The organism is Demequina soli (assembly GCF_000971195.1).
In the GTDB taxonomy this organism is placed as follows: domain Bacteria; phylum Actinomycetota; class Actinomycetes; order Actinomycetales; family Demequinaceae; genus Demequina; species Demequina soli.
Map to the genome: position 1 here is coordinate 323288 of NZ_BBLZ01000003.1, position 56669 is coordinate 379956.

Here is a 56669-nt window from a genome sequence, read left to right on the forward strand (position 1 = left end):
CGTCAGTCGGCGAGAAGCGGTTCGCCGCCGCGGGCTCCTGATATCACCGACCACCGGCCCTGGCTCGAACTCGCCTGTGGCGGCGATTTCGAGCCGGGGCCTCGCGGCGCGGTAGCGCTGGATCGCCACGTCGTCCTCGTCACCGTCGTAGCAGAACCACTGCGCCGATGCCACTGCGTCTCTGGCCGCGCACAACCCGCCGAAGCAGCCCTACCCAGAACGCGCTCTCGGGACGAAAAACGCGCAACGATGCGGCCCGTCCCAGGCCACAACGCCCTTCGCGTGGCTCGCAACGCTGTGTCGGTGGCTCATGCCGCTCGCGGCCAGCCCGATCACGACACGGCGCGACGCATCCAACCAATACCGAGTGACGAAACACTTGCATAACGAGTGTTCCCCTGCGGTGGGCCAGGCGGGGCTCGAACCCGCGACCGATGGATTATGAGTCCACTGCTCTGACCTGCTGAGCTACTGGCCCTGGGCCCCCGAGGAGGCCGCCGGACAGTCTAGCCGCCGACAACTTCTCAACCGCGTGGCTTAGTTATGACCCAGATGGTCATCGGCCCCGCCAGGCATCCGGTAGAGTATTCCTCGCCTTCCTCCGTAGCTCAATTGGCAGAGCAGCCGACTGTTAATCGGCAGGTTACTGGTTCGAGTCCAGTCGGGGGAGCCACCGGCCCGGTCCTCGACGAGGACCGGGCCTCTTCTCTTCCCAGCCGTAGATCTCCGCGTCGGTGCGCGCGTCGAGCGCGTCGGCGGCCGCGTTCCGGTACGCCCGGAGCAGCAGCGCCAGGTCGCGTCGCTCGGCCCGGTTGAGCCGCGGCTCCGCCACCGCCGCCCACGCGATCAGCGCGGTCGCGAGCACCGCCGCCCCGCCGGACGAGAGCACCACCGCCCACGTCAGCACCAGTGGCGCCACCAGCACCAGGACCGGCGACCTCTCCCACCAGGGCCGCACCAACGCACATTCGCGCATGATCCGCAGCACCTTGCGTTGCGAGCGCCTCACCAGCTCCCCGAGCCACAGGTCGCGCACCATGCGGACGGCAGGCACGTCGGCGGCGTTCAGCCTCCCGACGTCGTTCCGCGCGCGCCGTGCCACGGCGTCACCCGCGTCCATCCTTCGGACGCTAGCAGCGTCGCGCCGGCGAGGGAACGGGGACGATGCGCGCGGCCCTCAGTCGCCGAGCGTCACCGACCCGTCGGGACCGGGCGGCGAGAACGGGTTCATCGCGAGCTCCCACACGTGCCCGTCCGGGTCCGCGACGTAGCCCGAGTAGCCGCCCCAGAACACCTTCTCGGGTGCCTTGAGGGACGTGGCCCCGGCCGCGAGCGCCTCCGCGTAGACGGAATCGACCTCGGCCTCGCTCGGGTAGTTCTGGGCGAGCGTCATCGCGCCCACGCCGAGCACGGCGCCGGGTCTCCCCTGATCGTCCGCGAGGTCCGCGAGAGAGAACAGCGCGATCACCACGCCGTTGGCCTGGAAGAAGACGATGTCGCCCTCGGCCTGCGCAGGCACCCACCCCCAGGCCTCGTAGAACGCGCGCGACCGCGCGAGGTCCGCGACCCCGAGCGTCACGAACGAGATCCTCGGATCGGCCATGCCTACCCCTCCCTGAGCGCGCGCCTCCGCTGCTCGAGCCGGATCATCTCGGCGAACGCCTCGTTCGCCGCCTCGGTCCCCGCGCCCGCGCGCTGCATGCGGCCGCGCAGGTCGGCGGCCCTGCGGGTGAGGAAGTTGTCGAGCGCCTTCGCCAGCACCGAGCGTGCGTAGAGACCCGCCTCGGCAGGCTTGTCGTGCGGCAGCGGCGTCACCGCGAGCTGCGACACGAGCGCCGCGAGGTCCGGCCCGGCCTGCTCCACCACGGCTCCGACCCAGTCGCCCTGGCCCGCCGCGGGGCCGCCCGCGGCCGCGACCGCGTCGAACACCTGGGCGTACTGGGGCGTGAGGAACGCCTCCCGCGACAGCTCGCCCACGATCCCGAGCGCCTGCCCGTCCTCGGCGATCTGCCGGGGCAGCTGCAGGAGCACGCCCAGCGACAGCGCCTCGGTGCGCACCACCGGGTCGCGCGGGTTGGGACGGTCCATCACCACGGTCGCGATCTGCCCGGTCTCGGGGTCCATGGGCGGCGGGCCGTCGTCGGGACGATGCACGGCCTGGCCTCCCGACGGACCGCCGGCCGGGGCGCCGGGACGGCGGGTGGACGATGCGCCGCCCGACCTCTCCCCCGCCCGCGACACCGCGCGCAGCACGTCCGCGGGCTCCATCCCGAGCCAGCCGGCGAGGCGCCGCGCGTACTCGGGGCGGATGGCCCGGTCGCGGATCTGGGCGACGATCGGCGCCGCGGCGCGCAACGCCGCCACGCGCCCCTCGGGGGTCTCGAGGTCGTGGCTCGACAGCGACGCCTTGATGACGAACTCGAACAGCGGCACGCGCCGCTCCATGAGGCGACGCACCGCATCGTCCCCGTCGCGCTGACGGATGTCGCACGGGTCCATGCCCTCGGGGTCCACCGCGACGAACGTCTGCGCGAGGAACTGCTGGTCGAGCGCGAAGGACTTGAGGGCGGCGTTCTGGCCGGCCTCGTCGCCGTCGAACGTGAAGACCACCTTGGCGCCGGTCGAGCCGACCTTGAGCTGCGCCTGCCCGGTGTCGCCCATGAGGCGGCGCACCACCTTGACGTGGTCCTCGCCGAACGCGGTGCCGCACGTCGCGACGGCGTTCGTCACGCCCGCGAGGTGGCACGCCATCACGTCGGTGTAGCCCTCGACCACCACCGCGGTGCGCTCGCCTCGGATGGCGCCCTTCGCGAGGTCCAACCCGTAGAGCACGTGGCTCTTCTTGTAGATCTGCGTCTCGGGGGTGTTGAGGTACTTGGGGCCCTGGTCGTCGTCATGCAGGCGGCGCGCGCCGAAGCCGATGACGTCCCCCGTCACCTCGCGAATGGGCCATACGAGCCGGCCGCGGAAGCGGTCGTAGATGCCGCGCTGGCCCTCGGACACGAGGCCCGACGCCTTCAGCTCGGGCTCAGTGAAGCCCTTCCTGCGCAGGTGGTCGGTGAGGTGGGACCAGCCCTGCGGCGCGTAGCCGCACCCGAACGTCGCGGCGGCCGCGCTGTCGAAGCCCCTGTCGCGCAGGAAGTCGCGAGCGATGCGCGCCTCGGGGCTCTCGAGCTGCTCGACGAAGTACTCGGCGGCCACGCGGTGCGCCTCGAGCAGCCGGCGGCGCATGCTCGCGCCCTGCTCGGTGCCGCGGCGCCCGCCAGACTCGTAGCGGAGCGTCACACCGGCGCGCTCGGCGAGGTACTCGACGGCCTCCGCGAACGGCAGCCCGTCCATGCGCATGACGAACTCGATGACGTCGCCGCCCTCGCCGCACCCGAAGCAGTGCCAGCGGCCCGCCGTGGGCCGCACGTGGAACGAGGGCGAGCGCTCGTCGTGGAAGGGGCACAGCCCCTTGAGCGAGCCGACGCCGGCGGACTTGAGCGAGACGTGCTGCCCGATGATCTCCTCGATCGGGGCGCGTTCGCGGACCGCCGCGATGTCGTCTCTGTTGATGGTGCCCGCCACGCGCACAGAGTACCCGCGTGCGGCACCCGGCCCCAGCATCGTCCACCGCCCGCCGCATCGAGTGTCACCTGGTGGCGCTAGGCTTGACGCGCACCCCACGAAAGGACGCTGTTGTGAGAGTCGACGCATTCCTCGCCGATTCGGCCGAGGTCGTGCAGAACAAGATCTACGCGCTCGGCGCGGGGTGGAACATCATCTTCGTGCGCGGCTTCCCTGCCGTGCACCGCCGCCTCTCGGTCGGCGCCGTGGTCCACGTGCCGTTCAACGAGACCAACCGGGCCCACCAGTTCGAGCTCAAGCTCCTCACCGAGGACGGCGAGGAGTACCCGATCGGGATCCGTCCCGACGCCGATGGCAAGCCCGCGCCGGTCCGCGCGATGGGCGGGGAGTTCACGGTCGGCCGCCCGCCGCACCTGGTGGACGGCGACGAGCAGGTCGCGAGCTTCGCCTTCACCATCGACGGCCTGCGCTTCGACAAGCCCCGCCTGTTCTCCTGGGTCATCAGCGTGGACGGCGAGGAGATGACCCGTCTGCCGATGCGCGTGCAGCAGGCGGCGCAGCAGGCCTAGTGGAGCTGTACACGGGGGTGATCTACCCCCTCGTGCTGGTGGTGTGCGCGGTGCTTGCCGCGTTGGGTCTCGCGACCCTCGCGACGCCGCGCACCCACCGGCTCCTCAAGCTCGCCATCCCGGTGGCCTACGCCGCGACCGGTATCCACGCGGCCGCCGTGGTGGTCCTCATGCTCACCGGGCTCGACCAGGACCTGTTCCTCAGCATCGGCTACACGGTCGCCTCGATCGCGGTGCTCGCGCTGCTCGGGATCGGGCGGCTCGGCACGCCCGAGGCCGCCGCCGCGGACACGGACCCCGACCGGCCCGTGCTCACCCCGGCGCAGATCGTGCGCGTGGACGCGGTCGCGGCGGTCATCGTCGCGGTTGCCCTCGCGACGGTGTTCTGGCGCGTCCTCACCATCGTGGAGGGAGCGGCATGAACCCCGTCGCCCGCATCTCGCTGATCGCCGGCTACTCGGTGCTCGCCCTCGCGGCGCTCGGCCGCTCGAGCTTCCAGATCTCGACCAAGCTGTCCGAGGCGCCGGTCCCCTACCTGGTATCCGGCCTGTCGGCGCTGCTCTATGTGGCCATCGCGGTCGCGCTGTGGCGCCGCTGGGCGGGCGTCGCGCTGGTCGGCACCGCCATCGAGCTGGCCGGCGTGCTCACGGTCGGCACGCTGGGCTACATCGAGTCCTCGTGGTGGCCCGACGAGACCGTGTGGACCGGCTACGGCTCCGCCTACGGCTGGTTCCCCGTGATCCTCCCGGCGGTCGCGCTGTGGCTGCTCCTGCGCGAGCGCGCATGCCGCAGCGCCCGTGCATCCGCCGCGACGGCCCCCGAGGGCGCGTGAGCCACCCGCTCTCCCCTGTCGAGTCCGGCGAGCCGCAGGCCCCCCGGACCGCCGGCCTGGTCGCGCTCGACGTGGTGCGCGGCGCCGCGATCGGCACCGCCGAGACCGTGCCCGGCATCTCGGGCGGCACCGTCGCCCTCATGACCGGCGTGTACGAGACGCTGCTCACCTCCGCGGGCCACCTCATCGCGGGCGTCCGCCACGCCGTCACCGACGTCCCGCGCGGCCGCGGCCTCGGCGAGGCGCGCGCCCAGCTCGCGCGGGTGGCATGGCGGGTGCTCGTGCCGATCATCCTCGGCATGGGCGTCGCGCTGCTCACCATGGCGCATGTGATGGAGGGCCTTCTCGCCGACCACCCCGAGACGATGCGCGGGCTCTTCCTCGGCCTCGTGCTCGCCTCGCTCGCGGTGCCGTTCCGGCATTCCCGCGCTGCCGCCACCCGGTCCGGTCGGGACGGTGCATGGACGATGCGCGAGTGGGCGCTGGTCGCCCTCGCGACCGTCGCGGTGGCCGTGCTCGTGTCGCTGCCGGCCGGGAACCTCTCCCCCGAGCCGTACGTGCTGGTCCCCGCCGGCGCGCTGGCCGTGTCCGCCCTGGTGCTGCCGGGGCTGTCGGGATCGTTCCTGCTGCTCACGCTGGGCCTGTACGAGCCCACCATCGCCGCCCTCAACGACCGCGACTGGGCCTACCTCGCGGCCTTCGCGGTCGGCGCCGCGATCGGGCTCGTCACCATCGTGAAGGCGCTGCAGTGGTTGCTCGAGCACCACCGCCGGATCACGCTCGTGATCCTCACCGGCGTGATGGCCGGCTCCGCGATCGCGCTGTGGCCGTGGCAGGACGCCGACGGCGGTCGCGTCGCGCCGCACGACCCGATGCTCGCGCCCGTCCTCGCGGGGCTCCTCGGCGCGGCACTGGTGGTCGCCGTGCTCGTGGTCGAGCATCGCACGCTCGCACGCCGGTCCGACGCGACGGACGCCTGAGTCAGGCCCTGCGACGCGCCACGTACCGGTGGTGCCAGTCGTACGCCGACTTGTCGGTGAGCGACGCCACCTGGTCGATGACCACCCGGGTGCGCGCCGCATCGTCCCCCGCCTCGCGGTAGAGGGCCGCGAAATGGGCCTCGAGCGCCTGGTCGCCGAGCGCCACGAGCGCCCCCACCAGGTCGGCCAGGCGCTGCCGCTGCTGCGCGTAGGCGGGCTTGCGCTCGCGCGGCGCCATGAGGAAGTGCACGGCGATGCCCTTGAGCATGAGGATCTCGTCGGCCGTGCCCTCGGGGATGATCAGGCGCGCGTGGTGGCGCGTGAGGGCGCCGTCGCCGTACTCGGCGCGCGTGGCCGCGGCCACCGAGCCGACGATCCGGCCGATCAGCTGGCTCGTCATGTCCTTGAGGGTGGCGAGCGCGCGGTGTGAGCCGTCGTACTCGTCCATCCACCACGGCTCCGCGCGCAGCCGGTCGAGCGCCGCGATGAGCGCCTCCTCGTCGCCGCGGCCGTACCAGGAGCGCGCGTGCCGGGCGATCTCCCGGGCACGACCGGGATCGTGCAGCACGCCGAGCGAGACGGTGTGGTGGACCACCGAGTCCTCGACGTCGTGCACCGAGTAGGCGACGTCGTCGGCGAGGTCCATCACCTGGGCCTCGAAGCTCTGCGCCCGGTCCGGCGCGCCCTCGCGCAGCCAGTGGAACACCGGCAGATCGTCGGCGTAGACGCCGAACTTCCGGGTCGGGCTGCCGTCGGGCCGCGTGGGGGTCGCGTCCTCGGTCCACGGGTACTTCACCGCCGCGTCGAGCGCCGCGCGCGTGAGGTTGAGGCCGGCGCTCTCCCCCGTCGTCGGGTCGAACGTCTTGGGCTCGAGCCGCACCAGCAGCCGCAGCGTCTGGGCGTTGCCCTCGAAGCCGCCGATGTCACGCGACACCTCGTCGAGCGCCCGCTCGCCGTTGTGGCCGAACGGCGGGTGGCCCAGGTCGTGCGCGAGGCACGCCGCGTCGACCACGTCGGGGTCGCAGCCGAGCACCTTGCCCAGGCTGCGGCCCACCTGCGCCACCTCGAGGGTGTGCGTGAGGCGCGTGCGCACGAAGTCGCCGGTGCCGGCGCCCAGCACCTGCGTCTTCGCGCCGAGCCGGCGCAGCGCGCTCGAATGGACGATGCGCGCGCGGTCCCGCTCGAACGGCGTGCGCTGCGCCTGCTTGGGGGGCTCCTGGACGTAGCGCTGCACGTCCGCTGCGGCGTAGCCGTCGGGAAGGGCGCTCACATTCCGACTCTAGCGGGGACGATGCGCGGGCCCGGGACCCGGTCGCGGCCTCAGCGCGCCGTGGGGCACGCGAGGTGGATCTGGATGAAGCCGTCCGCGAAGCGCACCACGTGCTCCGCGGTGAGCTCCGCGGGATGCGTGAGCCCGCCGAACAGCGCGATGCCGCTTCCCAGCACGGTGGGCACCACGGTGACCACCAGCTCGTCGAGCACGCGCGCGTCGAGCGCGTCGCGGACCACGGTCGCGCCGTCGAGGTAGACGTCCTTGCGGCCCGCGACGGCACGCGCCCGCTCGACCATCTCGGCGATGGTGCCCCGCGACGCCGTGACGGTGGGCTGCGGGTTGTCGAGCGGGCGGTGCGTCGCGACGTGCATGGGGATCTCACGGTACGGCCAGTCGGGGAACCGCGTGACGATGTCGTAGGTGCGCCGGCCCATGAGGATGCAGCCGACGCGGTCGAGGAAGTCGCCGAAGTGCAGCGCGTCGGCGTCGGACGCGGACCACGGCTCGGCGGCGACCGCCGGGGCGCCCTCGGCCCGGGGCTCGAGCCAGTCCAGGTCATCGCCCGGACCCGCGACGAACCCGTCCAACGACATCGCAAGGTACGCACGAACCCGGCTCATGGGCTCACGTTAATGCAGGTATGCGCGGTTTGTCGGGTGCAGTTCGTCACACCCGGGGCGGGCGTGCGGGCGGCGCTCAGCCGCCGGAGACGCTGAGCTCGGCCTCGCGCAGGCGCAGCTCGAGGTCGGGCGTGATGTCCTGCGTGTCGAGCCAACCCTCGGGGCACGCGGGCACGCGCGGCGAGCCCTGACGGCCGCGCGGGCCCTCGGCCTCGGCGCCCGGGTAGGCGGCGTCCAGGTCGAGCGTGTCGAGGATCTCGCGCAGCTCGGCGAGCGTCGAGATCAGGCCAAGCGCGCGGCGGGTCTCGCCGCCAACTGGGTAGCCCTTGAGGTACCAGGACATATGCTTGCGCAGCTCGCGCATGCCCTTGTCCTCGTCGTCGCCGAAGTGCTTGATCATCAGCTCGCCGTGGCGGTAGATCGCGTCCGCGACCACGCGCAGTCCCGGCTTGACGCGGTCCTCGCGGCCCTCGAACGCGGCCTGGAGGTCCGCGAAGAGCCACGGGCGGCCCATGCACCCGCGCCCGACCACCACGCCGTCGCAGCCGGTCTGCTCGACCATGCGCAGCGCGTCCTCGGCCTGCCAGATGTCACCGTTGCCCAGCACCGGGATGGTGGTGATGGCGTCCTTGAGGCGCGCGATCGCCTCCCAGTCGGCGGTGCCGGAGTAGTACTCGGCGGCGGTGCGGGCGTGCAGCGCGACCGCGGCGGCGCCCACCTTCTCGGCGGTGCGGGCGGCGTCGAGGTAGGTGAGGTGATCCTCGTCGACGCCCTTGCGCATCTTCACGGTCACGGGGATGTCGAACTTCGAGGCCTCGCGCACGGCGGCCGTGACGATGTCCTTGAACAGGTCGCGCTTCCACGGCAGCACCGCACCGCCGCCCTTGCGCGTGACCTTGGGCACGGGGCAGCCGAAGTTCATGTCGATGTGGTCGGCGCGATCCTCCTCGGCGATCATCTTGACCGCCGCGCCGATGGTCGCCGGGTCGACCCCATAGACCTGCACCGAGCGCGGGGTCTCGTCGGGGTCGTGGGCGATGATGCGCAGGGACTCGGGGGTGCGCTCGACGAGCGCGCGCGAGGTCACCATCTCGGCGACGTAGAGGCCGCCGCCGTGCTCGCGGCACAGGCGGCGGAAGGCGGCGTTGGTCACGCCCGCCATCGGGGCGAGGACCACCGGCGTGTCGACCTCGAGGGGGCCGATGCGCAGCGGCGGCAGGAGGCGGGTGGTCGAAGACATGGGGTCCATTGTCTCAGGTGGCTCGGGGAGGGACGCCGCGGGGCGGGTCGGACTGCGCACTCAGCAACTTTGAGAATCCGCAGTGCAAAGGCGCGCGGTTTCCGCGGTGCGGCTCAAAGTTGCTCTCCGGCGCCGCGCCGATGCGCAGCCGTCAGCCGACCCGCTCAGCAACTTTGAGAATCCGCAGTGCGAACCAGCGCCGTTTCCGTGGTGAGGCTCACAGTTGCGCGCGGGTGGCGCGCAGGCGCTCTCGCGCCCGGGCCGCTGAGGGAAAGCCCGGGCGCGAGGCGCCGTGGCGCTGCGACCAGGCGCGCTGCCACGACGTTCACAAGGGGACGCCGCATCCTGCTCTGTCCCCCAGGTAGGCGCTGAACGCGCCCACGAATGCCCGCCACGTCAAGCGTGTCTGTACGCCCCGCACGCGTCAAGAAGAATCGCCCAAAACGGTGGAAAACAGCACGAAAGCGGCGCGCGCATCGCGAGTACGACCTCAGTCGTCGGATTCGGGGCCCACGACGGCGACCGCTTCCCCACCGGCAGGCGCTTCCCCACCGGCGGGCACCACCGCATCGTCGCGCTGCTCGCCGCCGAATCCGACGATGAGCGCGCCGATCGCGGTGGTGAGCGGCACCGCGAGCACGAGCCCGATCGAGCCGACGAGCGTGCGGACCACCTCGCCCGCCAGCTCGGATGAGGTGATGGCGACCCCCACGGGGTTGTCGTAGACGGCGATGAGCATGATGAGCGGCAGCGAGGCGCCGACGTACGCGAAGGCGATCGTGTAGACGGTCGACGCGATGTGGTCGCGGCCGATGCGCATGCCGCGTCGGAACAGCTGCCACGGCCCGAGGTCGCGCCGCGCCGCGCCCAGCTCCCACACCGCGGAGGCCTGCGTGATGGTCACGTCATTGAGCACGCCGAGGCCCGCGATCATGAGGCCGCACAGCGCGAGGCCGTGGAGCGAGATGCGTCCCTCGACCACCGCGATACCGATCTCCGCCTCGGAAGGCACGCCGGGGATGCGCGCGGCGGTCACGGCCCACGTGCCGAGCAGCGCCGTCATGATGAGGCCCGCGATGGTGCCCAGGTACGCGGTGGTGGTGCGGGCGTTCACGCCGTGGGCGACGTAGAGCAGCACGAAGAGCGCCCCGGCCGAGGTGACGAGCCCGACGACGGCCGGGTTCGCGCCGTCGAAGAGCGCCGGGACCGTGTAGAGCGCGATGATGCCGAACGCGAGCGCGAGGCCCAGCAGCGCGCCGAGCCCTCGCCACCAGGCGACGGCCAGCACGAGCGCGACGTAGACGATCAGCAGCGCGATCATCGGCGACGCGCGCTGGAAGTCGGAGAAGATGAGGTCGCCCTGGCCGACGTCGATCGCGGTGATCCGGTCGCCGGGCTCGAGGGTGAGCGACGCCACGCCGGGCGGCGCCATCGTCCGCTGGCCCTCCTCGCCCGCGGTGGTCACGTCGACCACGGACGCGCCCGTCTCAGGGTCGACCGAGACCACCTCGCCCTCGACCCTGACCGTGCCCTCGGCGTAGAACGGCTCCGAGCCGAGGCGGTCGAGCGACGACGGCCACGTCATGGCCGCGCCCACGATGACGGCGGCGACCACCCCCACCACGAGCCCCCACAGCAGGCGCGACACGGCGGGTGTCGCGCGCGGCGGGGTATCGGAGTGGGAGTGGCCGGCGCCCATGGCTGGTGTCCCGGAGGGCGCTACGCGCCGATGAGGCGCTGCGCGAGGTAGCCGGAGACCTGCGACAGGGCCACGCGCTCCTGCTGCATGGTGTCGCGGTCGCGGATGGTGACGGCCTGGTCGTCGAGCGTGTCGAAGTCGATGGTGATGCAGTACGGCGTGCCCACCTCGTCCTGGCGGCGGTAGCGCTTGCCGATGGACTGCGTGACGTCCACGTCGATGTTCCACGCGCCGCGCAGCTCCTTGGCCAGCGCCTCGGCGGTGGGGACCAGGTCCGCGGACTTCGACAGCGGCAGCACCGCGGCCTTGATGGGCGCGAGGCGGTGGTCGAGGCGCAGGACGGTGCGGGTCTCGGTGCCGCCCTTCGCGGTTGGGACCTCCTCCTCGGTGTAGGCCTCGACCAGGAATGCCATGAGGGAGCGGGACAGGCCGGCCGCCGGCTCGATCACGTACGGCACGAAGCGCTCGTTGGTGGCCGGGTCGAGGTAGGACAGGTCCTTGCCGGAGTGCTTGGCGTGCGTCGACAGGTCGAAGTCGGTGCGGTTCGCGATGCCCTCGAGCTCGCCCCACTCGGAGCCCTGGAAGCCGAAGCGGTACTCGATGTCCGTGGTGCCCTTGGAGTAGTGCGAGAGCTTCTCCTGCGGGTGGGCGTACAGGCGCAGGTTGTCCTCGGAGATGCCGAGGCCCGTGTACCAGTCCTTGCGGGTCTGGATCCAGTGCTCGTGCCACTCCTCGTCGGTGCCGGGCACCACGAAGAACTCCATCTCCATCTGCTCGAACTCGCGCGTGCGGAAGATGAAGTTGCCGGGCGTGATCTCGTTGCGGAACGACTTGCCGACCTGCGCGATGCCGAACGGGGGCTTCTGGCGCGCGGTGCGCATGACGTTCTCGAAGTTGATGAAGATGCCCTGCGCGGTCTCGGGGCGCAGGTAGTGCAGGCCCGACTCGTCCTGGCTCACGCCCAGGTAGGTGCGGAGCAGGCCGTTGAACATCTTGGGCTCGGTCCACTGGCCGCGCGTGCCGCAGTTGCCGCACGCGATGCCGGCGAGGCCGCCCTCGGGAGCGCGGCCCTTCTTCTCCTCGAACTCCTCGATGAGGTGGTCCTCGCGGAAGCGCTTGTGGCAGGACAGGCACTCGACCAGCGGGTCCACGAACGCCGCGATGTGGCCCGAGGCCTCCCACACCTGCGGCGGCAGGATCACGGACGAATCGAGGCCCACGATGTCGTCGCGCGAGGTGACCATCGCGCGCCACCACTGGCGCTTGATGTTCTCCTTGAGCTCCACGCCGAGCGGCCCGTAGTCCCACGCGGAGCGCGTCCCTCCGTAGATCTCGCCGCAGGGGAACACGAAGCCGCGGCGCTTCGCGAGCGAGATGACGTTGTCGAGACGGCTGGGTGCGGCCACGTTGATGCTCCTTGTGGAGGGTCGGATTTGCTCGCGTCAGTCTAGCGGCGGGCCGGCAGGGGGACGATGCGCGGGTCGGGCGGGCGGCGCGGGGTACCGCACCGTGAGCCGCCTGCGCCGGTGGTACCAATCGCCACGTTCTGGGCCAGATTCGTGGCGATTGGTACCAATGGCCCGCTTCAACCCCGCCTTATCGACAATGATTATCAATTGCAGTACAGTCGTCGTCATGCAGATGAACACCCGCCGCACCGGCACGCTCGTCGCCGTGGCCGCCGTCTCGACCCTGGCCCTCGCAGGCTGCTCCGCCGACCCGATCGTGGGCGGCGCATCGTCCACCGACCCGAACGCCGCGCTCACGGTCGCCACCGCCTTCTACCCGCTGGAGTACGTCGCCCAGCAGGTGGGCGGCGACCTGGTGTCGATCGTGTCGATGACCCCTGCCGGCATCGAGCCCCACGACGTCGAGCTCTCCCCCGCGACCGTCCGCAAGCTCGGCACCGCGGACCTGGCGCTCTACCTCTCGGACTTCCAACCCGCCGTCGACGACGCGGTCTCGACCACGGGCGTCCAGGCGCTCGACGCGGCGTCCGTGGTGACGCTGCACGCCCCCGACGAGCACACGGACGACGAGGCGCAGACGGGCCACGACCACGGCACGCTCGACCCGCACTTCTGGCTCGACCCCGAGCTGCTCGCGAAGTACGGCGACGCCGTCGGCGAGGCGTTCGCGAAGGCCGACCCCGCGCACGCGGAGACGTACACCGCCAACGCGCAGGCGCTGCACGCCTCGCTCGACGCCCTGAACGAGGACTACACGACGGGCCTGGCGAGCTGCCAGCGCGACACCTTCGTCACGAGCCACGAGGCCTTCGGCTACCTCGCCGACGCCTACAACCTCACGCAGGTGCCCATCGCCGGGCTCGACCCCGAGTCGGAGCCGTCGCCCGCGCGCATCCTCGAGATCAAGAAGGTCATCGAGGACACCGGCGCCACCACCGTGTTCACCGAGTCGGCGGTCAGCGCGACCGTCGCGCAGTCGCTCGCCGACGACCTGGGTGTGACCACCGAGGTGCTCTCCCCCGTGGAGACCGTCGCGAACGGCGACGACTACATTGGCGTCATGACCAGGAACCTCACGACGCTGGAGGGTGCGCTCGGCTGTGAGTGATCCGGACCTGACAGCGGACCTCCCGCCCTCGCTTGTCGAGGCGCGGGACGTCCGCGTCTCCCTGCAGGGCACGGAGATCCTGCACGGCGTCGCGCTGACGGCCCGTCCGGGCGAGGTGGTCGCGCTGCTCGGCGGCAACGGCTCCGGCAAGTCGACGTTCGTGCGCTCCATCGTGGGCGCCCTCCCCACCACCGCGGGCACCATCGACCTGTTCGGGCGCCCCGCCTCGCCCGCCTCGCGGGCGCGCCTCGGGTACGTCCCGCAGCGCGTGAGCGCGGCCGGCGGCGTGTCCGCGACGGCGCTCGAGGTGGTGACCTCGGGCCTGCTCGGCAGCCGCGACGGCGCCGCGCGCTTCGGGGCGCGCCTGCGCGGCCTCGTCCCGCCGCGCGACGCCCACGCGCGCGCCAGGGCCGCGCTGCGGTCGGTCGGCATCGAGGACCTCGCCAAGCGCGACGTGTCGCGCCTGTCGGGCGGCCAGCAGCAGCGCGTGCTCATCGCCCGCGCCCTCGTGCGCCGGCCCAAGCTGCTCATCCTCGACGAGCCGATGGCCGGCGTCGACCTCGAGTCGCAGGTGCAGTTCTCGCACACCGTGGGCCACCTAAAGCACGACGGCGTCGGCGTCGTCATCGTCCTGCACGAGCTGGGCGCGATGGCCCACCACATCGACCGCGCGGTCGTGATCGAGCGCGGCTGCGTCACGTTCGACGGCCCGCCGCCCAAGGACCTGGGCGTGCACGCGCTGCCCGGCCACGACCACGAGCACCCCCACACGGACCCGCCGTCACGCGACGGCGGCCTGGGACTGGAGGGACCGTGAGCCTCCTCGCCGAACCCCTGATCCAGCGCATGCTGCTGGTCGGCCTGCTGGTCGGCCTCGCCGCACCCGTCATGGGCACCTACCTGGTCCAGCGCCGCATGGCACTGCTGGGCGACGGCATCGGCCACGTCGCCCTCGCGGGAGTCGCCGCCGGCTGGCTCGCCGGCAGCCTGTTCGGCCTCGCGCAGCAGGACGCGCTCGCCATCCCCGGCGCGATCGTGTTCGCCATCGGCGGCGCCGTCATCATCGAGCGCATGCGCTCGCGCGGCACCGCGGCGGACGTCGTCATGGCGATCCTGTTCTACGGCGGCATCGCCGGCGGCGTCCTGCTCATCGGGCTCGCCGGCGGCTCGAACGCCAACCTGCTCGGCTACCTCTTCGGCTCGATCTCGACCGTGACCTGGGGCGACGTGTGGATGAGCGTCGGGCTTGCCGCGGCGATCCTGCTCATCGGGCTGGGCCTGCGCACCGCGCTGTTCGCGGTCACCCACGACCAGGAGTTCGCACGCTCGACGGGCCTGCCCGTCGAGGCGCTCAACATGGTGGTCGCCGTCCTCGCGGCCGTCACCATCACGGTCGCGATGCGGGTGGTCGGCGTGCTGCTCGTGAGCGCGCTCATGATCGTCCCCGTCGCGATCGCCCAGCTGCTCACCCGGTCCTTCGCGCGCACCATGCACGTCGCGATGGGCATCGGAGCCGTGCTCACGCTCACCGGCATCTGGATCACGATCTTCTACGACGTGCAGCCCGGCGCGCTCATCGTCACCCTCGGCGTCCTCGCGTACGTGGCCGTGGCCGGCGTCACCTCGATGGCACGGAGGGGCACGTGACCGCCACGCGCATGACGCGTCAGCGCCGCGAGATCCTCGACGCGCTCGACACCCGCGACTTCCGCTCCGCGCAGTCGTGGCACGAGCGCCTGCGCACCACCGGCTCGGGCGTGGGCCTCGCGACCGTCTACCGCGCGCTCCAGGCGCTGGCCGAATCCGGCGAGGTCGATGCGGTGGTCGCCGAGTCCGGCGAGACGCTCTACCGGCGCTGCGAGGCGGGCGAGGAGCACCACCACCACCTCCGCTGCCGCGTGTGCGGCAAGGCCGTCGAGATCGACGTCCCGTCCTTTGAGGAGTTCGCCGCGCGCCTCGCGGCGGAGCACGGCTACGCCCGCATCGACCACACGATCGAGCTCACCGGCGTCTGCCCGGACTGCACCGCCGAGGGCCGCGCCTGATGCCCGGCATCCCGCGCTTCGTCGAGGACGGCCCCTGGTGGTGGTTGTTCGGCGCGCTCGTCGTGATCGTCTTCGTGCGCACGCAGGCGACCTACTGGATCGCGCGCTGGGCGCGCGCCGGCGCGGACGCGGTCGCCGACAAGGCCGAGGCCCAGCACAGCAAGCGCGCCCGCATCGCCCGCCGCTTCTCGGGCCCCGCGATGACCAAGGCGCAGGCGTTCACCGAGCGGTGGGGCTGGATCGCGATCCCGCTGTCCTTCCTCACGCTCGGCATCCAGTCGCTGGTCAACGGCGGCGCCGGGTACGCGCGCATGCACTGGGGCCGGTACACCGCCGCGATGCTGCCCGGCTGTCTGCTGTGGGCGCTGTCGTACGAGGTCATCGGCTTCTCCGCGTGGCAGGCCTTCACCACGTCGCCGTGGGTCCTCCTGGGGAGCCTTCTGCTGGTCGGCGCACTCGTGTGGCTGGTGGTCGCGAGGCGGCGCCGCGCGAACGGGACGTCGGACGATGCCCCGGCCGACGCATCGTCCCCCGTCGCGGACGCCTGACGCGCCTCAGGCGGCGCCGAAGCGGCGGTTGCGCCGCGCGTACTCCTCGATCGCGGCCCACAGGTGGGTGCGGTCGACGTCGGGCCACAGGGTGTCGCTGAACACGTACTCGGCGTAGGCCGCCTGCCAGGGCAGGAAGTTGCTCGAGCGCTGCTCGCCGCTCGAGCGCCAGAACAGGTCGACGTCGGGCATGTCGGGCTCGTCCAGGTGGGCCGCGAGGGTCTTCTCCGTGACCTTGGACGGGTCGAGCTCGCCCGCGGCGACCTTGAGCGCGATGGCCTTCGCGGCGTCGGCGATCTCGGCGCGACCGCCGTAGTTGACGCACATGGTGAGCGTGAGGGTGGTGTTGTCCCGGGTCATCTCCTCCGCGCGCTCGAGCTCCGTGATGACCGACTTCCACAGCTTGGGGCGGCGGCCGGCCCAGCGCACGCGGACGCCCCAGCTGTGCATCTCGTCGCGGCGGCGGCGGATCACGTCGCGGTTGAAGCCCATGAGGAAGCGGACCTCGTCGGGGCTGCGCTTCCAGTTCTCCGTGCTGAAGGCGTACGCGCTGAGGTGGGTCACGCCCACCTCGATCGCGCCGGCGACCACGTCGAGCAGCGACGCCTCGCCGCGCTCGTGGCCCGCGGTGCGCGGCAGGCCCCGCTCCTTGGCCCAGCGGCCGTTGCCGTCCATGACCACGGCCACGTGCTTCGGCACGGCGTCCTTCGGGAGGGCGGGCGGGGTCGCGCCGGAGGCGTGCGTGAAAGGGGGCAGGACGGTCACGGTCGAAAGCCTATCGGCGGACGATGCGCGGGCGGGGTCGAGCGGCCCGGCCACCGGGACGCTACGACCGGTCGACGTGCCCCAGGCTGCGGACCTTCCGCTCCAGGTGGAACTGCGTGTACGCGGCGATGAGGCCGGCGGACTCGCGGCGGTGGCGGTCGTCGGACGCGTCCGCGGCGGCCCAGTCGCCGCTCAGCAGCGCCTCGAGCAGGGAGAACGTCTCGGGGGCGGGGGCCGCGGCACCCGGCGGGCGGCACGCCTCGCACACGGCCCCACCCCCGGCGACCACGAACGCGCGGTGCGGGCCGGGACGGCCGCAGCTCGCGCAGTCGGAGAAGCTCGGCTCGTAGCCGGCGAGCGAGAGCGAGCGCAGCAGGTAGCTATCGAGCACGAGGCCGGGCTCGTGGGCGCGGCGGCTCAGCGTGGCGAGCCCGCCGTGGAGCAGGCGGTACTGGTCCCATGCGGGCTCGCGCTCGTCGTCGACCAGCTTGTCCGCCATCTCGACCATCGCGGTCGCGGCGGTGAACATCCCGTAGTCCTCGGCGATGCGCCGCGCGTACGGCTCCTTGGTCTCGACCTGGCTCACGATGTCGAGGTTGCGGCCCTCGTACAGCTGCACGTCGACCAGCATGAACGGCTCCATGCGCGCGCCGAGCCGGCTCGAGGTGCGGCGCACGCCCTTCGCGACGGCGCGGATCTTGCCGTGGCGCCTGGTCAGCATCGTGACGATGCGGTCCGCCTCACCCAGCTTGTGGGTGCGGAGGACGATCGCGTCGTCACGGTAGAGGGGCACGGTCCATTGTCCCGCGTCTCAGGCGGGGCCCTAGGCCGCGGCGCGCGCGAGACCGTCGAGCAGCAGGTCGAGCCCGTAGTCGAACGAGTCCCCGAAGTTGAAGCCCGGCTGCATCGCATGCTCCATCGCGAAGCGTGTGAGCATCGGGTAGGCGGCCGGGTCGAAGGCGGAGGCGATCTCCCCCGCCAGCTCCGCGTCCTCCTGCCCACGCTGCACCGCGAGGTTCGCCTCCTGCATCGCGAAGCCGTAGACGAAGCTGTCGAGCACGGCGTAGGCGTGCGCGACGAGCGGCAACGGCATCCCGGCGCGGTCGAGCGTCGCCAGCACCGCCTCGTGGTGCGCGAGCAGCTCGGGCCCCGGGTGGTGCCGGGACTCGAGCAGCGGCACGGACCATGGATGGCGCGCGAGCACCTCGCGCGCGGAGCGGCAGCGCACGCGCATCGCGTCCCTCCACTCGAGCTCGACCGGGGGCTTCTCCATCTCCGCGAAGACGATGTCCACCATGCCGTCAAGCAGCGCCTCCTTGCCGGGCACGTGGTGGTACAGCGTCATCGGCTTGGTGCCGAGCGCGTCGGCGAGCGACCGCATCGTGAGCGCCTCGAGCCCCTCGCGGTCCGCGAGCTCCATCGCCGCGGCGAGCACCGTCTCCCGCGCCAGCCTGCGTCGTGCCTGATCAGCCATCGGATCCGCTCCAGACCTTGCGTTTCGTACTAAGTACGCCTACGGTCGAGCATAGCAAGTCGTACTTAGTACGAAACACTTCGACACGAGCAGGAGCACCGACATGACCGCCACCGTCCCCACCTCCGCCACCACCACGATGCGGGCCGCCGTCCAGCGCAGCTACGCAGGACCCGAGGCGATGCACCTCGAGACCGTCGAGGCACCCACGCCCGGTCCCGGCGAGGTCCTCATCCAGGTCCGCGCCGCCGGGATCGACCGCGGCGTCTGGCACCTCGCCACCGGACGCCCGCTCGTCATGCGGGTCATCGGCTTCGGCCTGCGCCGGCCCCGTCGGCCCATCGCGGGCGGCGATGTCGCCGGAGTCGTCATCGGCATCGGCTCCGGTGTGACCCGCTTCGCGCTCGGCGACGAGGTGCTCGGCGCGGCGGCGGGCTCCTATGCGGAGCTCGCGGTCGCGCAGGAGTCCGCCCTCGCGGCGAAGCCCTCTTCGCTGAGCTTCGCGGAGGCCGCGGCCACGCCCGTCTCGGGCGTCACCGCGCTCAAGGCGGTCGAACGCGCGGGCATCGAGCCTGGCCAGCGGGTGCTGGTCCTCGGCGCCTCCGGCGGGGTCGGCTCGTTCGCCACGCAGCTCGCGGTCGCGGCCGGCGCTCAGGTCACCGGCGTCGCGAGCGCCGCCAAGGCGGCCATGGTGCGCGCGCTCGGTGCGACCGACGTGATCGACTACCGGGCCACGGATGTCACGTCCCTCGACCACGAGTTCGACGTGATCATCGATACCGGCGGCCTCACCCCGCTGCGCCGGCTCCGCCGCATCCTGTCCCCCGCCGGCACGCTCGTCATCGTCGGCGGCGAGGGCGGCGACGCGCTCATGGGCGGAACCATGCGCGCGCTCCGTGCCCCCCTGGCCGCGCTGTTCACCCGGCAGCGGCTCATGGGCCTCATGTCGATCACCACCGCGGAGCCGCTCGAGGCCCTCACCGCGCGCATCGTCGCCGGGGACGTGCGCCCCGCGCTCACCCGCACCTACCCGCTCGCGGAGGCACCCGCGGCCCTCGCCGACCTCGCCGCCGGCCGGATCGCCGGCAAGGCCGCGATCGTCGTCGCCCCCTGACACTCGCCCCACGCAAGGAGACCGCCATGACCACCACCGCATCGTCCACCCGCCTGGCCCGCTGGGCCGGCGCCGGCTACCTCGCGATCTTCGCGCTCGCGATCCCGACGAACTTCGTCGTGCTCGACCGGCTCGTCACGCCCGACGATCCGGCCGCGACGCTCGCTGCCATCGCCACCCACGACGGCGCGATGCGGTTCGGCATCGCGGCGTTCCTCACCATCGCCGTCATCGACATCGCGATCGCGTGGGCGCTCCACGTGCTGCTGCGCCGCACCGGCGAGCAGCGCTCGCTCCTCGCGGCCTGGCTGCGCCTGGCCTACGGCGTGATCTTCGCCGGGGCCGTGACGTTCCTCGCGGTCGCGCTGCGCGTCGCGACGGGCGACACCGGCCTCGGGGACGATGCGCGGGCCGCCGCCGTGAGCACGGCCCTGGCCGCGTTCGACGCGGCCTGGCTGATCGGGCTCGTGGCGTTCGGCCTCCACCTCGCCCTGGTGGGTCGGATCCTGGTCGGGGCGCGGCTCGCTCCGCGGGCGCTCGGCGTCGGGCTCGGGATCGCGGGGATCGCCTACGTGGCCGACACCTTCGCCCACGTCCTGGTGCCCGACTACGCCGCGATCGCGGGCGTGATGCTCGTCGTGGTCGCGGTGCCGTCGACGGTCGCGGAGATGTGGCTCACGGTGTGGCTGCTCGGCGGGGCGGAGCGCCGCGGCGCCCGGTCGCGCACCGTGCGGGCCGAGGCCGTCCCGGCCTGACCGGGTCCGGCGCGCGCCGACGACCGCTCCCCTGACCGCTCCCCACACACGCGGGCCCCGCATCGTCCCTCGCGCTGCAACTCGCGCGATGACACGCGACCAGCGCGCCGCCAGGTGCAGATCTCGTGTGGGAAGAGGTCGAGGGCGGGGCTTCCTACAGGTCGCCGGTCTCGTCCGCCGCGGGCTCGCTGAAGACCAGCACCTCGACGTCCGCGCCCGTGAGCGCCTTGGCCACCTCGTCGTCGGTGGGGTTGTCGGACAGCCCGCCGAGCACCGCGGCGGGGTCCTTGAGCGCGACCACGGTCGACACGATCATGCCGTCCGTGACGTCGCCGACGAGGATCGCGCGGCACGCGCTCGCGTCGTCGCCGTTGACCGAGTCGTCCCAGCACAGCGCCTTGCTGACGTCCTCGCCACCGGCGTTGTCCGCGAGCAGGTCCTTGAGGATCGCGTCCGCCGTGGTGATGAACGTGCCGTCCGGGGTGCCGGTCCAGCACGCGACCTCGGCATCCGCCGCCTCGGCGCCGATGCCCGCCATCTTGGTGGTGTCGTCGCAGCTCACGGCCTCGAGCCCGAGGCCCGAGAGGTCGGGCAGCGTGGTGTCGGGCGTGGGCGAGCCGCACGCCGCGAGCGTCGCCGCGACCAGGACGGTCGCGGCGACGGCTCCGGCGAGCCGGGTGGCGACCCTCATCGACCCTCGCGGTTGACGGCCGAGATGATCGCCTTGAGCGTGGCCGTCGTGATGGACGGGTCGATGCCGACTCCCCACAGGATCTGGTCGTCGATGGCGCACTCGACGTACGCGGCGGCGGTGGCGTCGCCGCCCGTGCTCATCGCGTGCTCGTGATAGTCGAGGACCTCGACCTTGACTCCGCGCGTGGCGAGCGCGTTCACGAACGAGGCCACCGGGCCGTTGCCCGAGCCCTCGACCGTGACGGAGGCACCGCCGTCGGTGATGTCGGCCGCGAGCGTGTCGGGGCCCGTGTCGGAGGAGGTGGCACGGGTGCCGACAAGCGCGAGACGGCCCCACTTCCGAGCGGGATCGGCGGCCGGCAGGTACTCGTCCTCGAAGATCCGCCAGAGGTGGTCGGCCGACATCTCGGCGCCCGTCGCATCGGCCTCACGCTGGACCACGCGCGAGAACTCGATCTGCAGGCGACGCGGCAGGTCGAGGCTGCGCTCGTTCTTCAGCAGGTACGCGACGCCGCCCTTGCCGGACTGCGAGTTGACGCGGATGACGGCCTCGTAGGAGCGGCCGACGTCCTTGGGGTCGATCGGCAGGTACGGCACGGCCCAGACCAGGTCGTCGACCTCGACGCCCTGCTTCTCGGCCTTGGCGGCCATCGCCTCGAGGCCCTTCTTGATCGCGTCCTGGTGCGAGCCGGAGAACGCCGTGAAGACCAGGTCGCCGCCCCACGGGTGGCGCGGGTGCACGTCGAGCTGGTTGCAGTACTCGACGGTGCGGCGCACCTCGTCGATGTCCGAGAAGTCGATCTCCGGGTCGATGCCCTGGCTGAAGAGGTTCATGCCCAGCGTGACCAGGTCGACGTTGCCGGTGCGCTCGCCGTTGCCGAACAGGCAGCCCTCGATGCGGTCCGCGCCGGCCATGTACCCCAGCTCGGCGGCCGCGACGGCCGTGCCGCGGTCGTTGTGCGGGTGCAGGGACAGGACCACGCTGTCGCGGTAGTCGAGGTTGCGGTTCATCCACTCGATCGAGTCGGCATACACGTTGGGCGTCGCCATCTCGACCGTCGCGGGCAGGTTGATGATGACCTTGCGGTCGGGCGTGGGCTTCCAGACGTCGAGGACGGCGTTGCACACGCGGACGGCGTAGGCCAGCTCGGTGCCCGTGTAGGACTCGGGGCTGTACTCGTAGAACACCCGGGTGTCGGGGATGGTCTCCTCGTACTTCTGGCACAGCATCGCGCCGTGGGTGGCGATGTCGAGGACCTCGTCCTCGTCCGCGCGGAAGACCACCTCGCGCTGGAGGATGCTCGTCGAGTTGTACAGGTGGACGATCGCCTGCTTGGCGCCCCTGAGCGACTCGTAGGTGCGCTCGATGAGGTGCTCGCGGGCCTGGGTCAGCACCTGGATGGTGACGTCCTCGGGGATGCGGTCCTCGTCGATGAGCTTGCGCACGAAGTCGAAGTCGGTCTGGCTCGCGCTCGGGAAGCCGACCTCGATCTCCTTGTAGCCCATCTTCACCAGGAGCTCGAACATGCGCAGCTTGCGCTCCGCGTCCATCGGCTCGATGAGGGCCTGGTTGCCGTCGCGCAGGTCGACCGCGCACCAGCGCGGGGCCTTGGTGATGGTCGCGCCGGGCCAGGTGCGGTCAGGCAGGTCCACCTGGATCTGCTCATGGAAGGGCACGTACTTCTTGACGGGCATGGGGGACGCGGTCTGCGCGCCGCCGGTGTAGTGGCTCATGGGTTTTCCTCGCTGCTCGCGGTTGTCGCTGGGGTCCTCGGCCGGCAGGACTGTGGCCGCGACGAGGAACCGACCTGGTCTAGGCCTCGTCGCGGCACATAAGCAGCGAGCGTGCACGCATGGGTCCACCATAGCGGACGGTTTCCAATGACATTTGTGACGGGTGGGACGGGCGGGGACGATGCGGCGCCCGGGACCCGCGCCGACCATCGCGCGGAGTCACATGCGTCACACCTGTCATTGCCAATCGTCAGAAGCCCAGGCGGCCCAGCTGCTTCGGGTCCCTTTGCCAGTCCTTCGCGACCTTCACGTGCAGGTCGAGGTACACCTTCCGGCCGAGCAGGTGCTCGATGCCGGCGCGCGCCGTCGCCCCGACCTCCTTCAGACGCGATCCGGCGCGACCGATGATGATGCCCTTCTGCGAGTCGCGCTCCACGAACACGTGCGCGCGGATCTCCAGGACGGGCCGGTGCGCGTCCTCGTCGTCGGGCTCCACCATCTCCTCGATCACCACGGCGATCGAGTGCGGCAGCTCGTCGCGCACGCCCTCGAGCGCGGCCTCGCGGATGAGCTCGGCGATCCGGATGTCCTCCGGCTCGTCCGTGAGCTCGCCCTCGGGGTAGAGCGCCGGCCCAGCGGGCAGGTACTTGGCGAGCACGTCGACGAGCGTGCCCATCTGGATGTCCTTCACCGAGCTGACCGGGATGATCTCGGCCCACTCCCCCAGCGTCGACACGTCGAGCAGGTGCTCCGCGACGCGCTCGCGCGAGACCTTGTCGACCTTGGTGACGATCGCGACCACCGGCGCACGGGTCTCCGCGAGCTCGCGCGCGATCCAGCGGTCGCCGGGGCCCACCTTCTCGTCGGCGGGCAGGCAGAACCCGATGACGTCGACCTCGGACAGGGTCTCGCGCACCAGGTCGTTGAGGCGCTCCCCCAGCAGGGTCCGGGGACGATGCAGGCCGGGCGTGTCCACGATCACCAGCTGGGCGTCGTCCCGGTTGACGATGCCGCGGATCGCGCGCCGTGTGGTCTGCGGGCGCGACGACATGATCGCCACCTTGTCGCCTACCAGGGCGTTCATCAGCGTGGACTTGCCGGCGTTGGGGCGTCCCACGAACGCCGCGAAGCCGGAGCGGTGGTCGGTCATTCGTCCTCTTCCTTCTTGCCGCGCCTGCGCGGCGATGTCTCGATCTCGTCCGTGGTCGGGGCGGCCTCCGCCGCGCGCGACGCGATCACGGACACCAGCCTGCGCCTGCGGCCCTCGGCGCGCTCGGCGAGCAGGTCGATCCCGTGCGCGGACGCGCGGGATCCGGGGATGGGCACCTTGCCCAGGGCCTTCGCGAGGAGGCCCGCGACGGTCTCGACGTCCTCGTCGTCGATCTCGACCTCGAACAGCTCCGCGAGCTCGTCGAGCCCGCAGCGCGCGGGGATGCGGAAGCGGCCGGCGCCCAGGTCCTCGACCTCGGGCACGCTGCGGTCATGCTCGTCGACCATCTCGCCGACGATCTCCTCGAGCGCGTCCTCGATGGTGACGAGGCCCGCGACGCCGCCGAACTCGTCGACCACGATCGCGAGGTGGAACACTTCATCCTGCATGCGGCGCAGCAGGTCGTCCGCGGGCACGGACTCGGGCACGAACACCGGCTCGCGCATGAGCGCGTCGATCGGCTCCTCGAGCCGGCCGGGGTGGTCCCACGTGGCCTGCACCACGTCCTTGAGGTAGAGCACGCCGACCGTGTCGTCAACCCCGTCGCCGATGACCGGCACGCGGGAGAAGCCCGACCGCATGAACAGCAGCATCGCCTTGCGTGCCGCCGTGCCGGCCTCGATGGTGATCATGTCGGTGCGCGGCACCATCACCTCGCGCGTGAGCGTCTCGCCCAGGCCGACGACCGAGCGCAGCAGCTCGGCGTCCTCCTCCTCGAGCGCGGTCCCGGCCTGCTCGACCAGGTCCTCCGGCTCGGAGAGCTCACGGATGCGCAGCGCGGGCACCACCGCGCGGATGGGCGTGGTGACGCGGATGAGGCTCCAGGCGAGCGGCGCGAGCGCACGGATCGCGGGCTCCGGGGCGCGGCGGGCGGCCGCGCGCGGCCACGCGCGCACCACCACGAGCGACAGGAAGGCCGCCACGACCCACGCGAGCAGCAGCGTCCACGCGGTGTCCCACCCGAGCGCGTCGCCCAGGCCGAGCGCGAGCGCCGTCCACGCGACCACCGCGACGGCCTCGAGCACGGCGTACGCCACCGAGGCGGCGTTGTCGGCGTGATCGGGCAGCGACGCGAGCCGCGCGGCACGCGTGGGGCGGCCGTCGGGGCGGAGCTGGGTGGCCATGCGGCGCTCGTCCGCGTACGGCACCTGCTCGAAGGCGGCGACGATCGCGTGCAGCGCGGCGGCGCCCGCGAGCCCCGCCACCGCCACGACGACGAGCAGCGTGATCGCGGTCGACGTCATCGGTTCGCGAGGAACGTGAGCAGGAGCGTGCGCTGCAGCGCGAACATCTCCTTCTCCTCCTCCGGCTCCACGTGGTCGTAGCCCAGGAGGTGGAGGATGCCGTGCGTGGTGAGCAGGAGCATCTCCTCCTCGGCGCTGTGGCCGGCGGTCGCGGCCTGACGCTTGGCGACGGACGGGCACACGACGATGTCGCCGAGCAGCCCCGCGGGCGTCGGGTCGTCGGGCGTGCCCGGCCGCAGCTCGTCCATGGGGAAGCTCAGCACGTCGGTGGGGCCGGGCTCGTCCATCCACTGCAGGTGGAGCTGCTCCATCGCGGTCTCGTCGACGAAGAGGATCGCGAGCTCCGCGCCGTCGGCGACGTGCATCTGGCCGAGCACGTAGCGGGCGAGCTCCGCGAACTCGACCTCGTCGATGGTCGCGTCGGTCTCGTTGTTGACCTCGATCATCGCTGCTCCTCCTTGTCGAACCGGCGCTTCTGGCCGGTCGGGCGCTTCGTGCGCGCCTGGTCCTTCTCGTCGTTCCTGGCGTAGGCGGTGATGATGTCGCTCACCAGGCGGTGGCGCACCACGTCCTCGGCGCCGAGGTGGCAGAACGCGATGTCCTCGACCCCGGTGAGGATCTCGGAGGCGGCGCGCAGACCCGACTTGGTCCCGCCGGGCAGGTCCACCTGGGTCACGTCGCCCGTGACCACCATGGTGGTGCCGAATCCCAGGCGCGTGAGGAACATCTTCATCTGCTCGCGCGTGGTGTTCTGCGCCTCGTCGAGGATCACGAACGCGTCGTTGAGCGTGCGCCCGCGCATGTACGCGAGCGGCGCGACCTCGATGGTCCCGGCCTCCATGAGGCGCGGGATCGACTCGGGGTCCACCATGTCGTGCAGCGCGTCGTACAGGGGGCGCAGGTACGGGTCGATCTTCTCGCTCAGCGAGCCGGGCAGGAAGCCCAGCCGCTCCCCCGCCTCCACGGCGGGCCGCGTGAGGACGATGCGGTTGACCCGCTTGGACTGCAGCGCCGCGACCGCCTGCGCCATGGCGAGGTACGTCTTGCCGGTGCCCGCGGGCCCGATGCCGAACGTGATGGTGTGCGAGTCCATCGCGTGCACGTACGCAGCCTGGCCCTGCGTCTTGGGACGGATGGTGCGGCCGCGGGTGGACAGGATCGAGCGGCTGAGCACGCCCGCGGGGCGCTCCGCGACCGCGGTGGCCGGCGTGCCGGGGGACGATGCGCCGGTCGCCCGGAGCATCCGCACGGACTCGCGCGCGACCTCCGGGGTCAGGGGCACCCCCGCGCCGAGCACGTCACGCAGCTCCTCGACGGCCGACGTGGCGGCGTCGACGTCGTCCTGGTCGCCGCTCAGGGTGATGCGGTTGCCGCGCACCAGGATGTCGACCGCGGGGAACGCCCGCTCGACCTCGCGGAGCACGCCGTCGCCGGAGCCGAGCAGGTCCGGCATCCTCGCCGCGTCCTCGACCACGACCACCCGGGTCACGCTCACGCGTCCCACCCCAGCGCGCCGCCGTTCATGACGTGTCCGTGGACGTGGAACACGGTCTGGCCGGCGGCCGCGCCCGTGTTGAAGATGAGGCGGTACTCGCCGTCGCACTCGGCGTCGGCGACCTGCTGCGCGACGACCGCCATCTCGGCGAGGACCTCGGGAATCTCGCGGGCGGCGGCGGCCACGTTCGGCACGTGGGTCTTGGAGGCGACGAGCACGTGCACGGGGGCCTTCGGGGCGATGTCGCGGAACGCGATGACATTCTCGGTCTCGACGACCTTCGTCGCCGGGATCTCTCCGGCGACGATCTTGCAGAAGATGCAGTCCGTGGTGCTCATGGACCTAGCGTAATGACCTGGGCGGACACCCGGGCGCCCCGGGCAGGCGCTCAGGAGCGCGACCAGTGGCCGCGCAGCGCGCCCAGGGCCGCGAGCGCGGCCGGACCCGCGGAGGACGCCCGCAGCACGTGCGGGCCGAGCACGACCGTCTCCGCGCCCGCGGCCGTGAGGACCTCGACCTCGGCGTCGGCGATGCCGCCCTCCGGGCCGACCAGCAGCCACACGGGCGCGTCCGCGTCCTCCCAGGTCAGCGACGCGATGGGGGTCGCGGCGGCCTCGTGGAGGATGAGCACGCGCGTGCCCGAGGCGACCGCCTCGCCCACCCTCGCCGCGAGCTGGCGGGTGGTGAGCGCATCGTCCACCGTGGGCACGAGCGCGCGGCGGCTCTGCTTGGCGGCTGCGAGCGCGAGCGACGCCCACTTGTCCCGGCCCTTGGCGGCCTTGGGGCCGCGCCACTGCACGATCGCGCGGTCCGAGGACCACGGGACGATGCGCGTGACGCCGAGCTCGACGGCCGCCTCGACGGCCTGCTCGTCGCGGCCGCCCTTGGCGAGCGCCTGCACGAGCGTGATCTCGGGGTCGGCGTCGCGGCTCACGGCCTCGACACGGACCTCCATCCACCGGTCGCCGGTCGCGACCAGCACCCCGGCGGCACGGGTGCCGGCGCCGTCGACCACGTCGACGCGCTCCCCCACCTGGCGGCGCTGGACGGTGACGGCGTGGCGCGCCTCGTCGCCCTCGACGCGCAGGACGTCGCCCGCGACGGCCGAGGCCGCCGCGGGATCGACGAAGACCGGCGCGGTCATCCCCTAGTGGCCCTTGAAGGCGTCCCGCAGGCGCGAGAACACGCCCCCGCCGATGGGAGCGAGACGCGCCTCGGGTGCCTCCTCGCCGCGGAGCGCCGCGAGCCGCCGCAGCAGCTCCGACTGCTCGTCGGTGAGGTCCGTCGGGGTGACCACGTCGAGGTGGACGAAGAGGTCGCCGCGGCCGGCGCGCTGAAGCTTGCCCACGCCCAGGCCCTTGAGCTTGACGGTCGAGCCGGCGTGCGTGCCGGGCCGGACGTCCACCTCCTGGGGGCCGTCGAACGTGTCCACGGACAGCACGGTGCCGAGCGCGGCCGCGGTCATGGGCACCTCGAGGTTGCAGTGCAGGTCGTCGCCGCGGCGCTCGAACACCGCGTGCTGACGCTCGCGGATCTCGATGTAGAGGTCGCCCTTGGGGCCGCCCGCGACTCCCGCGTCGCCCTGCGCGGTCATGCGGATGCGGGTGCCGGTCTCGACACCCGCCGGGATGTCGACGCTCACGGTGTGGCGCGCGTGCGTGCGGCCCTGGCCCGAGCAGTCGGTGCAGGGGGTGTCGATGGTGGTGCCGTAGCCGCCGCATGCGGGGCACGGCGCGGTGGTCATGACGTTGCCGAGCAGCGAGCGCGCGACCCGCTGGACCGAGCCCTGGCCGTTGCACTGGCGGCAGCGGTTGGGCTGGGTGCCGGGGGCGCAGCACGAGCCGTGGCACGTGCCGCACACGTCGGCGAGGTCCACCTGGATCTCGCGGGTGACCCCGAAGACGGCCTCCTCGAGCGTGACCTCGGTGTGGACGAGCGTGTCGCCGCCGCGCTGCACGCGCGACGCGGGGCCGCGCTGCTGCTGGCCGAACGGGCCGGCGCCGCCGCCGAAGAACGTCTCGAAGATGTCCTCGAAGCCGAAGCCCTGCGCGCCGCCGGCGCCGCCCGAGGCGGACCGGGGGTCGACGCCGCGGTCGTACTGGGCCCGCTTCTCGGCGTTGCCGAGCACGTCGTACGCGGCGGAGACCTCCTTGAAGCGCTCCTCCCCGTCGGGGCCGGCGACGTCGGGGTGCAGCTCGCGCGCGAGCTTGCGGTACGCCTTCTTGATCTCCGCCTCGGACGCGTCCCGCGAGACGCCCAGCGCGGCGTAGTAGTCCTTCACCTAGAGCTCCACCACTTTCGACAGATAGCGGGCGACGGCGCGTACGGCTGCCATCGTCCCTGGATAGTCCATGCGTGTCGGTCCGAGAGCGCCCACGAGCGCGGCGGCGTCGCGGCCGTAGGCCGCGGCGACGATCGAGGTGCGCGACAGCGCCTCGTGGTGCGTCTCCGCGCCGATGCGAACCGAGACATCGTCCCCCTCGGCCGCCATCTCGTGCAACAGCCGGAGCAGCACCACCTGCTCCTCGAGCGCGTCGAGCACCGGTGCGATGGTGCCGGCCTCGAGGCCGGAACCCTGGCGTGCCAGGTTGGACGCGCCCGCGAACACCACGCGCTCCACCGTGCCGCCGCGCGCCGCCTGCACCACGAGGTCCGCGACCGCCCCGGCCCACGGGACCTGGTCGGGCGCGGCCGCCCACATGGTGAGCGCCGCCTCGAGGTGCGCGCCCGACAGGCCCAGCGCGGTGGCGTTGACCTCCCGCACGGCCCGCTCGAACGCCTCGTCGGACGTCGCCTCGCCGAGCGCGATGGTGCGCTGGTCGACGCGCGCGTCCGCGGACACCACGACCACGAGCGCGTGCTCCGCGCCCATGCGCACCAGCTCGATGCGGCGGATCGCGGACTCGCGCAGCGACGGGTACTGCACCACCGCGACCTGGCGCGTGAGCTGGCTGAGCAGCCGCACCGACCTCTCGACGACGTCGTTGAGGTCGACGGCGTCGGACAGGAACGTGCCGATGGCGCGCTTGTGCGCCTCGGGCAGTGCCGTCGCGGCCAGCTGGTCCACGAACGAGCGGTAGCCCAGGTCCGTGGGGATGCGGCCCGCCGAGGTGTGGGGCTGCGCGATGAGCCCCTCCTCCTCGAGGATCGCCATGTCGTTGCGGATCGTGGCGGACGAGACTCCCAGGGAGCGTGCGTCCGCGAGGGCCTTGGACCCCACGGGCTCGTGGGTGGCGACGTACCCCTCCACGATCGCGCGGAGCACGGCGCGGCGACGTTCCTCGCTCACTGACCCTCCTGGCACTCGGACTCGACGAGTGCTAATCCTATCGCGGGGCCCGGACGGCCCCTCCGGGCGCCCTTCCCCGGCGCGCTGCGCATCGTCCCCGGAACCCCGACATCCCGGATCTACCGGGGCGTTCTGGCTACGCTGGAGGAGACGGCGCCGTCAGGCGCGCCCGTCGCGGACCGCATCCGAGGAGAACCCATGACCGACTACCCGCCGCCCCCGCCGCAGTCCCCTCCGCCGCCCCAGCAGCCGTACGCGTCGCAGCCGATGGCCGAGAGCGACGAGCGCCTGTGGGCCCTCTTCTCCCACCTGGGCATCATCTTCTTCAGCTTCCTGCCGCCGCTGATCATCTGGCTGATCTTCCGCGAGCGCAGCGCATTCGTGGACGACCAGGGCAAGGAGGCGCTCAACTTCTCGATCCTCGTCACGATCGCGCAGATCGTCGGCCTGGTCACCACGCCGATCCTCATCGGCTTCGTGATCCTGCCGGTCGTCGGGATCGCGACGCTCGTGTTCTGCATCCTCGCGGGGATCGCCGCGTACCGGGGCGACCGGTACCGCTACCCGTTCAACTGGCGCATCGTGAAGTAGGGGACGTACCCCGAGCAGGATCAGGGCCCCGCTCCGCCTCGTGGTGGATGCGGGGCCCGCCGCTTCTTGGGAGGGTGGAGCCATGACCACGCAGCCCGACCCTCAGATGCCCCAGGACGGCCCGCCCGTCCCGCCGCAGCAGCCTCAGGCGGCCCCGACGCCGCCGCCCTACGCTCCCCCGGCCCCGATGCTGGAGAGCGACGCCCGCACCATCGCCATGCTGGTGCACATCCTCGCCGCCGTCGCGCTCGTGATCTCCGCGGGCACGCTCGCCTTCGTGGTGCCGCTCGTGATGTGGCTCCTCTACCGCGAGCGCAGCGCGCTGGTCGACTGGCACGGCAAGGCGAACCTCAACCTGCAGCTCACGTCGCTCGTCGTGATCGTCGGCGGCGTGATCCTCGGGTTCGTGACGTTCTTCATCGGGTTCTTCGTGACCATCCCCGCGATGATCGCCTACGGGATCTACGCGATCGTCATCTCGATCGTCGCGGGCGTGCGCGCCAACCGCGGCGAGTACTACCGGATCCCGCTCGTCATCCCGTTCGTGAAGTAGCCGCCCTCGACGGCCGGGCGCGGGTCTCCCGCCCCGGCCGTCGTCGCGTCCGGGTCCGTCCCGGCGGGCTCCTCCGAGGCCTCCGCCAGCCCCGTCTCGACGACCTCGACGAACGTCTCCTGCCCGTCCACGTCGGGATGGATGCCGTCGGGGCCGAGCACCGACGGGTCCTCCTCGACGGCGCGCTGCCAGTCGGCGACCACCACGTTGTCGTGGGCGCCGGCCGCGCGCCGCACCGCGCGCTGCGAGTCGGGCATCCACGACCGGTCGCCGTACGGCGTCACGAGCACCACGCGGCGATCGCCGGCGAGGCGGATCAGCCGCTCCATGTCCTCGTCGGGCACGGCGCCGTTGGTGCCGAGCGCGACCACCACGTACGGCCGCAGCCGGCCCTTGCGCGCGAGCCGCTCGACCACGTCGACGCCCGCCGCGAACTGCCGGCCCACCTCGGCGTCGACCGCGATGCCCGGCATGGCGTCCGCCAGCGCGGGGGCCGAGCCCAGCGCGACCGAGTCGCCCACCATCGTGACCTGGTCGCCGTCGGGCGCGCGCGCCGGCAGCGCACCCGGGGGCGGCACGCGCGCGGGCAGCGGCGGCTCGCCGTGCGCGAGGGGGGACGATGCGCCGGTGCCGGGCGTCGGGACGTCCGAGGGCGTCGCGTCCGGGGTCGGGAGCGCCGGCCCGGACGGGGCGTCGCCGCCGGCCGCGATCGCGGCGCCCGCGTCGAGCTGCATCTCGAGCCCGGTACGTGCCGGGGCGGCGGCGATCGCCGCGCACGCGAGCGCGAGCAGGCCCGCTCCCGCTCCCCCGACGAGCGCGACCCGGCGGCGCCGGACCCTGCGGCGCACCGCGCCGTCCGGAGCCACGGGGTAGAGCCAGCCGAGCATCGCGCGGCCCGCGCGACGGAACCCCATGCGCCGCACCGGCGTCTCGATCCAGCGGTACGACGCGGTCGCGGCCCCCACCGTCAGCGCGAGCGTGAGCGCGACCGTGAGGAGCGAGGCGTCGCGCACGCGGCCGCCGTCGAACGCCGTCGCGAGGACCACGAGCACCGGCCAGTGCCACAGGTAGAGGCCGTACGAGCGGGCCGCGACCCACCGCGCCGGGCCCGTGTCGAGGGCGCGGCCGATCGCGGGCACCGCGACCACCATGTGGATCGCCGCGGCCGCAGCGAGCGAGGCGAGCAGCAGCCCGCCGCGGTACGTCCAGGTCGAGTCCCACGGCAGGAACGCCGCGAGCGCACCGAGCGACAGAAGGCCCGTGATGCCGAGCGTGGTCGCCCGGGCGGGGTGGGCCTGCGGGGCGCCGCGCGCATCGTCCGCCGCCCACCAGAACGCGAGGGCGGCGCCGATCATGAGGCCGAACGCGTGCGTGTCGGTGCCCATGTAGACGCGCGTCGCGTCGCCGTCGGCGGGCAGCAGCGCCGCCATCGTGAGGGCGGATGCGGCGGCGACGGCGGCCGCACCGGCGGAGGCGCGTCGCGCGACGATCCCGAGCCCGAGCGCCGCCATCACCGCGAGCGGCCACAGCACGTAGAACTGCTCCTCGACCGCGAGGGACCACAGGTTCTCGAACAGGTGCGGAGCGGACGCCGCGGCGTAGGACTGGCCGAGCGCGACCGTCACCCAGTTACTCGTGAAGGTCGCGGCCGCCGCGACCTGCGCGCCGGCGCCGACCAGCAGGTCGCCCCACACGGACCCCTCGACGAGCTCGCCGCGGATCTGCAGCGCGGACACCGCCACCGCGACCGACGCGAGGCCCACGACGAGCACGGCCGCGAGCGCGGGGAGGAGCCGGCGGGCGCGGTGCAGCCAGAAGCGGCGCAGCGAGACCCGGCCGGTGCGCGCGTGCTCTCGCAGCAGGATCGTGGTGATGAGGAAGCCCGACAGCACGAAGAACACGTCGACGCCGATGTAGCCGCCCGGCAGCGACGCCGGCACGAGGTGGTACACCACCACGAGCGTGACGGCGAGCGCCCGCAGCGCGTCGAGACCCGCGATCCGTCCCCGAGGGACGGCGCGGGCCTCCGTGGCGCGCGGGAGGGCCCGCGTGAGGGTGTCGGTGTCGATGGTCCTGCGTGGACGCGCCCGTCGGCGCGTCCGCTCCTTTCGTGCCGGTCAAGGGTAAGCGGGGGCGGGGACATCCCGGACGCACGGGGCGAATCCCCTCGTCGCCCGGCGGGTCGCCGCGCGGGGTCACGACGTGGGGGTCGCTCAGAAGGCGAGCGCGCGCACCGCGAGGTCGGCGAGCAGGCGGCCGCGGCGCGTGAGGCGCAGCGTGCCGCGCAGGGCCGCCGTGCCGTCGATCACCCCGTCGGCGATGAGCCTCGCGATCGCATCGGCGCGGCCCGGGACTGCGTCCGCCGGGATGCCCTCCGCCAGGCGCAGGCGCAGCATCACCTGCTCGAGCCGGAGGTCCTCGGCGTCAAGGGGCTCGCCCTCCGCCTCGGGGCTCTCGCCCGCCGCGAGCCGCGCCGCGTAGGCGCGGGGATGCTTGACGTTCCACCAGCGGCGCGCCTCGACGGGGCCGGACGGCAGCACGCGCGGCCCGAGGTACGAGTGGGCGCCGGGGCCGATCCCCCACCAGTCCTGGCTACGCCAGTACGCGAGGTTGTGGCGGCACCGGTCGCCTCGCTCGCGCGCCCAGTTCGACACCTCGTACCAGGAGTAGCCGGCCTCGCTCAGGAGCGTGTCGGCGAGCTCGTACATGTCGGCCTGGACGTCGGGATCGGTCGGCTGCACCTCGCCGCGGCGCAGCTGCGCGCCCATGCGCGTGCCGGGCTCGATGACGAGCGCGTATGCGCTCACGTGGTCGGGCTCGAGCGCCAGGACCGCCTCGAGGCTCGTGCGCCAGTCGTCGAGCGACTCCCCCGGCGTGCCGTAGATGAGGTCGAGGCTGACCTTGAGGCCCGCGTCGCGGGCGGCCGCGACGGCGCGCTCGACGTTCGCCGGGTTGTGGGTGCGGTCGAGCGTCCTGAGCACGTGCGGCACCGCCGACTGCATGCCCAGGCTCACGCGCGTGAACCCGGCGCGCGCGAGCGCGTGCAGCGACTCGCGCGTCACGGAGTCGGGGTTCGCCTCGGTGGTGACCTCCGCATCGGCGCTCAGGCCCCACGTGCCGCGGATGCCGTCGAGCAGCGCGATGAGCGCGGACGAGTCGAGCATCGTGGGCGTGCCGCCGCCGAAGAACACGGTGCGGGCCGGACGCGCGTCGCCGGGCATCGCCGCGCGCGCCAGCGCCATCTCCTTGAGCGCCGCCTCGACGTAGCCCTCGCGGGTGGCGCCCTCGACCTCGCCGGGGGCGTACGTGTTGAAGTCGCAGTAGCCGCAGCGCACCGAGCAGAACGGCACGTGGACGTAGACGCCGAAGTCCCGCGCCCCCACAGCGGTAGTCATGTGCTCATCATGCCTGGTGAGCGCGGCGTCCGTCGTGTCGGACGTGGTCACGCTACTTCTTCTTGCCCTTGTCCGAGCCGTCGTCGGAGGTGGACAGCGCGGCGATGAAGGCCTCCGGCGGCACCTCGACGGAGCCGATGTTCTTCATGCGCTTCTTGCCGGCCTTCTGCTTCTCGAGCAGCTTGCGCTTGCGGGAGATGTCGCCGCCGTAGCACTTCGCGAGGACGTCCTTGCGGATCGCGCGGATGGTCTCGCGCGCGATGATGCGCGAGCCGATCGCCGCCTGGATGGGCACCTCGAACTGCTGGCGGTCGATAAGGTCCTTGAGCTTGGTGACCATCGACAGGCCGTACGAGTACGCCTTGTCCTTGTGCACCACCGCGCTGAACGCGTCGACGGTCTCGCCCTGGAGGAGGATGTCGACCTTCACGAGGTCCGCCGCCTGGTCGCCGGCGGGCTCGTAGTCGAGCGAGCCGTAGCCGCGCGTGCGCGACTTGAGCTGGTCGAAGAAGTCGAACACCACCTCGGCGAGGGGCAGCGTGTAGTGCATCTCGACGCGCGTGTCGGACAGGTAGTTCATGGTGCCCATGACGCCGCGGCGCTCCTGGCACAGCTCCATCACCGTGCCGATGAACTCGCTCGGGACCAGGATCGACGCCTTGACGACCGGCTCGCGGACCTCGTGGATCTTGCCGCCGGGGAACTCGGAGGGGTTGGTGACGGTGTGGACCTTGCCGTCCTCCATCTCGACCTCGTAGACCACGTTGGGCGCGGTCGAGATGAGGTCGATGCCGAACTCGCGCTCGAGGCGGTCGCGCACGATCTCGAGGTGCAGCAGGCCCAGGTAGCCGCAGCGGAAGCCGAAGCCGAGCGCCACCGAGCTCTCGGGCTCGTAGACCAGCGACGCATCGTTCAGCTGGAGCTTGTCGAGGGCGTCGCGCAGGACCGGGAAGTCCGAGCCGTCGAGCGGGAACAGGCCCGAGTAGACCATCGGCAGGGGGTCGCGGTAGCCGCCGAGCGACTCCTCCGCGCGGCGGCCCGCGAGGGTGACGGTGTCGCCGACCTTCGACTGACGCACGTCCTTCACGCCGGTGATGAGGTAGCCCACCTCGCCCACGCCGAGGCCCTTGGTGGGCACCGGCTCGGGGCTGATGACGCCGATCTCAAGCAGGTCGTGCGTCGCGAGGGTCGACATCATGGCGATCTTCTCGCGCGGCTTGAGCTTGCCGTCGACCACGCGGACGTAGGTGACGACGCCGCGGTAGGTGTCGTACACCGAGTCGAAGATCATGGCGCGGGTCGGGGCCGATGCGTCGCCCACCGGGGCGGGGATGTCGCGGACCACGCGGTCGAGCAGCTCGGAGACGCCCGCGCCGGTCTTGCCGGACACGCGCAGCACGTCGTCGACGTCGCAGCCGATGAGCTGCGCGAGCTCCGCCGCGTAGCGGTCCGGGTCGGCCGACGGCAGGTCGATCTTGTTGAGCACCGGGATGATCGTGAGGTCGTTCTCCATCGCCAGGTACAGGTTGGCGAGCGTCTGGGCCTCGATGCCCTGCGCGGCGTCGACCAGGAGGATCGCGCCCTCGCACGCGGCGAGCGACCGGGACACCTCGTAGGTGAAGTCGACGTGGCCGGGGGTGTCGATCATGTTGAGCGCATGCGGCGTGCCCTCGACCTCCCACGGCATGCGCACGGCCTGCGACTTGATGGTGATGCCGCGCTCGCGCTCGATGTCCATGCGGTCGAGGTACTGGGCCTTCATCTGGCGGGGCTCGACCACGCCGGTGAGCTGGAGCATGCGGTCCGCGAGCGTCGACTTGCCGTGGTCGATGTGCGCGATGATGCAGAAGTTGCGGATGAGCGCCGGATCGGTCGAGGCGGGCTCGATGCGGGGATCTGCAGACACGGTGATGACGGTTCCTCGGCTCGGACGGAAGGGTGCGGGCCATTCTCCCATGAAGTCCGAAGGCGACGCCGCTGCCCTCCGCCCTCATGCCCGGGCCCGGGATGCCGATAGACAGGACGGACCGGACGCGACCGCGGCCGGACGACGACCCGGGAGGGAGACCGCGATGACCGAGTCCGACCTGTTCCGACCCGCGTTCGACGGCTCGCCGATCGGCATGGTGGTGCTGGGCGCCGACGGCGCGCTGCTCGACGCGAACGGCGCGTTCGCGCGCATCGTCGGCCGTACCGTGGCGGCGCTGCGCACCTACCGCCTGCGCGACCTCACGCACCCCGACGACGTCCCCCGCGACGAGGAGCTGCGCTGGCAGCTCGACGCGGGCGAGCTGCCCTACTTCCAGGCGCAGACCCGGCTCGTGCACCGCAACGGCGACGCCGTGTGGACCCGCATGACCGTCTCCCCCGCCGCGGGCGGCGGCGAGGCACGCTACCTCGCGCACGTCGAGGACATCACCGAGATCCGCCGCGCGAAGGACCTCCTGGAGCGGCGTGCGCTGTACGACCACCTCACGGGCCTGGCCAACCGCACCCACCTGCTCGAGCGCCTCGAGGGCGCCCTCGAAGCGCGCCGCACGGACGCCCACACGGTCGCGTGCATCTTCCTCGACGTCGACCACTTCAAGGTGGTCAACGACTCGCTCGGCCACGAGGCGGGCGACACGCTGCTGCAGGAGATCGCGCGCCGGATCAAGGGCGCGGTGCGCCCCGGCGACACGGTCGCCCGGCTCGGCGGCGACGAGTTCGTCATCATCCTCGAGTCCGTCGCCACCCAGGCCGCCGCCGAAGCGTTCCTCACCGTCATCGCCGCGGACATCCAGGTGCCCTTCACCGTCGCCGGGCACGAGGTGGTGCCGACCGTCAGCGCGGGCCTCGCGCTCGCCGAGCCCGAGGTCACCGCCGAGAGCCTGCTGCGCAACGCCGACACCGCGATGTACGCCGCTAAGCAGCGCGGCCGCGCCCGCGTCGAGATCTTCACGGACTCGCTGCGCTCGACCGCGCTCAACAAGCTGTCGATCGAGTCCGAGCTGCGCGCCGCGATCCGCGAGGGCGAGCTGGTGGTCCACTACCAGCCGATCGTGCGGCTCGACACGGCCGAGGTGGTCGCGTACGAGGCGCTCGTGCGGTGGAACCACCCCAACCGCGGGCTGCTGCTGCCCGAGGAGTTCATCGAGGTGTGCGAGGAGGCCAACCTCGTGGTCCCGCTCGGCGCGTTCGTGATCATGGACGCGTGCGAGATGATCGCCGCACACCCCGAGTTCACCGGCCGCGTCTTCGTCAACGTGTCGACCCGGCAGATCGGCTCCGCCGACCTCACCCGCGTCGTCACGCACGCGCTCGACGCCACCGGCATCGACCCCGCACGTCTGGGCCTCGAGATCACCGAGTCGGGCATGCTCATCGCGACCCAGGCCGCCAAGTCCGACCTCGACGGGCTCACGTCGCTCGGCATCGACCTCATCATCGACGACTTCGGCACCGGCTACTCCGCGCTGTCCTCGGTGCTGCTCAACCCGGTGTCCGGCCTCAAGCTGGCCCGCGAGTTCACGTTGCGCCTGGGCGACCGGGGCACCGGCGACCGCATCTCCACCACGGTCGCCGCGCTCACCCGCAGCCTCGGGATGTCGGGCGTGATCGAGGGCGTCGAGTCGGAGGCGCAGCGCGCGATCGCGCGCGAGCACGGCTGGCAGCTCGGGCAGGGCTTCCTCTTCGGCCACGCGCGACCGGTCGACGAGCTCGACCTCGGCGGCGTGGACGTCGTGGCGTCCGCGTAGCGACCCCCGGTACCGTCGGCAGGGTGAGCTCCCTGGTCGACCTGTTCCGGCGCATCGTCCACGCCGTCCGCACCACCCCCCGGCCCGGCTCGACCCGCCCGTCCCCGCCCGCCACCCCGCGCACCCGCGGCGGCTCGACGCGGAGCCGGGGGCGCGCATCGTCCACCGCGACGCCGACGACCGCCTACCCGGGCGACTTCACCGGGCGACCCCAGGTCAGCTACTCCCCCACGCGCGGCGGCAAGCCGGAGCCCGGCGAGGTCGTGTGGACGTGGGTGCCGTTCGAGGAGGACCACGCGCAGGGCAAGGACCGGCCCGTGCTCCTCATCGGACGCGACGGGCGGTGGCTGCTCGCACTCATGCTCACCAGCAAGGACCACGACCTCGACGCCGCGCAGGAGGCGCGCTGGGGCCGCTTCTGGATGGACATCGGTGCCGGACCGTGGGATCCTCAAGGGCGTCCCAGCGAGGTCAGGCTCGACCGGATCATCCGCGTCGACCCGGGCTCGGTCCGCCGGGAGGGGGCGATCCTCGACCGCGCGACCTTCGACCGCGTCGCGGGGTCGCTCAAGAACGCGCATCCCTGATATGATGTTCGTTCGTGTGTGAGCGCGAATGCTCGCGCCCCACCCCAGATTTTCAACGAGAACGCAGAAGGAACGCTGTGGCAAACATCAAGTCCAAGATCAAGCGCATCGGCACCAACGAGAAGTCGCGCCTGCGCAACGTCGCCGTGAAGTCGGAGCTCAAGACCAACGTGCGCAAGGTCCGCGAGGCCATCGCCGCCGGCGACAAGGCCACCGCTGAGACCGCCCTCAAGACCGCCTCCGTCAAGCTCGACAAGGCCGTGTCGAAGGGTGTCATCCACAAGAACCAGGCCGCGAACCGCAAGTCGGCGCTGGCCAAGCAGGTCGCCGCTCTCTAGGCGACCTCCGCACCTACGCCCCGCATCGCTTCGGCGATCCGGGGCGTTCGTGCTTTCCAGGCAGAATGTCGCTAGTCTCGTCGCCGTGAAGGTCCCCCCGCGTCCGCGCCTCTGGCACCCGCCGCACCTCAGCAGACGGGGCTCGCGGGCGCTCGTCGGCAGGCAGGGGATCCACGGCGCCGACGGCTCCGTGCGGGGCCACGAGCTCCTCTACCGCGCGCCGGGATACGAGACCCTGCCGATCGACCTGTGGCCCACCCGGCTCCAGGACCGCGCCACCGAGCACGTCATCGCCGCCACCTTCTGGTGCGACCCCGACATCACCGCGCCGCACCCCGCGTTCGTCAACTTCACCCGGTCGTACCTGCTCGACCGCGACGTCGCGGCGCACTGCGACGCGTCCCGCATGGTGATCGAGGTGGTCGAGTCCGCCTACGCCGACGACACCCTGGCCGCGCGTCTCGCCGAGCTCAAGGGCGACGGCTTCCGCATCGCGATCGACGACTTCGCCGGCACCGACTCGCAGCACGCGCTGCTGCCCCTCGCGGACTTCGTCAAGGTCGACTTCCGCGACCTCGTGCGCGAGGGACCGGCGCTGGTCGAGGCGGCGCGGCTGCGCGGCGCGACGCTCATCGCGGAGCGGGTCGAGGACGCCGAGACGCTCGCCGCGTGCACGGACCTGGGCTTCGACCTGTACCAGGGCTGGTGGTTCGGCCGCGCGACGCTCCACGACCGCGGCGAGGCGCTGGTCGGGGTCTGATCGCCCGCTCCGGGGGCGGGGCGGGGTCAGCCGGCCGCCGCGAGCTCCGCGACGGTACGGACCGCGCGCTCGAGCGCGAATCCGGGCGCGCGCGACGCACCCTTGATCTCGGCGTCGGCCTGCGCGACGGCCTGGACCGCCAGCGCGAGCGTGTCGCCGTCCCAGCGCCGCAGGTCACGGCGCGCGCGCTCCTCCTGCCACGGCTGCACGCCGATCTCCCGAAGGCTGACACCCCGGCCGCGCGCGGCGCCGACCTTGATGAGCGTGCGCAGCTTGGACGCGAGCGCGGCGACCAGCGGCACCGGGTCGGTGCCGGTCGACAGGGCGTGGCGCACGAGCGCGATGGCGTCGGCGGTACGGCCCGCGATCGCCGCGTCGGCGACCGCGAACCCCGTCGCGTTGACCCGCGTGCCGTAGTAGCGGGCCACCGCGGCCTCGTCGATCGGCCCGTCGACGTCGCTGACGAGCTGCCCGCACGCGGCCGCGATCTCCGCGACGTCGTCGCCGATGGCGTCGACGAGCGCGCGCACCGCGCGCGCCTGCGCCGGCCGCTTGGCGCGCTCGAACTCGCCCGTGGCGAAGTCCACCAGCTCGGCGTCCTTCTTGATCGCGGGGCACGTGTACTCGGGGGTGCCGCCCTTGCGGAGCGTGTCGAGCAGCTTCTTGCCGCGCACGCCGCCGCCGTGCACCATCACGACCACGCAGTCCGGGTCGGGCCCGGCCACGTAGGCGAGCGCGTCCTGCAGGAAGTCGTCGTTCATCGCCTCCAGCGACTCCACCACGACCAGCCCCGGGTCGGCGAACAGCGACGGGCTGGTCGCGCCCGCGAGGCCGCCGCGCATGTACGCGCTCGCGTCGAGCCTGCTCACCTCGATGTCACCCTTGGCGCGCATCGCCGCCGTGATGCGCTCGACCGCGCGCGCGGCGAGCAGCTTCTCGGGTCCCGACACCAGCACCACGGGTGCCGGCGCGGCTCGATACCAGGTCGCCTGGGGTGCCTGCCGTGCTGCCATGGGCACTAGCCTCCCACGGCGCTCCGACACTCCCGCACGAGCGTGGGCGCGCCGTCGCGCGCGCCGAGCACCACGTCCCCGCACAGGTCCGTGCGCAGCACCGCCGCTCCCCCGGCGCCGTACAGCGCGAGCGCCTCCGGGGCCGGATGGCCGTAGTCGTTGCCCGCGCCCACGGAGATGAGCACCACGGGCGCCGCGACCGCCCGGATCAGCGCCGCGTCCTGCGCCGCGGAGCCGTGGTGCGCGGCCTTGACGACGTCGACGTCCGCCCACGCGGCGGCGCCGAGCCGCTCGAGCCGACGCTGGCCGTCCACCTCGAGGTCGCCGAGCGCGAGCAGGGTGAGGCCGTCGACGTCGATGCGCAGCGCCGTCGACGAGTCGTTGACCTCGGTGCCGTCGCGCGACCGCGGCTCCGGGCCGGTCTGGAGGACCTCGACGCGGATGCCGCCCACCTCGACGCGCTCCCCCGCGACCGGCGCGGCGGGCGACGCCTCCCGCAGCGCGGCGAGCGTCGACGCGGAGGCGGCCGGCGGCATCCACGCGGCGCCGATCTCGACCGCGTCGGCCACGGCGGCGAGCCCGCCCGTGTGGTCGGCGTGCTCGTGGGTGAGCACCAGCAGGTCGACCCGCGACACCCCCAGCCGCGCGAGGCATCCCGCGGCGTCGCCGTCGGCGGGCCCCACGTCGACCATGAGGACCGCTCCCCCGGACCTCACCACCATGGCGTCGCCCTGCCCCACGTCGCACGCGACGATGCTCCAGCCGTCGATCGCACCCCCGAGCGCCTCGGGCAGGTACCGCGATGGTGCGTGAAGGAGCACCGCCGCGACCAGCGCCACCACGGCACCCATGGCGCCGCGCGTGCGTCCCGCGCGGGCGGCGACGGCGACGCCCGCGAGCATCACGAGCCCGAGCACGATGCCCCGGAGACCTGTCGCCGAGTCCCACGACCCACCCGGCGCGGCGTTGGCGGCGCGCGCGGCGAGGATCACCGGCCACGCGCATCGTGCGGCGGCGTCCGCGAGCAGGGCCGCGAGGCCCGGGGCCGGCACGGCGACGACGAGCGCCGCCACACCGAGCAGGGTCACGGGAACGGCGAACGGCGTCGCGACGGCGTTGGCGGCCACCGCCCACGGCCCGGTGCCCGCGTCGATCGAGGCGAGGATCGGCACGCACGCCGTCTGCGCGGCGAGGGTGAGCGCGACCGCGTCGGCGAGCGGCGCGTCGAGCCGCCGGCGCAGCCGCACGGACAGGCCCGGCGCGAGCAGCGTGATCGCCAGCACCGCCCCGACGGACAGCGCGAGGCCCACGTCACGCGCGAGCTCGGGCCGGGCGACCACGAGCACGACGACCGCTGCCGCGAGCGCCGGCACCGTCTGGCCCCGCCTGCCCGCGAGGAGCGCCGCCGCCGCGATCCCCGCCATCACCAGTGCGCGCAGGACCGACCCGCCGCCGGAGACCGTCACCGCCAGGCAAGCCGAGGCGACCACGACCGTGACGGCCACCACGCCCGGTGACGCCCTCGCGCGCCGCAGCAGCGCACCGAGTGCCGCCGCGAGGATCGCGAAGTGCGCGCCGGAGACCGCGGTGAGGTGCGCGAGGCCGGCGACCCGCATCTCCGCGACCAGCCCCTTGGGCATGGTCGACGTGTCGCCCAGCACCATCCCCGCGACGAGCGGCGCCGTGGTCGCGGGCGCTCCCTCGAGGGCGTGCGTGAATGATGCGCGGGCCCGCTCGACAGCGGCGCGCCACCCCGTCGGCGGGACCGCCGCGACGATGCGGCCGTCCAGGAGCGCGTCCACCGTCCCGCGCGTCGAGGGCGTGAGGGCGCCCCGGGCCCGCGCCTCGCCGCCCCGCACGGGCGCGTCCGCCGCGTCGACGACGAGCACCACCAGCCCACGCCCGCCGCTCCAGCCTCCTCCCCTGGCGCGCCATGCGGCCACGTCGATCCGCACCGCGACGCGCGGCGCCGTGCCGCTCGCCGCGACCGTGTGCACCTCGACAACCCGGCCGCGCACCTCGACCCCGTCGGCGTGCGTGCCCATCCAGGCGCGCGCGTCGATCGCGGCGCCGGTGGTGAGCGCGGCCGCGGTGGCCGCCGCCGCGGCGAGCGCGAGCAGCGCGGCGGGCCCCGCCTCGCGCCCCCGGGTCGACGAGCCGCGTCGCGCCCACCACGCGCCGGCCGCCACCGCCCATGCCGCGAGCGCCACCACCGCGCCCGCACGCCAGCCGAGGCTCCAGGCCGCCAGCGAGGCGGCCCACGCCGCGACGGCGGCGGGCGCGAGCCGCAGGTCACCCCAGCCGCCCACCGGGTCACGTCGTCGCCAGGTCGGCGATGGCCTCGACCACGGCGGGCCCGATCCCCGACACGCGCTCGAGATCCTTCACGGTCGCGAACGGCCCGTTGGCCTCGCGGTCCGCGACGATCCTCGCCGCCAACGCCGGACCGATCCCGGGCAGCGCGTCGAGCGCCGCCGCGTCGGCAGCGTTGAGGTCGACGGCCCCTCCCCCCTGCGTCTCCTCCCCCACCCGCGCCACCACGATGTGCTCGCCGTCCGTCACCGGGCGCGCGAGGTTGACGGACGCCTCGTCGGCACCCTCGGCGAGTCCGCCCGCGAGCTCGATCGCGTCCGCGACGCGCTTCCCCGGCTCGAGCGAGACCAGGCCCGGGTGCACGACCGCGCCGCTCACGTGGACCACGACCGTCGTCGCCGCGGCCGGTCCCACCACGGAACCCGACGGTGACGGCGACGCACTCGCCAACAGCGACGCCTCCGGCTCCGCCCGCAGCCCCCACCACGCGACCCCGGCGATCAGCACGACCACCACCGCCGCCGTGGCCGCCGTGCGCCCGTCGAGCCGCCAGCGGGTGGGGCGCGGCTCGGGCGGGTCCGCACCGTGACCCGCCGCGTAGGCGCGCGCGGCGGCGTCGCGCAGCCCGTCGGCCCACCGCGCGCGCACGTCCTCGGAGGAGTCCATGGCTCGGACGCTAGGCGCGGGAGGGGGCCGCCGTCACGGGACGATGCGCGACCCGGGGATGGCCGCCGGGTCGCCGTGGGTCGGGGTCATCGGCGCGACGCCGGATCACCCGAGCGTGCGACGGGGAGGTCAGCCGCGCGCGTCGAGGTCGGCGACCGCGATGCCCATCGCGCCGGGTCCGGCGTGGACGGCGAGCACCGCGCTCACCTCGGCGGTGGCGACGGTCCCGAGCTCCGGATGGCGCTGCTCGATCGCGCGCGCCGCCTCCGCGACGTCCTCCGCGCAGCCCACGCCCATGACCGCGACGGCCGGCCGCGACAGGCCCGCCAGCGCATCGTCCACCGCGACGTGGAGGGCCGCTCGGGCGCGCGCCGTGGTGCGGACCCGGCCCGCGAGGCCGATCTCGCCGTCCACGAGGGCGAGGACGGGACGGATGCCGAGCACCCTGCCGACGGCGGCGACCGTGGGGCCGATGCGGCCGCCCCTGCGCAGGTGCTCGAGGGTGTCGACCGTGAATGCCGTCCGAGAGCCCAGCGCCACGCGCCGGGCGACCTCCGCGACGTCGGCGAGCGACCCCCCGGCGGCCGCCGCGTCGGCGGCGGCGAGCGCCGCCAGCCCCTCGGCCATGGCGACGGTCCTGGTATCCACCACCTCGACGGGGATGGTCGCGCGGGAGGCGGCCGCACGCGCGGCGTCGGCGGTGCCGGACAGGGTTCCCGCCATGGCGACCAGCACGACACCCGTGGCGCCGGCTGCGGCCGCGGAGGCGATCGCCTCGTCGAATGCGGCCGGGGTCGGCTGGGAGGTCGAGACCGCGTCGCCCGCACGCAGGTGAGCGACGACGTCCGCGGGCCCGATGACGGTGCCCTCGGGGCTCGCGAGGCCGTGCACCGTCACCTGCAGCGGGACCACGGCGATGCCCCGGGACGCCGCGAGCGCGGGCGGGAGCGAGGCCGCGGAGTCCGCGATGACGGCGACGGTCATGGCGCCACCCTAGCGAGCCTGGAAAGACGACGGTGCCGGTGCCGCCCGCGAGGGGCGACACCGGCATCGTCTGTCATCGACCGTCGGCTACGACGCGACCTGCTCGGCAGCGCTGGCCTTCGTGACCGTGAGGTAGCCCGACTTCTTGCCGGTCACCTTGACGGTGACCTTCTTGCCCGTGTCGGACCTCGTCAGCGTGTAGGTCGACTTGGTCGCCCCGCTGATCTTCGACGTGCCGCGGTACCACTGGTACGTCAGCGTCGCCGACGGGCTCCACGTGCCCGGCTTGGCCGTGAGCGTCCTGCCCGCCACCGCCGTCCCGGTGATGGTGGGCGTCGGCGCCGCGGTGAAGACGTTCGGGATCGCCTTGGCGGCGCTCGTCTTCGTGACGGACGTGTAGCCCGACTTCGACCCGGTCACCTTGACGGTGACCTTGGTGCCACGGTCCGCCTTTGTCAGCGTGTAGGTCGACTTCGTCGCCCCGCTGATCTTCGACGTGCCCCGGTACCACTGGTACGTCAGCGTCGCCGCCGGCGACCACGTGCCCGGCTTGGCCGTGAGGACCGCGCCCGCCGTGTTGCCGCCCGAGATCGTCGGGACCGGAGCCGTCGTGAAGACGTTCGGGACGTAGGTGCCCTTGCTCGTCTTCGTGACCGTCGTGTAGCCCGCCTTCCTGCCCGTGACCTTGACCGTGACCTTCTTGCCACGGTCCGCCGTGGTCAGCGTGTAGGTCGACTTCGTCGCCCCCGAGATCGCCGCACCCGACCGGTACCACTGGTAGCTCAGCGTGTCCGGAGTCGGGCTCCACGAACCAGGCTTGGCCGTCAGCACCGAACCCGCGGTGGTGCCACCCGAGATCGCCGGGCTCGGGCTCGTGGAGAAGGCTCCGCGATTCACAGTGAAGCCGAGGCTGCTGCGTGCCGTCGTCTCATAGGCGACCTTCGCACCGGTAACCACCACAGTGATCGCCTCGCCGGCATCGGCCACCACAGTCGTGTACGTCGGGCCGGTTGCACCGAGGATGGGCGCGCCCGCGCGGAACCACTGGTAGCTGAGCTCCGCCGCCGGGACCCACGTACCCGGGTTCACGGCAAGCGTCGCGCCGAGCGAGGGGCTCCCGGAGATCGCGGGTCGAGGAGCCACGTCGAACTCGAGAGGCTTGACGGCGAGCACAGCGTCTATGCCCGTCACTGCTTCGCCTCCGCCGACCTCGACCGCCCCCTCGTCGGAGGGCTCGATCGCGCCACGGTAGTGCTGGGACTCGAGGGCGACCCACACCGAGCCGCCTGCGATCTCGTCGTAGTAATAGCTCACGTCGAACTGGACCGAGTAGCGTCCCGGCGCAAGTCGGATGATCGTGTAGGTGCCGTCTTCGTTCACCCGTGCCTGACCAGCCGCGCCGTTCTCGCTCGCGACAGTGACGTAGGCCGCCTTCCACCAGTTCGCGTCCGCCGCGGCGGGGGCGGTGACGATGCCCGAGATCGAACCTCCGACAGCCAGTTCGGCGTCGATCCTGGTCGCGTGATCACCCGAGCCGACTGTGATGACCTCGGCATCCGCGACGTCGGTCACGTCGGGGTAGTACTCCGGGAGAAGGTTGACCTGCTCGTCCTGATGGGTTGCGTCAGAGTAGCTGCCCGCGCCGAAGCTGACGACGTACGAGCCGGGCGCCAGGCCGGTGATGTCGTACGTGCCGTCCTCTGCCAGCGGGACGAAGGCATATCCCGCGTCGCCGCTAGCGGTGACGTGCACCCCCTTCCACCACGTCAGGTCGGCAGCCCCGGGGGCCGTCACCGTGCCCGAGATGGTGGCGCTCGCGGCAAGCTCCGCGTTCACTCCGGCGATCGCCTCGCGGGCACCGACCTTCACGGGCTTCGCATCCGCCTCGCCGTCTGCGTCGTCGTAGAACTCCGGCTGCACGCCCGGATCCACGTAGTCGCCGCGCGACGAGTCGTAATACTTCTGTACGTAGAACGCGACCGTATAGCTGCCGGGCGCGAGGCGGGGAATCGAGTAGGTGCCGTCCGATTTGAGCGCTGCGCTGGATGCCTTGCCACCGAGGCTCACCTCGACGACCACGCCGCGCCACCACTCAGGGTTGGCGGATCCGGGCGCGCTGACGACGCCGGAGATCGTCCCACCGGGCGCGAGTTCGGCGTCGATGTCCAGCACCGCCTCGCCGTCACCGACCGCAACCCGCTCGGCCCCGCTGTACGTGAGAGCGTCGTTGTAGTACTCCGGGACCAGGTTGACGTCGACGTAGCGGCCGAGGCCCGAGTCGTAGTGCCCGCTGACCAGGTACTCCACGACATAGCTTCCCGCCTCGAGGTCCGAGACCGTGTACGACCCATCGGCGCCGAGGCGGGTCTGAGAGAAGTGTTCGTCGTTGTACGCCCAGACGACAACGCCTTCCGACCAGTGCGGGTCGGCCGCATCTGGGGCCGTGACCACGCCCGAGATCGATCCGGTCTCCACGGCCGCCGCAGGCGTCGCCGTGAGCCCGAGGCCCACCCCCGCCAGGCCGAGGAGCGCGGCGGTTGCCCCGATCCTCGACTTCCAGTACTCGCTCCCGAGCGTCGCCACGCGCATGCGCAGTGCCCCCCTGCTTAGAGTGCGCCCACCTCGTGCGGGCGCGCGAAGCGGAAAATAGCAGGCAGGTTTTTGTGTCGTCGAGTGCCGCATCTGCACTCAAAAGCCTTCGAAGCGGGGTGATCCCGACACTCCGCCGCGAGCCCCCACACGCGCGACTGTGACAATGTCCACACCCGGCTCAGCCACTCGAAAGCAGCAACGCCCGGCACCCCTGAGGGGTGCCGGGCGCCGCGAGGGAGGAACGCTACGCGGTGACGATGTTCACCAGGCGCGGGGCCTTCACGATGACCGTGCGGATCCCCGCGTCGCCGATCGCGCGCTTGGCACCGTCGGTCTCCAGGGCGAGCGAGCGCAGCTCGTCCTGGCCGATGCCGGGGGCCACCTCGAGGCGGTCGCGCACCTTGCCCATGACCTGGACGATGCACGTGACCGTGTCCTCGACGAGCAGCGACTCGTCGACGGCCGGGTAGTTGGCCAGGGCCACCTCCGAGTGGCCGAGCATCGCCCACATGTCCTCCGCGACGTACGGCGCGAACAGGCTGAGCAGGATCGAGACCACCTCCGCGGCCTCGCGCACGGCGGGGTCGGCCGGGCCGGCGCCCGAGTCGATCACCTTGCGGGTCGCGTTGACCAGCTCCATGGTGCGGGCGACCACGACGTTGAACTTGAAGCCCTCGACGAGCTCCTGCGAGTCGTGCAGCGTGCGGTGCGTGAGCGCGCGCAGCGCGGCGTCGCCGCCCTCGGGAGCGGTCCCCGGAGCGGACGTCACGTCGCGCGCGAGGCGCCACGCGCGGGCGAGGAACTTCGCCGAGCCGGCGGGCGAGACGTCCGCCCAGTCGATGTCGTCCTCCGGCGGGCCGGCGAACGCCATGGTGAGGCGCACGGCGTCGACGCCGAACTCGTCGAGCTGCTCCGACAGGCGCACCAGGTTGCCGCGCGACTTCGACATCGCGGACCCGTCCATCTGGACCATGCCCTGGTTGAGCAGCGCGGAGAACGGCTCGCCGAACTCGATCATCCCCATGTCGCGCAGCGCCTTGGTGAAGAAGCGCGCGTAGAGGAGGTGCAGGATCGCGTGCGTGACGCCGCCGACGTACTGGTCGATGGGCGCCCAGCGCTTCGCCTCCTCCACGTCGAACGGGCCGTCGGTCTTGCCCGGCGACAGGAAGCGCAGGAAGTACCAGGACGAGTCCACGAAGGTGTCCATGGTGTCGGTGTCGCGCAGCGCGGCGCCACCGCAGCTCGGGCACGTGGTGTTGACCCAGTCCGAGGCGGCCGCGAGCGGCGACTGTCCCTTGGGCTTCAGATCCAGCCCCTCGGCGGCAGGCAGCTTCACGGGCAGCTGGTCGTCGGGGACCGGGACCTCGCCGCAGGCCTCGCAGTGGATGATCGGGATGGGCGTTCCCCAGTAGCGCTGGCGCGAGATGAGCCAGTCGCGCAGGCGGTAGTTGGTCGCGGCCGCGCCGGTGCCGGCACCGCCGAGCTCGGCGACGATCGCCTCGATGGCCTCGGCCTTCGCGAGGCCATCGAGCGAGCCCGAGTTCACGAGCACGCCGTCGCCGGTGGCGGCGACACCCGTCGAAGCCGGGTCGCCGAACGGCTCCCCCGCATCGTCCCGGCAGTCGAGCACGACACGGACGGGCAGCGACATGGCGCGCGCGAAATCGAGGTCGCGCTGGTCGTGCGCGGGCACGGCCATGATCGCGCCGTGGCCGTAGTCCGCGAGGACGTAGTCGGAGGCCCAGATGGGCAGGCGCTCCCCGTTGACGGGGTTGATGCCGTAGCGCTGCAGGAACACGCCGGTCTTGGGGCGGTCGGTCGCGAGACGGTCGATCTCGTTCTCGCCCTTGACCTTCTCGACGTAGGTCGCGAACGCGGCCTGCGTGTCCGCGTCGGCCCCGGACGCCAGCTCGGCGGCCAGGTCGGAGTCCGCGGCGACCACCATGAAGGTCGCGCCGTGCAGGGTGTCGGGGCGGGTCGTGTAGATCGTGATGGGCTCGTCGCGGCCCTCGATCTCGAACGTGACGTCCGCGCCGCGGGAGCGGCCGATCCAGTTGCGCTGCATCGCGATGACCTTGTCGGGCCACGAGCCGCGCAGGGCCTCGAGGCCGTCGAGCAGCTCGTCGGCGTACTCGGTGACCTTGAAGTACCACTGGTTGAGCTTCTTCTTGGTGACCGGGGTGTCGCAGCGCTCGCACAGGCCGTTGACCACCTGCTCGTTCGCGAGCACCGTCTGGTCCTTGGGGCACCAGTTGACGTTGGAGTGCTTGCGGTACGCGAGGCCGCGCTCGAACATGCGCGTGAAGATCCACTGGTTCCAGTGGTAGTACTCCGGGCGGTGCGTCATCAGGACGCGGTCCCAGTCGAACGAGCACGCGTAGCGCTTCATCGACGCGCGCTGCTGCGCGATGTTGTCCTCGGTCCAGCCGGCCGGGTCGACGCCGCGCTTGATCGCGGCGTTCTCCGCGGGCAGGCCGAACGAGTCCCAGCCGATCGGGTGGAGGACGTTGAAGCCCTTCTGCACCCAGTGGCGCGAGATGACATCGCCCAGCGCGTACGCCTCGGCGTGGCCCATGTGAAGGTCGCCGGAGGGGTACGGGAACATGTCGAGCACGTACTTGGTGGGGCGCGCATCGTCCTCGCGGCCCGAGCGGAAGGGCTGGCGCTCCTCCCACACGGGAAGCCAGCGGTCCTCGATCGCACGGAAGTCGTAGCGGGCGGCGTCGGAAGCGGGGGTCTCGGTCACCCCAGGATTCTACCGAGGGACGATGCGGGACCCGGCCGCACGGTCAGCGTCGCCTCCGCGACGGCCCCGATGACGGCGTGATGTGCATCACACCTCGTACGGGGCCGGTGTGCCTTCCCGCTGTGGTGTGGCCCACATCGGCCACAAGATGCGAAACATTTCGGACAGCATGCCGATATCCCTCATGGAGACGGACGCAGCCGGCGCCTCTCCCCGAACGGAGGCATGCATGCGCCAGTCCGCCCTGACGGCTCCCCCCGCGCTCGCGCGCCGCGTCGCGCTCGTCGTGATCGCCTGCCTGACGGCCGCGCTGACGGTCTCGGGCGGCACGGCAGACGCCGCCACGGACCCCGTCCAGCTGGTGCTGCAGAAGACCAACGACCACCGCACCGCGGAGGGCCTCAAGCCCCTCACGCTGCGCGACGGGATCGTCACCGTGTCGAAGGGCTGGAGCGGCCACATGCGCTCCACCCGCGTGCTCGCGCACAACCCGAGCTTCGCGTCCGAGATGCCGACGGGCTACTCCGCGGCCGCCGAGAATGTCGGGTACGCGTGCGGCTACGGCGGCGCGGCCCAGAACGCCGCGACGATCATGAGCGCGTGGCTGAAGTCCGCTGGCCACGAGGCGAACATCTCCGGCAGCTACACGCAGATCGGCATCGGCATCGCCTACGACTCGGGCAGCGACTGCGCGTGGGCGACCCAGAACTTCGGCAAGTACCCGCTCACCTTCACCACGGCGCCGGTGCCGAAGATCGCGGGCAAGGTCACGGTCGGGTCGGTCCTCACCGCCAACCCGGGCTCGTGGAGCCCCACCCCGTCGTACGTGTCCTACCAGTGGCTGCGCGACGGCTCGCCGATCAAGGGCGCCACCGGCAAGCGCTACACCGTCACCCGCACGGATCGCGGCCACACCCTCAAGGTGGTCGCCACCGCCAAGCGCTCGGGATACCCGAACAAGTCGCGCACGAGCGCGGGCAAGGCCATCCCCCGCGTCTTCGGCACGGCCCCCAAGCCGACGATCTCCGGCACGACCACGTGCGGGTGCACCCTCACCGCGAAACCCGGCGCGTGGAGCCCCACCCCGTCGTACGTGTCCTACCAGTGGCTGCGCGACGGCTCGCCGATCAAGGGCGCCACGGGCCGCAGGTACACGCTCACCGCCGCCGACACGGGCCACACGATCCGCGTGCGCGACACCGCCACGCGGTCCGGATACCTCGCCACCACCCGCGTGAGCAACGGCATCACCGCGCACTGACCCACCCGCCGCGCCCGATCCGGGCGTGCGTGGCACCATGGAGTGAAACGCGCGCCCGACACCCAGGGACGGCGTCGTGTCACGACCCTCCCCGGGACGTCGCCGCGCGACCGTCGCACGGGGAGGGAGGCGGCATGGCTCGCGCACCTCGGACCCCGCGACGCGTCCTTGCCAGCGTCGCCGCCACGGTCCTCGCGCTCGCCCTGCCCGTGCCGGCCCTCGCCGCCACCGACCCCTCGCCCACCCCCGCGGTGGACGATGCGGCGGTCGCGTCTCCCGACCCGACGCCCGCCGCGACGGACGCCCCCGCGCCCACGCCGATCACGACCGCGACACCGGCTCCCACCCCCACGCCCACCCCCACCCCGAAGTCGACGCCGACACCGAGCACGAAGCCGAGCGCGAAGCCGTCGTCGAGCCCGGCCCCCGCTCCCACCGCCGAGCCGGAGGCGTCCACGGCGCCCGCCGACGGCGGCCCGTCCGAGCCCGCGCCGTCCGACGACGCCGCGACGTCGGCGCCCGCCACCCCTGACACCAGCGCCCCGTCCGCCTCAGCCGCCCCGGCGGACCCGATGGTCGCGTACGACCCGGCGACCCCCGCATCGTCCTCCGTGCGGGCGCCGGCCGCGCTCGACCCGGTGACCTTCGATGACGTCTCGGACGACCTCGAGGACGCGGCGTACTCGCCGTTCGCCGCCGACGTCGCATGGATGGGACGCGCAGGCATCGACGCCGGCGTACGCGCGAAGGACGGCACCCTGGCGTTCCGCCCGGACGCGGTCGCGACGCGCGCCGAGCTCGCGGGCTTCCTGTATCGGTTCGCGGGCTCGCCGGGGTCGCTCGTGCCCGCGGCGTCGCCGTTCCGGGACGTCACGAGGGACGGCACCGCACAGTGGCGCGAGATCGAGTGGCTCGCGGCGCGCGGCGTCGACGTCGGCCGCGAGGCGGGCGAGGCGCGGCGGTTCGACCCGGACGCGGCCGTCACGCGTGCCGACCTGGCGCGCTGGCTCTACCGCTTCGCCGGCGAGCCCGCGGTCGATCCCGCGGCGGACGTCTACGTCGACGTCCCCCGCTCCTCCGACCTCCATGACGCCGTGACGTGGCTGGCCCGCCAGGTCGCCCCGCTGGGCTGGGACACCGCGGGCGGCCGGGAGTTCCGGCCGGACGCGACGCTCACGCGCGGCGCGGTCGCGGCGGTGCTGCACCTCGCGCGGGACGCGAAGGTGCGCCCGCGCGACTGGGACGCGCCGGTCCGGCTGGTCGACGCGGCCACCGTGACCGTCGACGCGGCCGGCGGACTCCACCTCCGCCGGGGACCGTCGACCGACGCCGTCGCGGTCGCGGGCAGCGACGACGGCGCGACGCTCGACACCACGGGCGCGTACACGAGCAACGGCTGGGCGCAGGTGCGGGTCGACGGCGCGCTGCTGTGGGCCTCGATGGAGTACCTCGCCGTCCCGTCCTCGTCGCGCGGGCAGCTGCCCGCCCCGACCGACCCCGTCGCCGTCCTCACCACCGGCTCGGCGGCGGGCGTCACCCACGCGGCCCTCGCATCGTCCTATGAGAACGGGCACATCCCGCGCGACGTGCTGTGCCCGATCCCCTGGCAGCCGGCGGCGCTGCTGGTGTGCCACGCGGTCGCCGACCTCGAGTCGCTCGACGCGGCGTTCCGCGACCGCTGGGGCATGCACATCCCGGTCGGCGGCGGGTATCGCGACTACGCGGGGCAGCTCGCGTCGCGCGCGCGGTACGGCTGGATGGCCGCGGTGCCGGGCACGTCGAACCACGGCTGGGGCGAGGCGATCGACCTCGCGGGCGAGAGCCTGCCGGGCGGGTACGACGGCGAGGCCTACCGGTGGCTCATCGCCGCCCTGCCCGAGCACGGCTGGACGCTGCCGACGTGGGCCCGGCCCGACGGCACCAAGCCCGAGCCGTGGCACCTCGAGCACGTCGGCTGAGCGACGCTACTCGACCTGGGTGACGCGCACCTGGACGTCGAGGTCCGTGGTGGACCCCGCGACCACGCCCGTGAGCGGGGGCACGTCGGTGTACTCGCGCGCCCGCGCCACGATCACGTGGTGGTCGCCGACCTCGCGGTCGTTGGTCGGGTCGAAGCCGAACCAGTCGCCCGTCCACCACTCGACCCACGCGTGCGACTCCCCCGACACCGTCTCGCCGATCTCGGCGTCGCGCTTGGGGTGGAGGTAGCCCGACACGTAGCGCGCGGGGATGCCGACCGTACGCAGCGCGCCGATCGCGAGGTGCGCGAAGTCCTGGCAGACGCCCGAGCGGGCCTCCCACGCGTCGCGCGCGGGCGTGTGGACCGTGGTCGAGCCGGGCACGTAGCGCATCTGGTCGTGGAGGTGGTCGCAGATCGCCCGCGCGGTGGCGTCGGGTCCCATCCGGCCGGCCGCGTCGCGCGCGAACGCGGCGAGCTCGTCGGTCGGCTCGGTGACGTCGCTGATCCCGAGGTACTCGCTGAGAAGGTCCTGGAAGCGCGGCCCCGTGAGCGTGTCCCACGTGACGCGCTCCTCGCGGGCCGGCACGCTCGACACCTCGACGAGGCTGGAGCCCACGACGGTGAGGCGCTCGTGAGGCTGCAGCACCTCGAACACGAGCACCTCGGACTCCCAGTAGTCGCGGTAGGAGGACCGCCACGTCGCGGGCGACGCGTCCACGCGAGACTCGAGGACGCGCTGGCGCGGCAGCCACGCGGGGGTGAGGCGGGCCTCGTTGTACGACGAGAACACCGGCGCCTCGTACGTGAAGGCGGTCCGGTGCTCGATGCGCAGCGTGCTCACAGTGCCTCCTGGCTCCACAGCACGGTCGATGCCGGGAGGAAGTAGCGGTCGCGGATGAGGTCGGAGGCCGTGCCGCAGGCGCGTTGGACCTCCTGCATCTGCCCGGGCAGGTCGTCGAGCACGGCGCGCACGTCGCGGTACTCGAGGTTGGTGCGCGCGCGGCCGAGCGCGAGGCGCGCGCGGTCGGACAGGGCGCGGGAGTTGGACGCCCCCTCGATCAGGCCGAGGGTGTCCTCCGCCTTCTGCAGGTTGTACGCGATCGACCGCGGGAACAGGCGGTCCACCAGGAGGAACTCCGCGGCGCGCTCCTCGGTGACCAGCGCGCGGACGGTCCGCAGGTAAGCCTCGTGCGCCGAGCACGACCGCAGCAGGGTCGTCCAGTTCGGGCCGCTGGTGCCCTCGAAGTGACGGGTCATGAGCAACCGCGCGATCATGTCGGCGCGCTCGAGCGAGCGGCCCAGCTCCATGAAGTGCCACGCGTCGTCGCGCGACGTGGTCGCGGAGTGCAGCCCCCACACCACCGCGGCGCGCTCGCGCACCCACACGAAGAACTCGTGGGGCCGCGCCGACGCCGTCCAGCGCGGCAGCTGGTTGCGGGTGGTGTTGAGCGACTCCCACACCTCGGTGCTGATGACCTCGCGGGCGCGGCGCGCGTTCTCGCGGGCGGCGCCGAGGGTCCAGGCGATGGACGATGCGCGCTCCGGGTCGAACGCGAGGGTCGCCAGGACGTCGCGGCGCGCCACGGGCGTCTCGAACTCGCAGTTCATCACCGACAGCAGCGACGCGTTCGCGCTCGGCTCGTCGACCCAGGGATCCTCGAGGAGGACGTTGAGATGGACGTCGAGCAGGCGGGCGGTGTTGTCCGCGCGCTCGACGTAGCGGCCGATCCAGAACAGCGACTCGGCGATGCGGCTCAGCATGACGGCTCCCCCTGCTGTTGCTGCTGCTGTTGCTGCTGGCCGTGCTCGACGTCGTCGGGGTGCGCCGCCTGCGGCACCGCGTCCATGCCGCCAAGCTCGACCCGCGACTCCGGGGGCGGCGTCTTGACGCCGCGCTGACGCTCGCCGCCGAGCACCCACGTGTCCTTCGAGCCGCCGCCCTGCGACGAGTTGACGATGAGCTGGCCGCGCGCGAGCGCGACCCGCGTGAGGCCGCCGGGCAGGACCCACACGTCGTCGCCGTCGTTGATCGCGAACGGACGCAGGTCCACGTGGCGGGGCTCCAGGCCGTCCTCCGTGAGCGTCGGCACCGTGCTCAGCTGGATCACGGGCTGCGCGATCCAGCCGCGCGGGTCCTCGAGGATCTGCGCGCGCACCGCGTCGAGCTCGGAGCGCGACGCCTTGGGCCCGATGATGACGCCCTTGCCGCCCGCGCCGTCCACCGGCTTGACCACGAGCTCGTCGAGACGGTCCATCACCTCCTCCCGCGCGTCCGGCTCCTCGAGCCGCCACGTGTCCACGTTGGGCAGGATCGGGTCCTCGCCCAGGTAGTAGCGCGTGAGGTCCGGCATGTACGTGTAGATCAGCTTGTCGTCCGCGACGCCGTTGCCGATCGCGTTGGCGATGGTGACGTTGCCCAGGCGCGCGGCGTGCACGAGCCCAGGTGCGCCCAGCGCGGAGTCGGGCCGGAACGCGACGGGGTCGAGGTAGTCGTCGTCGACGCGGCGGTAGATGACGTCGACGCGGCGCCGTCCGGCCGTGGTGCGCATGTACACGCGACCGTTGTGCGTCTCGAGGTCGCGGCCCTCGACCAGCTCGACACCCATGGTGCGCGCGAGCAGCGAGTGCTCGTAGTACGCGCTGTTGAACACGCCCGGGGTGAGCACCACGATGGTGGGGTCGTCGATGTCGCCCGGCGCGCATCGTGTGAGGGCCGCGCGCAGCCGCTGCGAGTACTCGAGGACGGGCCGCACGCCCATCGCGCCGAACATGTCGGGGAACATCTGCGACATCGCGCGGCGGTTGGACAGCACGTAGCTCACGCCCGACGGGACGCGCACGTTGTCCTCGAGCACGCGCCAGATGCCGTGCTGGTCGCGCACGAGATCGATGCCCGAGACGTGGACGCGCACGCCGTTGGCCGGGTCGATGCCCGCGGCCGAGCGGTAGAAGTACTGCGAGGTCGCGATGAGGCGGCGCGGCACGATGCCGTCGTTGACGCAGTGCTGCGAGCCGTACACGTCGGCCAGGAACGCCTCGAGCGTGCGCACCCGCTGCGCGACGCCGGGCGAGATGATCTCCCACTCGTCCGCGCCGACCACGCGCGGCACGATGTCGAGCGGGAAGGGCCGCTCCTCCCCCGCGTGGTCGAACGTGACGCCCTGCGCGAGGTACGTCGAGGCCAGCGCCTCGGCGCGCGAGTACAGGTCGTCCCCCGACATGCGGTCGATCTCGTGATAGACGCGGCGGTACGGGTCGCGGACCTTCCCGTGCACGTCCACGGCCTCGTCCCAGGCCTGAACCGGCTGGTATCCGGTCCAGGGAGTGTGCTGGTCGGCGGTCATAGGGCCACGATAGCGGCGCGATGTTTCACGGCCGTGTCCGCCGTGATTCGCGTGTCGACCGTCCCCTTTCGCGCCCGCGTCGCCGCTGCTACGTTCGGCCCCA

The 56669-nt window shown here is 72.7% G+C and carries 54 protein-coding genes and 2 tRNA genes (2 of these 56 running past the window's edge); 22 read left to right on the forward strand and 34 right to left on the reverse strand.

What is annotated here, in order from left to right; genetic code table 11:
- Positions 1-41, forward strand: the 3' portion of a protein-coding gene (locus tag AOM04_RS08020; RefSeq protein WP_062464247.1) for an MMPL family transporter. 2158 nt of this gene lie to the left of the window's left edge; only the last 41 of its 2199 coding nucleotides appear in the window; its start codon lies off the left edge, out of view; its stop codon occupies positions 39-41.
- A 363-nt stretch (positions 42-404) separates the two neighbouring features.
- Here AOM04_RS08020 and AOM04_RS08025 read toward each other — a convergent pair.
- Positions 405-478, reverse strand: a tRNA-Ile gene (locus AOM04_RS08025).
- Between the two features lie 119 nt (positions 479-597).
- Here AOM04_RS08025 and AOM04_RS08030 point away from each other — a divergent pair.
- Positions 598-673: transfer RNA gene (locus AOM04_RS08030), tRNA-Asn, on the forward strand.
- Here the strand turns inward: AOM04_RS08030 and AOM04_RS14325 are convergent.
- From AOM04_RS14325 to dnaG, 3 genes are read right to left on the reverse strand one after another with little or no spacing between them, the layout of a single operon-like run.
- The gene (locus AOM04_RS14325; RefSeq protein WP_082104500.1) at positions 644-1120 is read right to left on the reverse strand and encodes a hypothetical protein; all 477 of its coding nucleotides are present in this window, start codon (positions 1118-1120) and stop codon (positions 644-646) included. The two genes, AOM04_RS08030 and AOM04_RS14325, sit on opposite strands and share 30 nt — an antisense overlap.
- Positions 1121-1177: 57 nt before the next feature.
- Entirely contained in the window at positions 1178-1603 is a 426-nt protein-coding gene (locus AOM04_RS08035) for a VOC family protein (protein ID WP_062464248.1), read from the reverse strand.
- A 2-nt stretch (positions 1604-1605) separates the two neighbouring features.
- Complete coding sequence (gene dnaG, locus AOM04_RS08040; protein WP_062464455.1) at positions 1606-3570, reverse strand: DNA primase; 1965 nt, start codon at positions 3568-3570, stop codon at positions 1606-1608.
- Positions 3571-3683: 113 nt separating this feature from the next.
- On the opposite strand from dnaG, the gene AOM04_RS08045 reads away from it, so the two are divergent.
- Genes AOM04_RS08045 through AOM04_RS08060 form a run of 4 tightly spaced genes read left to right on the forward strand, consistent with a single transcriptional unit; the run spans position 3684 to position 5951 of the window.
- Positions 3684-4139: a DUF6941 family protein gene (locus AOM04_RS08045; protein ID WP_062464249.1), complete on the forward strand. Its 456-nt coding sequence runs from the start codon at positions 3684-3686 to the stop codon at positions 4137-4139.
- The gene (locus AOM04_RS08050) at positions 4139-4561 is read left to right on the forward strand and encodes a hypothetical protein (protein WP_062464250.1); all 423 of its coding nucleotides are present in this window, start codon (positions 4139-4141) and stop codon (positions 4559-4561) included. Before AOM04_RS08045 ends, AOM04_RS08050 begins: the two co-directional genes overlap by 1 nt.
- Positions 4558-4971 (forward strand): hypothetical protein, encoded by a 414-nt coding sequence (locus AOM04_RS08055; RefSeq protein ID WP_062464251.1) that lies wholly within the window; start codon positions 4558-4560, stop codon positions 4969-4971. The genes AOM04_RS08050 and AOM04_RS08055 overlap by 4 nt, the downstream gene beginning before the upstream one ends.
- Positions 4968-5951: a DUF368 domain-containing protein gene (locus AOM04_RS08060; protein ID WP_062464456.1), complete on the forward strand. Its 984-nt coding sequence runs from the start codon at positions 4968-4970 to the stop codon at positions 5949-5951. Before AOM04_RS08055 ends, AOM04_RS08060 begins: the two co-directional genes overlap by 4 nt.
- Before the next feature lies 1 nt (position 5952).
- Here AOM04_RS08060 and AOM04_RS08065 read toward each other — a convergent pair whose 3' ends face one another.
- The 5 genes from AOM04_RS08065 to AOM04_RS08085 form a co-directional block, all read right to left on the reverse strand.
- Positions 5953-7221, reverse strand: a complete 1269-nt coding sequence (locus AOM04_RS08065) for a deoxyguanosinetriphosphate triphosphohydrolase (RefSeq protein ID WP_062464252.1) — start codon at positions 7219-7221, stop codon at positions 5953-5955.
- 50 nt (positions 7222-7271) lie between these two features.
- Positions 7272-7844 (reverse strand): dihydrofolate reductase family protein, encoded by a 573-nt coding sequence (locus AOM04_RS08070; RefSeq protein ID WP_082104502.1) that lies wholly within the window; start codon positions 7842-7844, stop codon positions 7272-7274.
- 76 nt (positions 7845-7920) lie between these two features.
- Positions 7921-9084, reverse strand: a complete 1164-nt coding sequence (gene dusB, locus AOM04_RS08075) for a tRNA dihydrouridine synthase DusB (protein ID WP_228373666.1) — start codon at positions 9082-9084, stop codon at positions 7921-7923.
- A gap of 490 nt (positions 9085-9574) precedes the next feature.
- Positions 9575-10783, reverse strand: coding sequence for a YibE/F family protein (locus AOM04_RS08080; RefSeq protein ID WP_062464255.1), 1209 nt, complete (start codon positions 10781-10783; stop codon positions 9575-9577).
- A 20-nt stretch (positions 10784-10803) separates the two neighbouring features.
- Positions 10804-12189: a glycine--tRNA ligase gene (locus tag AOM04_RS08085; protein WP_062464256.1), complete on the reverse strand. Its 1386-nt coding sequence runs from the start codon at positions 12187-12189 to the stop codon at positions 10804-10806.
- 229 nt (positions 12190-12418) lie between these two features.
- On the opposite strand from AOM04_RS08085, the gene AOM04_RS08090 reads away from it, so the two are divergent.
- From AOM04_RS08090 to AOM04_RS08110, 5 genes are read left to right on the forward strand one after another with little or no spacing between them, the layout of a single operon-like run.
- Positions 12419-13360, forward strand: a complete 942-nt coding sequence (locus AOM04_RS08090; protein WP_228373667.1) for a metal ABC transporter substrate-binding protein — start codon at positions 12419-12421, stop codon at positions 13358-13360.
- Entirely contained in the window at positions 13353-14177 is an 825-nt protein-coding gene (locus AOM04_RS08095; RefSeq protein WP_228373668.1) for a metal ABC transporter ATP-binding protein, read from the forward strand. The genes AOM04_RS08090 and AOM04_RS08095 overlap by 8 nt, the downstream gene beginning before the upstream one ends.
- The gene (locus AOM04_RS08100; protein WP_439645064.1) at positions 14174-15007 is read left to right on the forward strand and encodes a metal ABC transporter permease; all 834 of its coding nucleotides are present in this window, start codon (positions 14174-14176) and stop codon (positions 15005-15007) included. Before AOM04_RS08095 ends, AOM04_RS08100 begins: the two co-directional genes overlap by 4 nt.
- Positions 15004-15405 carry a Fur family transcriptional regulator gene (locus AOM04_RS08105; RefSeq protein WP_304512011.1) on the forward strand — a complete coding sequence of 134 codons (402 nt, stop codon included), beginning with the start codon at positions 15004-15006 and terminating at the stop codon, positions 15403-15405. The genes AOM04_RS08100 and AOM04_RS08105 overlap by 4 nt, the downstream gene beginning before the upstream one ends.
- Entirely contained in the window at positions 15405-15953 is a 549-nt protein-coding gene (locus tag AOM04_RS08110) for a DedA family protein (RefSeq protein ID WP_062464257.1), read from the forward strand. Before AOM04_RS08105 ends, AOM04_RS08110 begins: the two co-directional genes overlap by 1 nt.
- Before the next feature lie 6 nt (positions 15954-15959).
- Here the strand turns inward: AOM04_RS08110 and AOM04_RS08115 are convergent, their stop codons facing one another.
- From AOM04_RS08115 to AOM04_RS08125, 3 genes are all read right to left on the reverse strand, one after another.
- Positions 15960-16718, reverse strand: coding sequence for an isoprenyl transferase (locus tag AOM04_RS08115; protein ID WP_062464258.1), 759 nt, complete (start codon positions 16716-16718; stop codon positions 15960-15962).
- 61 nt (positions 16719-16779) lie between these two features.
- Positions 16780-17511, reverse strand: a complete 732-nt coding sequence (recO, locus tag AOM04_RS08120) for a DNA repair protein RecO (protein WP_062464259.1) — start codon at positions 17509-17511, stop codon at positions 16780-16782.
- A 30-nt stretch (positions 17512-17541) separates the two neighbouring features.
- Positions 17542-18192 (reverse strand): TetR/AcrR family transcriptional regulator, encoded by a 651-nt coding sequence (locus tag AOM04_RS08125; protein WP_062464260.1) that lies wholly within the window; start codon positions 18190-18192, stop codon positions 17542-17544.
- Between the two features lie 103 nt (positions 18193-18295).
- Between AOM04_RS08125 and AOM04_RS08130 the strand changes: the two genes are divergently transcribed.
- Positions 18296-19306: an NAD(P)-dependent alcohol dehydrogenase gene (locus AOM04_RS08130; RefSeq protein WP_228373669.1), complete on the forward strand. Its 1011-nt coding sequence runs from the start codon at positions 18296-18298 to the stop codon at positions 19304-19306.
- A 26-nt stretch (positions 19307-19332) separates the two neighbouring features.
- Entirely contained in the window at positions 19333-20061 is a 729-nt protein-coding gene (locus tag AOM04_RS08135; protein WP_062464261.1) for a DUF4386 domain-containing protein, read from the forward strand.
- 154 nt (positions 20062-20215) lie between these two features.
- Here AOM04_RS08135 and AOM04_RS08140 read toward each other — a convergent pair whose 3' ends face one another.
- The 10 genes from AOM04_RS08140 to hrcA all read right to left on the reverse strand — a co-directional run bounded on the left by AOM04_RS08140 (position 20216) and on the right by hrcA (position 29726).
- Positions 20216-20752 (reverse strand): hypothetical protein, encoded by a 537-nt coding sequence (locus tag AOM04_RS08140; RefSeq protein WP_062464262.1) that lies wholly within the window; start codon positions 20750-20752, stop codon positions 20216-20218.
- A complete protein-coding gene (gene leuA, locus AOM04_RS08145) occupies positions 20749-22488 on the reverse strand; it encodes a 2-isopropylmalate synthase (RefSeq protein ID WP_062464263.1) in 1740 nt (579 codons plus the stop codon). The genes AOM04_RS08140 and leuA overlap by 4 nt, the downstream gene beginning before the upstream one ends.
- A gap of 250 nt (positions 22489-22738) precedes the next feature.
- Entirely contained in the window at positions 22739-23638 is a 900-nt protein-coding gene (gene era, locus AOM04_RS08150) for a GTPase Era (protein ID WP_062464264.1), read from the reverse strand.
- Positions 23635-24942 (reverse strand): hemolysin family protein, encoded by a 1308-nt coding sequence (locus AOM04_RS08155; RefSeq protein ID WP_062464265.1) that lies wholly within the window; start codon positions 24940-24942, stop codon positions 23635-23637. Before AOM04_RS08155 ends, era begins: the two co-directional genes overlap by 4 nt.
- Positions 24939-25388, reverse strand: coding sequence for an rRNA maturation RNase YbeY (ybeY, locus tag AOM04_RS08160; RefSeq protein ID WP_062464266.1), 450 nt, complete (start codon positions 25386-25388; stop codon positions 24939-24941). The genes AOM04_RS08155 and ybeY overlap by 4 nt, the downstream gene beginning before the upstream one ends.
- Positions 25385-26395 (reverse strand): PhoH family protein, encoded by a 1011-nt coding sequence (locus AOM04_RS08165; RefSeq protein WP_082104540.1) that lies wholly within the window; start codon positions 26393-26395, stop codon positions 25385-25387. The genes ybeY and AOM04_RS08165 overlap by 4 nt, the downstream gene beginning before the upstream one ends.
- A 38-nt stretch (positions 26396-26433) precedes the next feature.
- Entirely contained in the window at positions 26434-26775 is a 342-nt protein-coding gene (locus AOM04_RS08170; protein ID WP_062464268.1) for a histidine triad nucleotide-binding protein, read from the reverse strand.
- Positions 26776-26825: 50 nt separating this feature from the next.
- A complete protein-coding gene (locus AOM04_RS08175; protein ID WP_062464269.1) occupies positions 26826-27581 on the reverse strand; it encodes a 16S rRNA (uracil(1498)-N(3))-methyltransferase in 756 nt (251 codons plus the stop codon).
- 3 nt (positions 27582-27584) lie between these two features.
- Positions 27585-28718, reverse strand: coding sequence for a molecular chaperone DnaJ (dnaJ, locus tag AOM04_RS08180; RefSeq protein WP_062464270.1), 1134 nt, complete (start codon positions 28716-28718; stop codon positions 27585-27587).
- Positions 28719-29726: a heat-inducible transcriptional repressor HrcA gene (gene hrcA, locus AOM04_RS08185; protein WP_062464271.1), complete on the reverse strand. Its 1008-nt coding sequence runs from the start codon at positions 29724-29726 to the stop codon at positions 28719-28721. It lies immediately after the preceding gene.
- A 198-nt stretch (positions 29727-29924) separates the two neighbouring features.
- Here hrcA and AOM04_RS08190 point away from each other — a divergent pair, with 198 nt between their 5' ends.
- Both AOM04_RS08190 and AOM04_RS08195 read left to right on the forward strand, forming a co-directional pair.
- Positions 29925-30317 carry a DUF4870 domain-containing protein gene (locus tag AOM04_RS08190; RefSeq protein WP_062464272.1) on the forward strand — a complete coding sequence of 131 codons (393 nt, stop codon included), beginning with the start codon at positions 29925-29927 and terminating at the stop codon, positions 30315-30317.
- Positions 30318-30399: 82 nt separating this feature from the next.
- Complete coding sequence (locus tag AOM04_RS08195) at positions 30400-30870, forward strand: DUF4870 domain-containing protein (protein WP_062464273.1); 471 nt, start codon at positions 30400-30402, stop codon at positions 30868-30870.
- Here the strand turns inward: AOM04_RS08195 and AOM04_RS08200 are convergent.
- The 3 genes from AOM04_RS08200 to lepA all read right to left on the reverse strand — a co-directional run bounded on the left by AOM04_RS08200 (position 30834) and on the right by lepA (position 36222).
- On the reverse strand, positions 30834-32939 hold the full coding sequence (locus tag AOM04_RS08200) for an acyltransferase family protein (RefSeq protein WP_369401360.1): 2106 nt from the start codon (positions 32937-32939) through the stop codon (positions 30834-30836). The two genes, AOM04_RS08195 and AOM04_RS08200, sit on opposite strands and share 37 nt — an antisense overlap.
- Before the next feature lie 144 nt (positions 32940-33083).
- Positions 33084-34265, reverse strand: a complete 1182-nt coding sequence (gene hemW / locus AOM04_RS08205; protein WP_062464462.1) for a radical SAM family heme chaperone HemW — start codon at positions 34263-34265, stop codon at positions 33084-33086.
- A gap of 52 nt (positions 34266-34317) precedes the next feature.
- Complete coding sequence (gene lepA / locus AOM04_RS08210) at positions 34318-36222, reverse strand: translation elongation factor 4 (protein ID WP_062464275.1); 1905 nt, start codon at positions 36220-36222, stop codon at positions 34318-34320.
- Positions 36223-36337: 115 nt separating this feature from the next.
- Here lepA and AOM04_RS14555 point away from each other — a divergent pair, with 115 nt between their 5' ends.
- From AOM04_RS14555 to AOM04_RS08230, 4 genes are all read left to right on the forward strand, one after another.
- Positions 36338-38002, forward strand: a complete 1665-nt coding sequence (locus AOM04_RS14555; RefSeq protein ID WP_062464276.1) for a putative bifunctional diguanylate cyclase/phosphodiesterase — start codon at positions 36338-36340, stop codon at positions 38000-38002.
- A gap of 32 nt (positions 38003-38034) precedes the next feature.
- Positions 38035-38589 (forward strand): type II toxin-antitoxin system PemK/MazF family toxin, encoded by a 555-nt coding sequence (locus AOM04_RS08220; protein ID WP_062464463.1) that lies wholly within the window; start codon positions 38035-38037, stop codon positions 38587-38589.
- 77 nt (positions 38590-38666) lie between these two features.
- On the forward strand, positions 38667-38927 hold the full coding sequence (rpsT, locus tag AOM04_RS08225) for a 30S ribosomal protein S20 (RefSeq protein WP_042212820.1): 261 nt from the start codon (positions 38667-38669) through the stop codon (positions 38925-38927).
- An 85-nt stretch (positions 38928-39012) separates the two neighbouring features.
- Positions 39013-39687, forward strand: a complete 675-nt coding sequence (locus AOM04_RS08230; RefSeq protein WP_062464277.1) for an EAL domain-containing protein — start codon at positions 39013-39015, stop codon at positions 39685-39687.
- A gap of 26 nt (positions 39688-39713) precedes the next feature.
- Here the strand turns inward: AOM04_RS08230 and holA are convergent, their stop codons facing one another.
- The 6 genes from holA to leuS form a co-directional block, all read right to left on the reverse strand.
- The gene (holA, locus tag AOM04_RS08235; protein WP_062464278.1) at positions 39714-40700 is read right to left on the reverse strand and encodes a DNA polymerase III subunit delta; all 987 of its coding nucleotides are present in this window, start codon (positions 40698-40700) and stop codon (positions 39714-39716) included.
- A gap of 5 nt (positions 40701-40705) precedes the next feature.
- Positions 40706-43009, reverse strand: a complete 2304-nt coding sequence (locus tag AOM04_RS08240; protein WP_062464279.1) for a ComEC/Rec2 family competence protein — start codon at positions 43007-43009, stop codon at positions 40706-40708.
- Positions 43010-43013: 4 nt separating this feature from the next.
- Positions 43014-43679: a helix-hairpin-helix domain-containing protein gene (locus AOM04_RS08245; RefSeq protein ID WP_062464280.1), complete on the reverse strand. Its 666-nt coding sequence runs from the start codon at positions 43677-43679 to the stop codon at positions 43014-43016.
- Positions 43680-43808: 129 nt separating this feature from the next.
- The gene (locus AOM04_RS08250) at positions 43809-44663 is read right to left on the reverse strand and encodes a DegV family protein (RefSeq protein WP_062464281.1); all 855 of its coding nucleotides are present in this window, start codon (positions 44661-44663) and stop codon (positions 43809-43811) included.
- 87 nt (positions 44664-44750) lie between these two features.
- Positions 44751-47252: a hypothetical protein gene (locus AOM04_RS08255; protein ID WP_062464282.1), complete on the reverse strand. Its 2502-nt coding sequence runs from the start codon at positions 47250-47252 to the stop codon at positions 44751-44753.
- A gap of 247 nt (positions 47253-47499) precedes the next feature.
- A complete protein-coding gene (leuS, locus tag AOM04_RS08260; RefSeq protein ID WP_062464283.1) occupies positions 47500-50001 on the reverse strand; it encodes a leucine--tRNA ligase in 2502 nt (833 codons plus the stop codon).
- Between the two features lie 229 nt (positions 50002-50230).
- Here leuS and AOM04_RS08265 point away from each other — a divergent pair, with 229 nt between their 5' ends.
- Both AOM04_RS08265 and AOM04_RS08270 read left to right on the forward strand, forming a co-directional pair.
- Positions 50231-51262 (forward strand): CAP domain-containing protein, encoded by a 1032-nt coding sequence (locus AOM04_RS08265; RefSeq protein ID WP_062464284.1) that lies wholly within the window; start codon positions 50231-50233, stop codon positions 51260-51262.
- Between the two features lie 134 nt (positions 51263-51396).
- Positions 51397-53220, forward strand: a complete 1824-nt coding sequence (locus tag AOM04_RS08270) for an S-layer homology domain-containing protein (protein WP_062464285.1) — start codon at positions 51397-51399, stop codon at positions 53218-53220.
- A gap of 6 nt (positions 53221-53226) precedes the next feature.
- On the opposite strand, the gene AOM04_RS08275 is transcribed toward AOM04_RS08270, so the two are convergent.
- From AOM04_RS08275 to AOM04_RS08285, 3 genes are read right to left on the reverse strand one after another with little or no spacing between them, the layout of a single operon-like run.
- A complete protein-coding gene (locus AOM04_RS08275; protein WP_062464286.1) occupies positions 53227-54063 on the reverse strand; it encodes a transglutaminase family protein in 837 nt (278 codons plus the stop codon).
- Entirely contained in the window at positions 54060-54983 is a 924-nt protein-coding gene (locus AOM04_RS08280) for an alpha-E domain-containing protein (RefSeq protein WP_062464287.1), read from the reverse strand. The genes AOM04_RS08275 and AOM04_RS08280 overlap by 4 nt, the downstream gene beginning before the upstream one ends.
- Positions 54977-56566, reverse strand: a complete 1590-nt coding sequence (locus AOM04_RS08285; protein ID WP_062464288.1) for a circularly permuted type 2 ATP-grasp protein — start codon at positions 56564-56566, stop codon at positions 54977-54979. The genes AOM04_RS08280 and AOM04_RS08285 overlap by 7 nt, the downstream gene beginning before the upstream one ends.
- Before the next feature lie 102 nt (positions 56567-56668).
- On the opposite strand from AOM04_RS08285, the gene AOM04_RS08290 reads away from it, so the two are divergent.
- A protein-coding gene (locus tag AOM04_RS08290; RefSeq protein ID WP_062464289.1) for a PH domain-containing protein crosses the window boundary here: on the forward strand, position 56669 shows a 1-nt sliver of it. 536 nt of this gene lie beyond the right edge of the window; only 1 of the gene's 537 nt is visible here; its start codon straddles the right edge of the window (only 1 of its three bases is visible, at position 56669); its stop codon lies off the right edge, out of view.

Bases quoted from the DNA above. Each gene is read 5' to 3' on its own strand.
- dusB (WP_228373666.1), bottom strand. From the start codon at position 9,084: ATGTCTTCGACCACCCGCCTCCTGCCGCCGCTGCGCATCGGCCCCCTC.
- AOM04_RS08170 (WP_062464268.1), bottom strand. From the start codon at position 26,775: ATGAGCACCACGGACTGCATCTTCTGCAAGATCGTCGCCGGAGAGATC.
- AOM04_RS14555 (WP_062464276.1), top strand. From the start codon at position 36,338: ATGACCGAGTCCGACCTGTTCCGACCCGCGTTCGACGGCTCGCCGATC.
- leuA (WP_062464263.1), bottom strand. From the start codon at position 22,488: ATGAGCCACTACACCGGCGGCGCGCAGACCGCGTCCCCCATGCCCGTC.
- AOM04_RS08195 (WP_062464273.1), top strand. From the start codon at position 30,400: ATGACCACGCAGCCCGACCCTCAGATGCCCCAGGACGGCCCGCCCGTC.
- AOM04_RS08265 (WP_062464284.1), top strand. From the start codon at position 50,231: ATGCGCCAGTCCGCCCTGACGGCTCCCCCCGCGCTCGCGCGCCGCGTC.
- AOM04_RS08055 (WP_062464251.1), top strand. From the start codon at position 4,558: ATGAACCCCGTCGCCCGCATCTCGCTGATCGCCGGCTACTCGGTGCTC.
- AOM04_RS08135 (WP_062464261.1), top strand. From the start codon at position 19,333: ATGACCACCACCGCATCGTCCACCCGCCTGGCCCGCTGGGCCGGCGCC.
- AOM04_RS14325 (WP_082104500.1), bottom strand. From the start codon at position 1,120: ATGGACGCGGGTGACGCCGTGGCACGGCGCGCGCGGAACGACGTCGGG.
- AOM04_RS08250 (WP_062464281.1), bottom strand. From the start codon at position 44,663: ATGACCGTCGCCGTCATCGCGGACTCCGCGGCCTCGCTCCCGCCCGCG.
- AOM04_RS08080 (WP_062464255.1), bottom strand. From the start codon at position 10,783: ATGGGCGCCGGCCACTCCCACTCCGATACCCCGCCGCGCGCGACACCC.
- AOM04_RS08255 (WP_062464282.1), bottom strand. From the start codon at position 47,252: ATGCGCGTGGCGACGCTCGGGAGCGAGTACTGGAAGTCGAGGATCGGG.
- AOM04_RS08070 (WP_082104502.1), bottom strand. From the start codon at position 7,844: ATGAGCCGGGTTCGTGCGTACCTTGCGATGTCGTTGGACGGGTTCGTC.
- AOM04_RS08280 (WP_062464287.1), bottom strand. From the start codon at position 54,983: ATGCTGAGCCGCATCGCCGAGTCGCTGTTCTGGATCGGCCGCTACGTC.
- era (WP_062464264.1), bottom strand. From the start codon at position 23,638: ATGACCGACCACCGCTCCGGCTTCGCGGCGTTCGTGGGACGCCCCAAC.
- AOM04_RS08130 (WP_228373669.1), top strand. From the start codon at position 18,296: ATGACCGCCACCGTCCCCACCTCCGCCACCACCACGATGCGGGCCGCC.
- AOM04_RS08165 (WP_082104540.1), bottom strand. From the start codon at position 26,395: ATGCCGGACCTGCTCGGCTCCGGCGACGGCGTGCTCCGCGAGGTCGAG.
- AOM04_RS08285 (WP_062464288.1), bottom strand. From the start codon at position 56,566: ATGACCGCCGACCAGCACACTCCCTGGACCGGATACCAGCCGGTTCAG.
- AOM04_RS08035 (WP_062464248.1), bottom strand. From the start codon at position 1,603: ATGGCCGATCCGAGGATCTCGTTCGTGACGCTCGGGGTCGCGGACCTC.
- AOM04_RS08190 (WP_062464272.1), top strand. From the start codon at position 29,925: ATGACCGACTACCCGCCGCCCCCGCCGCAGTCCCCTCCGCCGCCCCAG.
- AOM04_RS08245 (WP_062464280.1), bottom strand. From the start codon at position 43,679: ATGGACTCCTCCGAGGACGTGCGCGCGCGGTGGGCCGACGGGCTGCGC.
- hemW (WP_062464462.1), bottom strand. From the start codon at position 34,265: ATGACTACCGCTGTGGGGGCGCGGGACTTCGGCGTCTACGTCCACGTG.
- AOM04_RS08140 (WP_062464262.1), bottom strand. From the start codon at position 20,752: ATGAGGGTCGCCACCCGGCTCGCCGGAGCCGTCGCCGCGACCGTCCTG.
- AOM04_RS08125 (WP_062464260.1), bottom strand. From the start codon at position 18,192: ATGGCTGATCAGGCACGACGCAGGCTGGCGCGGGAGACGGTGCTCGCC.
- AOM04_RS08270 (WP_062464285.1), top strand. From the start codon at position 51,397: ATGGCTCGCGCACCTCGGACCCCGCGACGCGTCCTTGCCAGCGTCGCC.
- holA (WP_062464278.1), bottom strand. From the start codon at position 40,700: ATGGCAGCACGGCAGGCACCCCAGGCGACCTGGTATCGAGCCGCGCCG.
- AOM04_RS08175 (WP_062464269.1), bottom strand. From the start codon at position 27,581: ATGACCGCGCCGGTCTTCGTCGATCCCGCGGCGGCCTCGGCCGTCGCG.
- AOM04_RS08155 (WP_062464265.1), bottom strand. From the start codon at position 24,942: ATGACGTCGACCGCGATCACGCTGCTCGTCGTCGTGGCGGTGGCGGGG.
- ybeY (WP_062464266.1), bottom strand. From the start codon at position 25,388: ATGATCGAGGTCAACAACGAGACCGACGCGACCATCGACGAGGTCGAG.
- AOM04_RS08110 (WP_062464257.1), top strand. From the start codon at position 15,405: ATGCCCGGCATCCCGCGCTTCGTCGAGGACGGCCCCTGGTGGTGGTTG.
- AOM04_RS08090 (WP_228373667.1), top strand. From the start codon at position 12,419: ATGCAGATGAACACCCGCCGCACCGGCACGCTCGTCGCCGTGGCCGCC.
- lepA (WP_062464275.1), bottom strand. From the start codon at position 36,222: ATGGGAGAATGGCCCGCACCCTTCCGTCCGAGCCGAGGAACCGTCATC.